This window comes from Pseudomonas cremoricolorata (genome assembly GCF_000759535.1).
Classification (GTDB): Bacteria; Pseudomonadota; Gammaproteobacteria; order Pseudomonadales; family Pseudomonadaceae; genus Aquipseudomonas; species Aquipseudomonas cremoricolorata_A.
In genome coordinates this window covers 2,924,354-2,977,368 of record NZ_CP009455.1, presented here as the reverse complement: position 1 = coordinate 2,977,368, position 53,015 = coordinate 2,924,354, and the positions used below count along the sequence as shown (strand labels likewise).

The window sequence follows — 53,015 nt, the reverse complement described above, 5'->3', positions numbered from 1 at the left end:
GCCGCCGATAGCGATCGAAGATCAGACGCCGGGCGATGGTCGCAAGATAAGCGCGCGGCTGCTCGATGGCAGCCGGATCGACCCGCGCCGCGATGATCTGGCAGAACGTCTCGGCCGCTGTGTCCTCGGCATCCGAGCGATGATTCAACTGACGCTGCACGTACTGCAGCAGCCAGCGATGGTGATCGCTGAAGAAGTAACTCAACTTTGAGGTATCGGATACGGACACAGGCGAGACCAGGAGTAAATGAGAACTGGTCGCATTTTATAGACAGCGCACGGCAAGTGCCATAGGGATGTGGCGACTTAATGGCGCAGGGGCTGATCAATTTTGAATGACGCTGCCAGAGAGCGTAGGGAGGCTGGGTAAGCACGGTGAACGCCCAGAAGCGCGTTGTGCTCATGCTCAGGAGGGATAAGCCAGCGGAGGGGGAGCGAATGTGCGCTCTCGACCCCTCGACTCAGAAGATGGTGCGGACGAAGAGACTCGAACTCTTACAGCTTGCGCCGCTGGAACCTAAATCATAGCTGGCACCTGCCAGCCCTTTGAAATCAACAACTTGAGCCGCCCGCAGCCGTTCATTTTGTCTCAAGAAAGCAACAGAAGTACACGCTCGCAAACCGCGTGATTCACGATTTGTTCACGCACGGTTTCCCGCGCCATCCGCATTGACCACTGGGATATCCAGAAGGTCCCACCCTCCCGTGAGCCGTCCAGGCTCGACCCGCTCCGTTCTGGAAAGCGGTACACCCCACCCGTCTTTTTGCTCACCTACAGCAGGCATCGGAAACACTGTTTCCAAGTCCTCCATCGCCCATAGCCTGCCCGCCTCTGCCAGCTCCAGCATGTCGGCCAGCACGCAGGCATCGATGCGGCCGGCCCGGTGCGCCGCAACCGCCATTTCGCTGAGCACGGCTTCGCGGCCGTCTGGGTCCATCAGGAACGCGACCTGGTCATCCAGTTCGTGCATCCACGCCGTGGGGATTCTACTCATGAGTCCACCCTGCACCACCAAGACTGGGCGTACAGGACTCCGTCGATTTCCTCGACGCCGCTGATGTTCATGCCTTGCTGGGCCATGCCGGTGATCTTCGCATCGTGCAGCCGAGGTATCACGTCGGCGCCAGGCGCTGGGCTGAAGACCCAGGCCTGTGTCGACACTCGGCCCAGCAGTTCGCTCTGATGCTCTCCGATGTGGACGTCAGCGCGAATGGGGGTTTGCTGGCGCAGTTGCTCAGAGGGTAGCGCCGCGCCGTGGGAGCGGCGGCGCACGACAAGGAAATACATAGGGCACCAAATACTGTATATGCGAACAGTATCCTAGCCAGTATTTCGGCCACCCGACAATTACCGCTCAGCGGCAGGCCGAATTCCATCGATCACACGTTCACAGGCCATGCCTGCTACTCGGCTTCGCTCAAGCGCTGCCGCGAGGCTTCCCGCCATTCGGTCAGCTTCTTCAAGCAGTCCCCCGAGCACCACGACGGCAGAGGTTTCTGCCTGGCGCTGCTGGGCAGCGATGGCACCGCAGGTTGCGCTTCGCCCGGCGCGCAGTCGGGCGATTTCCCCGCGCAGGCCGTCAGCAGCAGACTCAGCAGTAGCGGCGCGGCCGGCAACCGCCTCCAGTTTCTGACGTGCATTCTCACCCTCCCGATCAGCCACCTGCTGGCGGCGCTGCTCTTCTGTTCTGGCCTGGGCCGCGGCGTGCTGATCGCGCTCGGCAACCAGCAGTCGGTAGTCGGCCAAGTCGGCACGCGCCGCGCCGGCGTCACGCTGCGCCAGCACCAGCCGGTATTGCTGCCCGCCGGCGACCAGCAGCAGGACGGCCAGCCACCAGACCCAGGCAGGAACAGCCCTTGGAATCAGCGGCGCGCCGATCACGCTACGGCCTCGCCACCGCACGCGGCGTACATCGACAGAAGGTCACCAGCCGGCTTGGCATCGGCGGCACGCTCGCTTTCGTAGATCCCCAGCAGCGCCGCCAGCTTGTGCTCGCGCTGGCCGTATCCGGCGCCAGGCAGGCTGGCCCAGATCGGCGCAGCCCTGGCGATCGCGTCACTGATCCGCCCGGCCTTGATCAGCGGCAGCGCGCCACATTCGGTCAGCAGCTTGATCGCGGCCAGGTCTTGGGCTTCTGGGATGAAGCGGCCCTTGAAACCGTAGTTCTTGACGATGGCATCCCAGGTGCGGGCCAGGAACTGGTAGCGACCGGCAGCCGTCGACTTGATGCCGTAGCGCGGCAGCGGCACAAGCACGCGCGGGTGCTGGCTGTAGTCGGTGAACAGCTTGCCGCCTACCAGCACGTTGTAGCCGTCGTCACTGGCCTTGATGGTCGAGGTGCCTTCCGACCAGGCGAGCATGTCGAGGAAAGCGAGCACGTTGATGCCGCCGGCGTCGGCAGCAGAGATTCGTGGCATGGGTTTCTCCAGGCGTGAAAAAGCCCGCGCTGGGCGGGCTATTCGGATTGCAGGAACAAAAAAACCGCTCGAGGCGGCCGGGAACTTGCGCGTTCAGCGTCGACTTAGACGATCACGCCAAGCCGCGCCATCCTTTTACGCATGGCGGCAGCAACGACCGTGATCTCATCGTCGGTCAGTGCCACGGAATATACTGCCACGTGACTCACGTCCGACTCCCCGCCGAATGTTGAGGCATAGGTGCCGCCGATCCGCAAAGGGACTGAGGCAAGGAGTCGCTTCGTGGTCAATTGCTGATTACCTTTCACGCCCGTGGTCAGGTTCCAGGTCTGGTTGCCCCCTGACCCCGAAGACCGAAGACAGCGAATTCCCCAGTTAGCGGCCACGTCCGAGATCTGCGATTGCGCGCTGGTCGAACCATCACCCGTTGAATTGAGACGGTTGGCCTGGCCAGTGAGCGTCGTGTCGCTGATGTGGTAGAGCTGCAATCCGCCAGCCAATCCAGGCGATGCCCCTGCATAGTTGCCCACGTAAGGTACGGCCGTGGCGGTACCTGTACCGCCGAGAGGCCCAGCTGCTTTACCAACTACGAGCACCGTGAATTCTTCAGTTTCCGCGATAGCCGTTTCAAGGAAGTTGACCCCACCCTTGAACCTGGCATGCGTGCTGAAAACCGATGGAACCCCCACCAGCCTCGCATTGGCCTTGCCCGAAGCACGGTTGTAGCCGATTCGATCCAGAGAAGTGTCGAAGCAGAACCAACCCTCCAGGCCCCGTGATACTGGTGGAATTACCTTCGTGTACCAAGGCGCCAGTGCGCCCGGTGAAACCAACTTGATGCCCATGCGATTTTCCTTAAATTAATCCCAAGTTTGACGCGCTGATGTAAGGGGCGATGCTGTTAAAAAGTCTCTGTCGGTTGGCTTGGCCAGGATGTGTGTAGTCAGAAAGCTGGACAACAGCGAATCCGGTTACTGGATCTACAGTGCCTGCTGCGGTTTGGTAGCCGACTTCTGGATCTGAGAAAGCCCATGAAGGCACGATGACGGTATTTGGGTTAGCCAGTACCTTGTGAAGCGCCATGATTGATCGGATCAGCGGGATGTACTTGTTCGTCCAGTCTGCGTTACGAACAGTTTGATAGGGCAGGCCTGGCAGAAAGCGAATGATTTTTGCGTTTGGCCAGGCAGCTCTCATGCGGGCAAACATCAACCCCTCATTGTCATTCACATAGTTCTGGATTGCGCTGGTTCCGGACAACTTGCCAAAGTCGTTCATGCCAAGACCGTAGACAATCACATCAGGCGGTTGAAGGTTGAACCTGGACTGGTAAAAAGCGAAGTCAAGAACATAGCCATTGCGCACAATGGCAGGGTCGTCGTTCGATGTTGCTGGACGGATGAAGGGATTCCGGTTGCGTCTTTCTATTTTTGAGAGAGCCAAATACTCGGATTCCCCGCCAGCGGGCACTGGAATTGTTATTTCGGTAATGGAGGCGTAGGTGAAGTTGGCAGTCTCGTAAGCTTCACGGGCTTCGCCAAGGGGACCAGACTCGTTGTAGGCCTGGTTTTCGACCCCTGACCCGCCTATGGTGCCTATCCAGTTCGAGTCCCGGCCATTGCGCTGGATGGCAGCCTTCATGATCTGGGCGCCCTGTCGATTACTGATACTGTCGCCGATCAGCAGCACATTGGGCACTTTTCCAGCACTTGAAGCCACTGGCAAATCAATCATCTGAAGATCCAGCAAGTGCTCGTATGTCCCGTTCATGGGGTCGCGCAGCTTGAGCCTTGCAGCTGCTCCATAATCAGAACATTGGATAACCAGATCCGAATTGGACGTCGTCGAAGCGGCTGTGGTGGTGCTCCAGATTGAGGCCACCAACCCAGCTGCGAGATCACGATTTGATATCAGGCTTGGGACATTGATATGCAATGGCGATCCTGCAGCAGTCACCAACTTCGGAGCGAAATACGCACCATCAGCCAGAGGAAATCCTGGCGTTGCTTGAGATACTGGAGCTTCCCCCGGATAGGTCAGATCCTGAAGAATGCTCCCTTCGGCGTCGACGACATAGATTCCAGGCAGCGAAGTCAGACCGATCGTCAGCGGACCAATGGAAATTTCTTCAGCTCCGGCGTGAAGAACCGCGCCACCTTCAGAGTCATAAATCCCCGACTCGACTGCGTGACTGACCGCATCCAGCGCCGGAGTCCGCGTACGCTTTGCCGTAATGGAAAGAAACTCTCCCCCTTCTTGATCGACAGCCACTATTGCTGCTTCGTCATCAGCAATTGGGATAGATGACGGGTCTTGAACAACCTCTGCGATTTGGCCGATGGCGGCAGTCGCTGAATCGACTTGCTGCTTCACCGCCTTCACCGCCTTGGAATTGGGGTAGGTATCGACGAGAGCAGCGCTGCCGTTGGTATTCCGGTACAGGTCGATGTAGTCAGCGTCCGATGCCGACACCACGCTGAAATACCCATCCTGCCGCGTGGCCTGGACGCCCAGCGCTACGGTGGTGTAGATCTGGGCGCCAGCCATCTGTACCGCCAAGTCGGCAAGCACCTTGGCATTGGTGGGCCGCATCACGCCGCCGCCCACGTCCATCATCTTGATCTCAGGCGACAGCATCAGCTCGTTGGTGGTGTCGATCGTTTCCGTTAAGCGCGCGATTTCATCGGCTCCGCTCATGTTTTCTCCAGACGAAAAAAAGCCCACCGAAGTGGGCGTAGTAGTAAGGGCGGATCAAACGGCCGTTGCGCCAGGCCAAGACCGGGTGTACCACCGCTGCAGCAGCTCGCGCAGCGCAGCGTTCATCACGGGCAGCTTCATGCCGGCCAACAGCTCGATGTACTCGGCTTCATCGACGATGGGCAGATCGTACACTTCGAGCTCAGCCGTGTAGCGCCAGAGGTCGATGCCCACCAGTTCCGGGATGACCGGCTGGTCGGTGAAGCGTGCGCGTGTGGGTTCGAGTCCTACCGGTGTTTTGATCGGGCACAGAAACCAGTCGGCCCAACGGATATCCCACTTGCGCCAGCCGTCGAACAGTTGGGCTTCCTTGCGCGTAAACAGCCATGACACATTGAACAGGGCCGGCACCGATCTGTAGCGGCGGCGCTGCATGGCCCGCCCGCTTGCCATTGGAGTGCGAACGATCTGGCTGACCGGCGAGATGCCATAGCCCTCGCGAAGCGGGAACGGTAGAAGATCGGGAATCGCTTTCATGAAACTGCCCCCCGGGCCGGCGCGAAATTGTTGTCGTCGCTGTAAACGCGCACGTCGTAGTTCACCGCCTCCACATCGGTGGTGTAGTCGTCCGGAGCGATCGACTTCATCAGGATCGGGTAGCACCAGCGCTGGGTCGTACCGAACATCAGGTACGGTGGCTCGGTATCCCAGGACAGATCAGGCACGAAGTCCAGCTCGGGCACGGTCAGCCGTACCTCGTCGACGCGCGTGGCCGGCCAGGGACCGCTTAGGGAGCCATCCTTGCGGCGCAGCGCGATCACATGGCTCGCGCCCTCCTCCCACGCCAGCGGCTCCGAGCTTTCCAGCAGCGTCATGCCGTTGCCCGCGATGAAGTCCACCAGCACCCCGCTCTGGCCGTAGCCCGGAATGTCATCGGAGGCTGCGCAGTAGCTCATGTACCGGCTGTTCATCGCTGAAAGTTCGGTGGTGAAGCTGTAACCGTGACGCTGGTACCGGTAGCGGCGCCGCTGCCGAATGCCGATGCGCCAGGCGCGATCCCGATCGACCACGCCCTTGAGCGTGATTTTCTCCGTCTTGGCGCCAGCATCCCCGCTCAACCTGCAGGGCACCGTCTCGACCTGCCAGGTCTGCTCGTCCACATACTCCACATCGACGCCGTCGTAATCATCCGGGCGCACCGTGGTGAACTTGCGGGTGAGATTGCCGACCATGTTCTGCGGTGAGTACATGTGCTCGTAGACCGATCGGGGTTCGTCCCGCACTGGGCGGATCAGCCCGCGGTCAATGGTCAGCTCGGCGAATCCCGCCATCAATGCCGTGTTGAGCGCGTCGAGAACTGTCTCCTGGCTGGAGATGACCAGGTCGAAGGTATCGCCCCGGGCCTTCCAGATAGCGTCCAGTCGATCCAGCTCAGCCAAGTCCAGGTCTGCATCGGTGTAGCCGATCGTGCGGGCCACGTGCGCCACCCAGGGCGCGATGTCCCTGGTCGGTGTTTCTACGGCCCAGGCCCCGCCACTGCGCACCGGCAGCACACGGGTTGGCCGCACGGACACCATCGTCTCCGAGCGGGCCGAGAGCCGGTTGCTGCCTTTGACGTAGACGACCATAACCGTAACGCCCAGGTACCGCTTGGGCGCGCGATCGATGCGCCCGCGCAGGCCATACCACTGCATCCGGTCCTGCTTGTTGGAGGTAGTGGACTCTTCGCCGATCCGGCGCACCCGTACTTCCGGCCGCATTGCGACCGGCAGCGATATCTTGAGCGTGTAGCCCACCTGGTCTGCGGTCATGGCGGTGTACGTCTTCACGACCGGGGTCCAGGCGCCGGCGGTGGCCATGTCGCGATACTGCACCTCGACCTTGACGCTGACCTGCCGCTGGTTGCCGTTCTTTTCGGTGTAACGGATCAGGCCCTGCGGGGCGAAGAGGTCCAATTCGATGAGACGGGTCACCTCCCCGGGCGGGACCACCGCAATCGGTCCAGACCAGTCGCCCTCGACGGTCGAGCCGTCCAGCACCAGGTTGGCATCGCTGCTCTGTAGCGAATCGAACCCTTCCCAATTCTGGTCCTGGGCGCCCGTATCCTTCAGACGCGCCAGCGTGATAGCCGACGGGCCGTGGCTCTCGTTTTCGTCAGTGTCCTCGTCATCCTCGGCCGCGTCGTCTGAAACTGCGGTGATCCGGTAGCGCAGCCCGCGGTAGCCAATGCTCGACAGCTGATCACCTGTCTGCAGCCCGACTGCCGGCGCACCAGCGTCGAAGGCCAGGGTCATGCTGGCAAACTTGCCTTCGGTTGCCGCTTGAGACTTGACGCCGGTGGCGAACACCGGGTTGAAACCGAACACATCCGACGTAGAGCCCTGCAGGTCCAGCGTTTGGCCGCTGAAGGGCGCCGCCTGCTCGGCGATGCGCAGGCGCCCGCTCGCGGCGCTGGCCACCAGAGCGGTACCTGCCAGCGCCGAGTTTACGGCTGAGACCAGGCCGGCCAGGTTGGTGGTGGACGTATTAAGCGTGACGGGAAAACTGCTGGTACCGCGAGTCACTGTAAAGCTCAGAGGCATCCCACTGAAATCATACCGGGTTGGTGCAGCGCTGCCGGTGACGGTCGAGGGGCTACCAGGAACAGCGGGACTGCCGGGCACCTCTGGGCTGTAGGTGGCAACCACGTATTCGCCTGCATTGGCGCCAGTGATCTCGATCTTCATGCCAACGAAAGGCTGCACCATGGGCAGGTGCGGGCCGCTGACCACGGTCGGGCCGCCGTCCGCCGGCGCCGTGAAGGTATAGACGTAGGGCAGATCGACGCGGGCAATCATGCCGCTGTCCCAGCCTGCTGGGAACCAGCCGGCGCCCTCGGGGACGGTCAACACAAAGTCGCCAGCCACGACCGCGCTGCCGGCGAATTGCTGCTGCACGGTCGTGGTGGTGGTCAATGTCAGGCCGGCGCTGCCGGTCTTGGTCGCGCCCACTTCTGTCGCGCTATGCCACCACTGCGCAGCGGTTTCAGCCGATAGATCCTCGCCCGGGCCGAATATCTTGTAGGTGGCGGTAGACCCCAGCGAGGCAATCGGCGTGTCGCCGACCATCACATCGCCAGGAAGCACACGGTACTTGCCGCGGCCAATGCACAGCAGCAACTCAGTCCACTGCTCGGTTGGGCCACCGAAGTAGGTGTGCCCAGGAACCAGAAAATCCGGGTATCGCTTGGGCGATCCGGCCAGTTCAGGAATTACGTCGTTCAAGGCGGCCTGGTTGCCCTTGACCGTGGACAGGTTCAGTTCGCGCGACGACCGATTCTGGTTGCTCGGCGTTGCCGGCGTGACCGGGTCGAACGGGTTTCCCAGGCCGAACAGCTTGGCCAGTGGGCCGGGCTTGAAGATGGTCTTGAGGGCGCTGCCCTTGGGTTCGATGTAGATGCCGACTTGGCTGGCTGGGCTGATCTCGCGGTCTGCCCAGGCAGAAGGCGGCACCAGCTCGTCGTCGACGGTGATGCTGATCGGCGGTGCCGGTAGCGGGCGGTAGCCGCGCACGTTGGCGATTAGCCAGGCCTCAAGCGTGATGCCCTCGGCGATCGGGCGTCGTTCAACAGGCCCGCCGCCCAGCTTGCTCGGAAAGATCTCGATCACGATGGTATTTCACTCTTGGGTAGGACCGCTCGAAGTCGATCAGACGCATGTTGTCGACGCCGGCAACGGCATCGATTTCGAAGACCCGCAATTCACCATCGATGGGCACCACCACCCCGACGTGGATGCAGAGCCCGCCATGCAGAACAGCGGCGATGGCGCCGGGCACTGGAGGCCCCTCCGGCATCAGCTCGGCGTACTGGGCATACGCCTTGGCAGAGCTGCGCAGGTCGCGGCGGTCGATCGGGCCGAATGCTGGAAGTGCCGGCAGGCCCAGCACTTCCTCGCGGATTGCCAGCACCAGCCCCCAGCAGTCGAGCAGGTATCGACCGCCCACGACCTCGCCCCGCGCACCATCCTGATAGGTAGCAGTGAAGTATTTGTCGTACATGAATCAGGTCATCCCACGTATGTCAGGCCACACGCGAACTCGGTGGTGTAGCGCGCCCGGTTCCAGGCCATGTTGATGAGGTCGTAATAGCCCGCTTCGATCTGCACCGTGGGGCCGTCCATGGTCCCGCCAAAGGCCGTCATCCGGTACGGCCGGTCGGCAGGCTCGGTCAGCACGCTGAACAAATACTCGCGGTACACAAGCGTCACGCGTGCTTCCGCCTCAAGCGAGGCGTCCAGCCGGCGCTGGGCCTCGCCGGTCACGTTGTCGATGGTGAAGGTCAGGGTCTGCGAGCCGGTGTCGTCCTTGGCTGGCAGTTGCACCTCGATGGCAGACGCCTGGAAGGTGACAGTCTTGCCAGCCTCGGTGGTTGCGCGCAGGTCTTCGAAGTCCTGCACCAGGTACACCGGCGTGTCCCAAGCCGGGCATGAGATTTCCAAGGTGGAGATGATGTCGTCACCGCCCGAGGCATACACCACTTCGAGCGCGTTCATCGTGGCTGTCTCCGCATGCCGAAGGCACTACCGGCCGCACGGCTGGCCTTGCCGGTGCCAGTGGCGAAGCCCTTGGCGATGTGGTCCTCAGCAGCAGCGATGTACACCTTCAGGGTGTTGCCATCCATCCGCGTGCGAACCTCATCACTGCCGTGGTTATTGATTTGCACATTGAGGCCAGAACCTGGCGCTGAGGCGCTGGCTGCCACGCTGTCGAGCGTTCGGTCAAGCTTCGCGCTGGTTTCGGCAGTGGTTACCCGCTCCCCCTTTTTCAGGTTCCAGGTACCGTCTTCCGGAACGTAGTCGATACCATCGTGAGCCTGGCCATCCAGCGAGGCGCCAACTGCGGTCATCAGTATGCCGGCTGCGCCAGCGGCTGCGATGGCCGCGCCTGGCGCGATAGCAGGTCCAACAAACGGCACGCCAATCATGGCCGTGAAGGCACTGAGGGCCGCCATCGCCACCTGCGCAGCGGCATACGACATCAGGGCACTGCCCATGGACTTCATGAACGTGGCCGCGAAGCCCTTCACATCAAGCTTTCCGGTCTCGGCCCATTCGGTGACCGTGTCAGTCAGGTTGCGGAACGTGTCGGCGCCAACGCTCTGCATGTTGCTGTACAGGTCCATCGCAGCTTCAGCCTGGGTTGCGAATCCGCTCATGAATCCGGCGGTACCGTTCTGCTGCAGCTTGTCGATATCGTCGTAGTATTTCTCCTGCATGGCGCGGCGCTTTTCGAGCGCGTCGCTGAGGATCTTCGTCTCACGCTCGTAGGCCGAATCGGATATGTCGCCAGCTTCATGGCGCTGCCGCAATTCCTCCAACTGATCCTGGTAGTCCTGCTCGATTGCCAGCAACTCGAGAGTGCGCTGCCGCACTTTGTCACTGCTGTAGGCATCGAGGAGCGGCGTGTCCAAGGCGCGCTGGTCGATCTTGAGCTGCCGCTTGACGCTGGAATCAAATCCAGCGACTGCCTTGTCATCTTCCTTGGCCTGTTTCAGCTTTTTCAGCTGATCAAGTTCGGCGGCCAGGCCTTTGAGTCGCTCTTGCTGCTTCTCGCTCAGTCCCTTGAGGTTGCCCGACTCCAGCTCGAACTGAAGCTTGGCGACCTCGGTTGCATCCTTGCGCTTGTCCGTTTCCGTGTTGATGAGAGCGATCTGCCGCTTGTAGCCCTCTTCTGCGGTATCGAACTGATCCTGGAGCTTCTTCGCCGCCTGCTCCGCGGCCTTGGCGGCGGCTTGTTGGGCGGGAGTGACAGCAGTGAATGATCCGTCGGCGCCCTTGCGTAGTTGCTCAAGCAGGTCGGCCAGTTCCTTCACCTGATTTGACGGGCCAGCTGAAGCAGGCTCGTCGAGACCATCCATCAGCTTTTTGTACATGGCAGCCAGGTCGTTCATGTCCCCCTTAGTAGCGGCAATGGAAGCGCCCATCTGGTCCATGTTCTTAAAGGCGCTGTAGAGCCTGACGGGGGGTAGATAGCGCTCCCACCATGAGGCATCTTCGCCGCCCACCATGGCGTTATCCAGGTCGGAAAGCCCTTTCAGACCGACGCCAAGCATGTGCAGGCCGCCGACCGTACCCACTGCTATCTTGCCGAGGAATCGAATACTCCCGGCGAGATCATCAGAGACCTTCTTGGCCAGCACGCCGTCGGTGGTGATCTCTGTCAGCTTGCCTGCAAAGTTGGAGAGAACAGGCAGAAGTGCCGACTGAATCTGCGTGCCCATGCCGCTCAGCGCGTTTTCTACAAGCCACGACGCAGCCTTGAGTTCCTGTGCCGCTCGAATGGTCTTGTCGTCCATGATTGCGCCCGCTGCCTCAGCGGCAGCGCCGAACTTCTGGAACCCTTCAGCGTTGTTCTTGAGCAGCGGCAGCAACAGCGTGGCATCGCTCGCAATGGCCTCCATGTAGAACGTCATGTCCGACTGGCTGACCTTGGCCTTCTCAATGCTGGAGACATACAGACCCAGCGCCTGGCTGCCGCTCAGATTGCGGAACTGATCGGCTGTCACACCGACCTTGGGCGCGATCTGCTCGAAGAAATCCTTCATCGCACCGCCACCGGTGTTTAGAAAGTCACCTACCTTGTCGTTCACATCCTTGAGGATGTCGGCCAGCTTGTCTTGCTCGACACCGACCACCTTGGCCCCGGCCGCAAGCTTCTGGAAATCAGTGGTGCTGACGTTTGCTACCGATGCCAGGTTGGCGATTTCAGTTGCGGAGTTGACCGCTGAAACCGTCAGAGACGTGATGGCTGTCAGACCGGCTGCGACGCCAGCACTGATCGCTACCCCCACAGCCTTTGCATGCTTCTCGACCGACTTCCGCCAGCGCTGCGAGCTCCTCTCGGCTTTGTCCATGCCAGCAACAAAGCCACCCACCTTGGCAATGATATCCAGAGTCAAAGTGCCCAACGATCTGGATGCCATCTTTCCTCCGGGCATAAAAAAACCCGCTCAAGGCGGGCTGATTTCAAGAAATGGATTCACCTGAATCCGAAGTTGGGGGAGTTGTATTTCGCCACCCCGTACTTGGTAGCTTTTCCGTCAGGACCGAACGTCACTGTCAGTACCTCGGAACCGGATCGAACACCGCCGAACGCTACATACGACCAGGCCCAGGCAACTGATCGAGCCCCATCGGACTCGACCTGATATGACATGGGCTTGCCAAGCATCGCCGCGACATCCGCCTCCGTCGTCTCTCCAACCTTGATTTGATCGATCTGCTGCTGGGTGATCCGTTTCCCGCTTACGCATGCTGAGAGCGCAAGCGCCATGAAGATGATGAGAAAGATGTTCCGCATTAGCCACGCTCCTTGTTGGGCTGGGCAATTTACCACTACATCGGCGCTGATCGCACCCCGGCATCTTTCACGTCCACGTCGCCATGGCATCCGCCAGCGAGATCGGACCTTCTTCATTTTCGTGAAGAGCGAAGTCTGTCCAGCTATACGGCTGGGGTGTTTTTTGCGGATCTCGGTGCAGGTTAGCTGTGAGCGCTGCCAGCATCGCTACTGACCGCTCGACACGCATACCCAGATGCATCGAACCGCGACGGGCCCGGAATTTCACCCATGAGCGAAACTCGCTGAGACTCAGGTTTTCCTTGGCTTGCGCGATCGTCGCGCCGCCGACCCCGCAGAGGACGAGTTCGTGCCAGAGCTCGTCGAGCTCGGTGAGCTCCTGGTCTTTCCCAGGTCGTTGACCTCCTGAATGGCGAGCAGCAATGCGACCGAAAGTCCGCCGTCGAGAGAGCCGAGGCGCTTCTGGCTATCCGGGTCTTTCTCCAACTCAGCCGGATCGAGCGGACCATGGGTGATGTCGAGCGGGCTGCTGAACACCGGGTAGCCGTGCTCGTCACAGATAGACGCAGCGATCTTGCCCGCAATCGTGTCGTGCTTGCCGTTGAAGGACAGCACGTCGTTCACCGCGGTCTGGTACCCCAGGGGGCGCACATAGATGGTCGCGGTGTAGTCCTCACCGTTCTGCCGCCAGTGAATTTCCTTCTCCACTGGCCGGCCGGTGAAAGAGCCCGAGCTCTTGAGTGAGTCGAGAGTCAGTTTCATGCCGGGTCCTTAACGATCCAGTTGAGCTTGCCGGAGCGCTGGATGGTTGCAGCGGTGCTCACCGACGTGTTGCTTGCGAAGTCGAACGGAAAGTCGGCGACATAGCCTTCGAACAGGCACCAGGTGCGCGTCTTCGGCAACTCGAAGTCATCGCCGGCGGCATTCGCTGTAGGCGCAATGTCCTTCCCGTCAGACCAGCCAAGTGCCCAGAGGATGTCTTCGTCCTCATCGTCCTGCGAAAGCTGGAACATGCGGACGTGGCTCGCATTGCGCGGGTCGGCCAGGATGGTGGCGGTAGCTTGGCCTGGGGTTCGCAGGCCCTTTTTGTATTTGCGCTCGGTGTCGGCCAGACAGGTGTCATCGATCTGATCCGCCGGCGAACCGCCAGGGTTGAACGCGGTGAGGCATTCGACCTCCATCACAGTCCGTTTACCAGTGCCACTCAAAGGCCGCACCAAAGCATAGAGCTGGGCGCCCTGGGCTTTCATCGACATGGGTTATCTCCAGTCAGGAATAAAATAGCCCGCACTGGGCGGGCATTGGGTAGATCGACAGTTCAGCGGGATACCCACCAATCCACGTCGAAACTGGCTCGAAAGTTGTTGGTGGCAGGGTCTCGACCTTCAGCGCCCCAGCGGGTGATGTAGGCCTCAAGCTCAATTGCGTCACGCATCGCGTCCCGGACTTGGCGTGCCTTCTGCCCAGTGGTGGCGTAGATGTCGACCTGCAGCGTGATCCCGTCGGCATCGGGCCGACCCGCCAGGTAATTCTCGGGACTGCCGTTGACGACCTGCCAGACGGCGTATGGCTTGGTAACGCCCTGCTCTGCCTCCCCGAATGAATAGAGACGCATATCAGTGCCAGAGCCAAGCAGCGCCGTCACAGCAGGGCTCTGCAAGCAGGCTTGCACGATAGGTGGTGTCATGAGGTTGCTGCCCTCCTCGCTGCGCGTCGAATGGCTCGGTCGATTGACTTCTCGTACTCGGACACGAAGGTGTTGGTCACCTCGCTGATGCTGTTAGCCAAGGCCGGGCGCATGAAGGGGACAGCAGCCATCTTCTCGGTACCGAACTCGATCAGGCGCCAGTGAGGCGTCGGCGCATTCGCGCTGAGGTCGCCACCGTCCCGGAGCACGGCGCCGTGTAGAACGCCGACGCGGAACCCGAGATCGCCAGTGCGTTTGAAGAGACGCCCGTTCCATCGCAACACGATGTTGTCGGCTATCGACCGACCGGTGGCCTTGTCATCAATACGCTCGGCGCCGGCTTTGGCCTTCAGCACTACGACTTGAGCGGCCTTGCGCAATGCAGCACGGCCTCCCTTGCGCTTTGTGTCGTACGTCACCTCGTCCAGCTTCCCCAGCAGGCTGTCCAGCCCGATGATGCTGAAATCGACGCCGTCACCCATCTTTTATCCCTTTCGAAACCAGCAGCGTCAGGTACTCGCGCCCAGAGTTGGGGTCTTCCAACGGCTGACCTTCAATGCTGTACAGCTCGTCACGATGAATGATGCGCATTGTTGAAAGTACGCCTGGTCGATAGCGGATCACGATCCGGGCCGTCGCCTCGGACTGAGCAGCCTGAGCGGCAATAAGGTCGCGGGCCGATAGGGGGTTAATCTGCGCCCACACCTTTGCCAGCACTTGCCACTCTGGCTCGCCGAATTCCAAAGTCACCGGGTCTCGTGAAGCGACCTTGTGCTGTATCTCGACTTGATGCCGAAGGTCACCTGCCCTCATACACGCACCTCATCACGGGGCCCGTACCAGTCGCGAGACGACCAGAGCAAGGACTCGACCGCCAGGGGCAGCTCCGCAGCGATGGTGCCTGTGACGATCGCTTCGCGATTAGCGTAGGAGTGGCCGATAAGCAGCAGGAGCGCTGATTTGAAGCTGGCAGGGAAATCTCCGGGCTCTACCAGCTTCGGGTTGTCGCAGTACCAAAGCGCCCAGGCAAGGGCAGACTCCGCGTACAGCTCAATCAGCGTGTCTTCTGAGTCGCCTTCTACTCGCAAATGCAGCTTGATCGTCGCCAGGGGCACTAGGTCCTGAGCGGCTATCTTCATTTCTTCTTGCTCGTCTTGGTGGTCACTTCCCCATCCTTGGAAGGCGGTCCGTCGACGTACTCGGCAAGCTCCATGCCTACCAGGGCCTCCGCAGTGGCCTCATCCACTGGGCGCTCTTCGTGCTGGTCGAAGTTTCCTTCGTGGTAGTGGGAGAATTGGCGAAGCGCGCGAATCTTGGTCATGGTCACTCCGGGACAGTTGCCTGCCCCGGCCTCGCAGTCGGTTAGGCAGCAGCCGGGAATGCGCCCTTGATGATGGCCTTCGGGCGGTAGTGCGCCAGCGCCAGGCGCTCTTCGCAGAGGATGGTCAGCATGTTCTTGACGAAGTTGTCGCGATCCTCGCGGCTGACCTCAACAGTTGCGTCCATGCGATCCCAGACCTGGGACGCCAGGTCGAAGCCACCAACGGTGAACGTGCCCTGAGCCTGGGCCTTAGTGGCCACGACCGGCAGACCCCACATGACCTTGGCTGCGAAGGCAGCCGGACCGCCGAAGATGTAGCGGCCATCGGCGTCCTTGAGCAGCGCGATGGCGTGCCAGTCGCGCGGGTTGAGGATGATCCCGGACGCCTCGAATTCCGACTCGCTGGTCTGGAAGATGGCGTGAGCGATCATGTCTGCGCGCGTATCGCCGGCCACTGTCAGGGTGGTGTCGTAGGCGGTGGCCACCTTGTTCAGGCCGTTCAGGTTGTCGCCGGTACCGTCGCCGTTGAGCAGTTGGCCTTCCTCGACCAGCGCCAGACCGAACAGCAGCCGGTTGTTGACGTAGGACTCAAGCATCGGAGCATCGTCCATCACCTGGCGCGATGCCTGAATCCAGTGAGCGATGGTCTTGACGGTGGCCGTTTCCTTGGTGAAGGTCAGGTTCGACTCTGGCTTCAGGTTGCCCTCGGCCACCGGTGCGGCGCTATTGGTGAACACGTTCTCGCGCACGTATTCGAGCGAGTTCGAGCTGATACGACCCTGGGCCAGCAGGTCGCGAATGGTCAGCCGGCGCAGGCCAGGCATCAGAATGCCCGGATTCACCTGCGGCTGGATCAGGGCGCCGGCAGATGCCGCGCCGCTTCCGAGCTGCTTGTCGAAGCTTTTCACGTCGACCTTGCCAGAGGACTTGCCGTCCCAGGACTTTTTCAGATCTTCAGCGGTTCGCTCAGCAAAGCTCTTCTGCTTGGTCGGGTCGTCGGGGCTGCCACCGGCCAGCTTTTGCTCGATGTCGAACAGGCGAGTGCCGGCGGTCTTGAGCTCTTCCTGTACGGTGGTCAGATCGGTCTGCAGCTGCTTGCTGATAACGCCGTTCTGCTGAATTTCGTTCTTCTGGGCGTCGAACAGCTCCTGCATGCGGGTCTGTGCGGTTTCGATCGCTTTCTGTACGTCAGAAAGTTCGGACATGGGTAAATCCTCGGTTCAGAGTTTCGGGAAGGTTTTGATGCGCTCCAGGAGCGCGGCGATGTTGTCGCCGCCTTCGGACTCGCTCCGAACTGCGGACTTGATGCGGGCAATGAATGCCTGCGCCTCTGACTTGGAGAGGCCAGCTGAATCTCTCAGCCAGTTCTCCGCGTCGCGGATGCTTTCGATGGTGTCCATGCTCTTGAGCGTGGACACGGTGGCCGATTCGTTGGCCGGGAAGGTGCACACGCTGATCTCGGTCAGGCGTGACACGTTCCGAAATGAGTAGCCCGTGGCAATCGACGTGACGTCCTGCTTGGACGCACCGAACCCGACGGACATACCGCCCACGGTCCCGTGCATCATCGCCGCCTTCAGGGCCTCGGACTGCGGGTTGCCAGGCGTGAGCTCGCCACGAACATGCAAGCCCTTGCTGTCTTCAGCGAGGTCGAGCCACTTGCCCACCGGGATCTCATTGCGGCGGTGGTTGAAGAACATGGCCACGGCCCGCGATTGGGATTTGAGCGCCTGCGCAAAGGCTCCTGGCTCAATGATGTCCCCGTCGCTGTCGACCACGCCGAAAACACTGGCATAGCCCTCGAAAACACCCTGGGCGCCGCCGTTGGCGAATTTGATTGCGGCCTGATCGAAGGCCAGGGTCTTGCAAACGCTTGGCATTTGCTGCCTCCAGAAAGATCAAACCCCGCTGGATGCGGGGTCTGGTTTGCCGAGTTGAGTAATGGGCACGTTCTGCGATTGCCGCGTGGCTACGTCACCGCCAGGTAGGGGCGGCATGTTGTCCAACCTGCGCAACTCGTTGATGGTCCGCAGCCCTTTGTCAGCCAGGGTGCCCATGAAGGACGCCCGCGCAGCGGAGTCACCACGAAGCAGGCCGTCAATGTTGTGTTCGGCGTGATACCGCCCAACGTCGCCAGGCTTGAGTAGCCAGCGTTCTATGGCGTACTCCCAGCGGTTGAGGTAGGGCGACAGCGTGTACTGCAGGAAGCCGAGGTTCTGCTGCTCGATGCCAGTGCCCCAGCTGGTGGACTTCTCCACGTCGCCCACCAGGTGCGGCGGCACGCCGAAGAACCTGGCCAGCTCGCTCACCTGAAACTTGCGTGCCGTCATCGTCTCCGCGTCTTGGGGGCTGACACCGATGGCCTGGGTGGTAAACCCGCCCTCCAGAACCCAGAGCCGCTTTTTGACCGGGCCTCCGGAAATCTCCTTGAAATTCTCCTCGACTTGGGCGCGCTGTTCCTTGTTAAGCACCTTCCCTTCGCCTGTCATCAGCAACTGGGGCGACTTGGCGCCGTTGGCATAGAAGTCCCGCTGCTGATCCTCCATAGCGACTGCCACGCCAGTGGTCTTCGCGGCGAAGGCGATCGGCGACAAACCGACCAGGCCGTTGAAACCGAAGCCCTTGAGGTGGAAGATTTCCGACGCTTTGAAGTCAGCGTATTCACTGTCCCGGCGGTACCGGTACACAACGCGCTTGTTATCCAGGCGCACGTCCATGTTGACGGACATCAGCGGCATCAGGCTGATCACGTCACCTACGCTGTTGCGCTCGATCAGCGCGTAGGCGTTACCGTAGAAACAGAGCTGCATGGTCATGGCTTCGCGGAATTCCACCGCGGTCATGAACTGGTTCGGGCTGAAGCGAAGAAGTCGGGCCAGTGGATTATCCATCCCGACCTTCAGGCGGTCATCGCCCTTGGTCTCGAAAACATCCAGCGGCAGCCCTGCAGTCACGGTAGAGATCAAGCGCACGCAGGCAAAAACCGTAGATATCTGGAGCGAACGCTCGTCGCTCACAACTGAGTCACCTACCACCCCGGAGGCAGATACAGGTCCGGTTTGAGAGCCCTTTTCCGGCGATACAAGGCGGCCGCCGACGAAGAAGCTCGCCATGCGCGCCCAGAAGGGGCTGCGGGTGCGCAGGTCAATGCTGTAGTCGGTATCTGCCATTACATGCTCATCGGTCGAGAGAGAAAGTCGTCGACAGAACCCTGCGGCTGCGCATTTGCAAGGATTCGGCCTATTGTCATGATCAGCGCAACCGCGCCGTCGATCTTGTTGTCGTCGCCCTGCTTGATAGGGCGCACCACATCGTCGTTGCCAGGCAGGTTTTTGCCGATCACGTTGCCGATGCACCAGGTCATGATCGGGTTGCCGTCATGGTGGAAGCGCCCCGCCTCGATCGCCGCCTCCAGTTCCTTCATGCCGTCGGACATGTTGGTGTAGTTCTGGGTGATGGTGATCGGGTTGAAGCCTTCGTCGTCCAGGTCGTGGCTCAGGCCAGTGGCGCCGTGTGGGTCGATAGGGCTTTCCCTGATCGGCGCCAGCTTGTTGGCTTCCTTAGTGTCTTCGAGGATTTCCCGGTAATCCACCTCGGCGCCGGGCGTGGCCGTGAGGTGGCCGGTATTTACCCAGGCCTGGAAGCGCTCGGTCATGCGTTTGTTGTCCACGTCGTTGGCCGTGTCTTCCGGTACCCAGAAGGCCGGGGCCACGCTGTAGTAGTGAATCTTCCCGTCGATCTCCCGCCAGAACAGACGCGCCCGCGAGTTCATGTCCAGCTTGCGCGCCAGGTCGAAGCCTGCCACCCACTCCTGGCCCTCGAACTGCTCGAGCGTGAGCGACTTGTCCTCGCAGGCCTTCCAGCTCTCCATGTTGAAGAAGCCGGTTTTCGCGCTCACCCAAAGGTTCAGGTGCTTAGTCTTGAAGGTGTTTGTAAATCGCGCTGACCGGAGCGCCTTGGCCAGCATGCTCTCCAGATACTCTTGGAATACCGACACCCCTATGCAGGGGTTGGCCTTGGCCAGATTTTTCGGGTCGGTCCAGTCGTCACCCTCATCCAGGGTCCAGATGTAGCCGAACAACTCGTCGTCAGGGACAGTTCTGTTCAGCATCTCAATGACCTGGCGGCGCTTGTCATAACACGGCCCCGCGATGTTTGGACCGGCCGTAGTGATGATGAACATCAGCGGCTGTCGACGGGCGCCCATGCCGGTGAGCATGGTGTCGTACTGGGCGGCGGTATCGTGTTCGTGGAATTCGTCGATGATGGCGCAGGACGGTGAAGCACCGTCGCCAGGGTTGCCGATCAATGGTTCGAAGCGGCTGCCGTTGGACGGAATGTTCAGGTTTGAGGCGTTGACCTCGATACCGGCCGCCTCGATCAGCATCGGCGAGCGGCTGACCATCAGCCGGGCCGGCCGGAACACCTCCCACGCTTGCTTCTCCGTGGTGGCGCCTGAGTACACCTCGGCGCCGAACTCGTTGTCGGCGGTGAACATACTGATGCCGACGCCGGCGGCGATCACCGACTTGCCGTTCTTGCGTGGCACTTCCCAGTAGCTTTCGCGGAAGCGGCGGTACCCGCCTTTCTTGCGCACCCAACCGAACGTGCAGGCCAGGCCGAACAACTGCCAAGGCTCAAGGGTGATCAGCTGCCGCTTGAACGCCCACTCGCCCTTGGTGTGCGGCAGCAGCTGCATGAGCCGCAACTTCTTCTCGGCCTTGGCTGCATCGAACTTGTAGGGGTAGCTCTTGGACTTGCTGGCCGCGATGTCCTCGAAATGTCGCTCGATCGCCTGATGGATGTAGCGGCACGCCGGAAACTTGCCCTTGATGACGGACTTCGCCCACACCATCGCCTTGTCGACGTTGGTGTATTTGGTCCTGGTCATAGGTCGCTCAAGAGGCCGGCGAAGGGGTTGGTCGTTTTCTGCTTGTTGCCGCCGATGATCCGCGTGCGGCTGGCCGGGTCCAGGCCGAGCATTGAACCGAAGGTGACCATCTGGCGCATCGCTTCATTCGCCGCGGTGAGCGCCGGATTTTTCACCGGTCCGCCCGTGGCGCCAGCAACGACGATGCCGTGATTGCGCACTGACTCCTGGGCCATGCGCCAATTGCCGTAGGCGGTGCAAAAGGCTTCAACGTTGTGTAGGTCCGTGAGCGCCAGCACCTTCGCCTTCAGTAGCTCGGGCACCAGCATTTGCCACACCCGGGTAGCGTGCTCGCACAGCCATTCAGGGGGATCAACGTTGGTCACAAGGGCAAAATCAGGCTCGTCCTTGTTCAGCTTCCGCTTGCCGGGATTGCCGGCCAGCGCCTTCTGGGCCGTGGGTTTTGGGCGACGGCCGGAGCGCCCGGCAACCCCTGGCATCGGCGCCTCCACTAAACTTTATATTTCGCGGGTGTAAAAAAACGACTGAGGGCGCGGTCTAGAAAGCAAAGGCCAAAAACTTTTGACCCTCCCCCCGAGCATTTTTGAGAAATATTCTCATTTACGGCATAATTGATCTTTTTTTGATCAATTCCGGCGATTATTGCCGAATCCGCCGTCTTCACCGGCAGTCTTGGCCGAGTGGCAAGGACCGCAGAGCGCCTGCCAGTTGGCTCGATCCCAGAACAGCGTCATATCGCCTCGGTGTGGCTGTATATGGTCGACATCAGTCGATGCTGTCACGCGACCTCTCGCTTGGCAGCGTACGCATAGCGGGTTCTTGATGAGAAAGCCGGCGCGTGCCTGTTGCCACTTGTAGCCGTACCCACGGGCAGTTGAGGTCTCACGCGGCTTCTCACGAACGTAGCTCTTAGCCTGGCCGGCGTGTGCATCACAGTAGCCATTGGCATTGCGGTGCAGGAGTCGGCAACCTGAAGCGCGACAGGGTCGCTGGGGCCTCATCGGCATGGCGTGCCGTCCAAGTAATAGGATGGCTCGCTGTCCTGATCGCCCTCTTCCTCGCCGGCCAGGGCATCAATCAGCATCACGTTCTGGTCGGCGATCGTGCGTAGCAGGTTGTTCTGCGTGCGCATCAGGTCGGTCTGCTCCTGCTGCTGGTGCAGGATCTGCTGCAGCAAAGAGACTGCTTGCTCGTTCATGGGCAATTCTCGTCCACTTCTTCAACCACTCGCGCCGTGCAGCGCATCCACTACAGGCCATTACTACCCCCGCTTGCACAGGTCGCAGTCCAAGCGCCGGCAGATCCAGCGCTTCACTCGCGGCCAGTAGGTCAGCATGAACATGTGCCGGAGACCGGCCAGGGCCAGGGCAACGTGCATCGTGACGCCGGCGGTGTTGGGCGTGAAGAACATGCGGTCCGAGCGGGCCAGGATGGCGTAGCCGCTCAGGGCGATGACCGCATAGAGAATCTTGCCGATCACCCCGTCACGCACCTTGCCGCTCAAGATTGACCAGGTAGCCCAGAAGGCAATGCCGCCGGCGGACAGCGCATTCACGTACTCAAGGATCATTGGGAAGGCCCTCCGAACTTGGACCTGATGACAGACCAGAGATCAGCGGCCTTGATAGCGCGGGTCACAGCGGCAATCAGCGAGCCACCGAACGTGCCGAGCAAGAAACCGACGCCGGCGACGCTGCGCGGCTCGGTGATACCGAAGTAGGCGCTCACCATGCCAGTGAGGTAGTGAGCGCAGGCCATACCGGTGAGCAAGAAAAGCAGCCAGGCCTTGCGGTCCAGCAGGTCGTCCTTGTGCCAGCGGGTGGCGATCAGGGCGCCGAGCAGACCGGCGATTCCCACGTCGAACTTCTCGAGCAGGCGGTGAAAAAAATCCATGCTCGACCTCTTGCTGTGCATGAACGAAAAAGCCCCGGCTTTCGGGGCCAGGGCTTGGTGTGTCGCGCTGTTTCAAGCTGGACACGCTGCAATGAAAACAGGTGTTTATCCGCGCGGAAAGCTTTTTATGCAGCCTCGCGCAGTTGCTCCAGCGCGCAGTCGATCCAGGCCACACCGGTGTTGATCAGCTCGCGCGCCTTGGCTTCTCCTATATTGTGCTCCCGAGCGATCCGCAACGCTGGCCACTTGGCTCCGTAGTAAAGCCAGATGAATCCGCCCATCTGCGCGTTGCGTCTGGTCAAGCGACCCACGGCGCCGTCGACGGCCAGGGCCAGGTCATCGGTGATGACGTACTGCTTGGCGCCACCGACCGATGGGATGTTGTCCCGCATCAGCGCATAGAGCGGGCAGACATACTGAGGCACACCCATTCCATCCATACGCCACCAGCCCCACTGCTCGAGCATGTACGCGGTGTCGCCCAGGGGCTTGTCGCTGTAGGTTCGTTTCTTCATTCGGTTCAGTCCCCTGTGTAATTGGTGCCGCCGGCGCCACGGCGGTTATTCGTTTGATACTGGGCTTCCGGGCCGCTGGTCGTGCTTGGGCGCTGGCGCTCGGCCTGCTGCTCCAGCTCACGCACTCGCAGCCCCAGCTGTGTCACAAGTTCTTCCAGCGGCAACGGCTCTCCGGTGAGCGCCGATATCCAGCCCGAGGCGTTACAGTGGCCGCACGGCAGTTCATAAAACGTGCCCATCGTGACCGCTCTCCCACGGCATGAAGGGCACTTGTCCAGCTCGATCACGGCCTTCTTGAAGGCTGGGCCGTGGCTCTTCCTCATGCGTTAGACGCCTTTACCCAGCGCCGCACCGACAGCTCGCATCCCATCTTCAAGCAGACCCCGTTGGCCATTCCCCGATGGGTTGCCCGGCGTCCGCAGCCGCAGTTACAGCGCCGGCGGGACTTCGAATCAACCGGTTCCTGATAGCAGATCTGCCCAGGCATCCCGCCGACAGACCCCCAACCGTCCATCCCGCCGCGCATTGCCGCCGAGCGGGCCGCTGGCGACATCGCGTTCAAGTCGGCCATGGCTGGCCCAGAGTGCTTTCCAGTCATTTCGAATCCTCGCTAATTACAAATTCGCTAAGGCCATCGCAGCCCACGTATTCCGCTGGCTCCGCCGGATTCTGCGAAATCTCGGATAAGGTCTCTGTAAGGCCGTGAATAGCCGAAAAGCCAATACCGTCTAACCAGCCGTGCCACTTCTCCAGAGCTGCGCGGCGCTGCTCCATGGCCTGGGTGTGGATATAGGTGCTGGCGATCTTGCCCAGCGTGTGGTTCAGCAGCATCTCGCCGATGTGCCCGTCGATGCCGAGGTCGGTCCATGTGGTGCGCGACACCTTGCGCAGGTCGTGACTGGTTCAGGCGCCCTGCCCCAACCGCGTGAACACCATGCTCGCCTGGCTCTCGCTCAGGCACAGGCCGCGGCGGTTTGGGAACAGGTACACGCCCTGGTAGCCCTCGGCCTGCTGGCCGGCCCGGTAGCGGATCAGCAGCGCCTTGATTTGCTCGGTCAGCGGCAGTCGGTGCTCGGTGCGGGTCTTCGTGTTGGCCGCTGGGATGAACCACTCGGCGGCGGCCAGCGAGATATCGTCCCAGCGCGCCATGCGTGTCTCACCGATGCGCGTGCCGTGGGCGAGCATCATCACCGCCAGAGTGACGTCGCCGGGGGCGGCCTCGAAGGCCTGGCCCAGCCGCTGCACCAGGTCGGCCAGCTGCACACCGCGCAGGCGCGCTGCTTTGGGCAGGATCTTGGCCTTGGTGAAGTCGCTAAAGCGCATGCCGGCCATGGGGTTGCTGTCGATCAGCCCCAGCTTCAGCGCCTGGCGCATGGCGGTCAGCAGCAGCGCGAACATCTGGCGCAGGTAGGACACCGATACCTTGGCCTGGCACGGCCACATCAGGTGCTTGTCGAGCGCGTCGGCGCTGACGTTGGCCAGCGGCAGGTCACGCAGGCACGGCAGCAGGTGCTGGGTGATCGCCGACCGGGCGCCAGCCTTGCGCTTGGCCGACAGCGAGCGGTCGCGTGCCATGCGGTCGCCGTACCACTCCAGCAGCTGGCCGACGGTGGCTATACCCGAGGCGATCGGCGCCGTCGCCGGGTCGCGCATCAGGCGCTGGCGGATGGCGGGCAGCTCGGCCAGCACCGCCGAAACGCCGAGCTCCGGCCAGCGGGCGACCGGGACCCAGCGCTTGCCACGCACCAGGTGCCAGCTGGCGCGGGTGCGGTCGGTCCAGAAGCGCAGATACAGGCCGGGGTGGCGCGGGTCGCGCAGGTCACGCACGGAACGGTCGGCCGACTGCCTGCGCACCTCGGCCTCAGTGAACCTGACTTCGCGGGTCGCGCTCATGCGGCCACCGTGACGGGTTGCAGCAGGTAGGCGCGGATGGCGTCCATGGCGTCGATCCGCCCCCGGCAAACTATCGCCAGGTATCCCTGATCGGTCAGCGCATGAATCCATGCGTCCTGGCTCGGCGATACGGCGGCGTCGAACGGCGGCATGGCCTTGAACTCGATGTACAAACCGAAGTACCCGCCCCGCGCCATCGGCAGCACCAGGTCGGGCACACCGGCTTTCACGCCCTGCCCCTTGAGCTTGGCGGCGACCAGCTTCACGCGGTGGCCACCGTTGGGAACGTGATAGATCAGCTTAAACGCGGCTGGGAAACGCAGCTGCAGCTCTGTCATCAGCGCGGCCTGCTCCTGGCCTTCACGGTCCACGGGCTTGGCGCGAGGCTGGCGGTGCTTGAAGGGGCGAATTGTGAGCGTGGTCATAGAATCAGCACCGACTCGGAAAGCAGAATCTGGTGAGTACGCATCACGCCCTCTGCGTGGTACAGCCGAACAGTATCCCGATCAAGCGCCTTGCTCCGGCCGTCGCAGACATCGTGGCAAGCGCTACAGGCCCAGGCGCCCTGCAAGTCGTGAGGCTTGTGACCGACGCCGCAGGTGCCCGCCAGGCGGTAATGCGCCAGCACGGTGGTCTCGGGATTGCCGTTGCACACGCCCGGAATGCGCACTTGGCACTCTCGGCCGCGCGCGGCCTTGGTCAGCCTGGTTTGGCGGATGCTCATAAAACCTCCTTGCCCCGATGTGATTCCCAGTTGAACGGCAACACGATCACCCCGCCTTCGCGCAGGCGGTCAGCTGATCGCTCGCCCATGGCAGACGGCAGCTCCTTGGCGCCCAAGTTGGAAATCACGATGGTCGGCAGCATCTTCTCGTAGCGACCATTGATGATTGAGAACAGGCGACTGAGCTCGAAGTCGCTCGGCGCCTCCTTGCTGGCCCCGACTTCGTCCAAGACCAGCAGCGATGGCCTCGTCAGCGATTCGATGATGTGCCCCTCTGTCTGCCCTGAGCTGCCGTCGAAGGTTGCGCGGATCGACTGGAGAATTCCCCCCAACGTCCGGTATACGGCGGTATGCGTCGACTGAGCCATGACCTGCTGAGCGATCGACACGCCCAGGTGGGTTTTCCCGGTACCAGGGTTGCCAACCAGGATCAGGCAGCGACCAGCGTCGAGGTGGCGCTCGAAGTCGTCGGCGTACTGCTGGCATCGCGTCTTGGCCTTGGCTTGCCCTTCGCTGGTGACCGCGTAGCTTTCGAAAGTCTTACCCTTGAACCGCTTGGGAATCAGCGAGTCGCCGAGTTTCCAGGCCAGTTCATTGCGCTGGCGCTTGACCTCCACTGCCTGTTGGGCAGCGGCCTGCTCGGCCTTGCACTGCGGACAAGGCGATTGGAAGACCTTGTTCAGCACCTGGTGCGTGGTCGCGCGGTACTCGCCATGCTCTTCGCATACCGCCATCGAGCTGGCCCGGACCCCGGCCATGCGGGTCAAGTGGACGACGTTCTCAGAACGCATAGGAGCCGTCCTCCCTGGGAATCAGTCCATCGTGGTAGTCGCGGTCAGCGAAGCCATGGTGGCGCGATTGAGCCGGCATGGGCTGCTGGCGAACGTCGCGCACTCGATTGATCACCCAGCTCGCCTTGAAGCCCTGCCAGCCAGCCGACAGCGCCTCGGTGACCGCGTCCGATGCCGAGATACCGGCATCAGCGCACTTGGCCAGTTCGACGTTCACCGTAGCCCAGACGGTGGCGGTAACGGCTGCGCGCTTCGCCTTGCGCTGGGCGAGCCAGTCAGCGAGCAATTGCTCGGGCACCTGGTAAGGGTTGTCAGCGAGGATCTGTGTGAGCCCGAATGGCTGTTTGCGATCTCTCTTTGGCTCGACTGGCGGCTCGTCGAGCTTGGGGGGGGATGTAATATCTTCCAAAGGAAGATTTACATAGGGGGTTTCTTTCTTGGAATAGAGAAGGGACTCGTCGGTTTGGGTCTGTTTCGCGATCTGTCCGATTCGGACGATTTGAGCCGAATCAGACGAAATGGTCTGTTTCGGCTCTACCACATAGACCCACTCTTTCGGGTCGCAAACCCCAATGTCGCCACGCGCACCACCCTCTCGGAAAAGCACGCGCCGACGCAGCAGGCTGGAGATCGCCTTGGACACGGTGTCAGGGTGGATATGAGTGGCCTTGGCAATGTCCGTGGCCGGAATCCGCTGGGCACCCGCTGAGAAGTTGATGGTGGCCTTGGCCACATACAGCACGATCTTCATCTCGCGCGCCGAAAGATCGATAGCCATCAGGCCATCCATCAGCTGATTGTCCATACGGGTGAACCCCCTGGACTTGTCAATGTGAGTGATATTTGTCATGATCCATCTCGTAATCGCTGTTGAAGAAGCCGCCCTGCCAGGCGGTTTTTTTTGTGTCTGCATTTCAGGGGCCGGGAGGCCGAATGAAGGCTGCAAAGGAGTTTTTTGCTAAGCTGAAAGCGAAGCACTGGGACCAAAAGCCGTATTCGTACAGCGACGAGCACATATCAATGTTCGGCTTCGACTCGCCGCCGCTTCGCAGGGCCTGGGAAGCACATGGCGCAACTATCAAGAAGGCGGCCACCTGGCTACTTGCCCTTGTCGCCGGCGGTGTAATCACCAAGCTGATTGGTCTTTCGTAGCTGTCCGCTTCGGACTGCCTCCGTCGCCGCGCCAAGGAACTCCAAGCGAGCGTCGTCCGAAAGCTCAAGGTCAAAGCTGACGTGCGTCGCAGGAAAAACGGCTGCGCCAGAGCTGCGCAAACCGCCGACCACCAAGCCAGCCGAGAAACAAAAGGCTGCCGCCCCAAATGCTCCCAACCCCACAAGCAAACCATCGACGATCATCTGTTTCTCCTAGCGTGTGATTGCACTGCAGAACGCAGCGCTACTGGATGGAATTCCAGTTGTGTTAGGCATCTGCCGACGAGCGCAGAGGCAGGCGAGAATTCGTCTGGACTAGGCAGCGCTGGCTGCCAGTGTCGGCCTGAGCTCAATGGCCTTGACCTCGCCCTGAGTCAGGGTTTCGGCTCTGATAGCAACCTCAGCGCTGACACCATGAATTCCACGGAACCAGCCGCTGACAGTCCCCTGCTTTACGCCGAGCGCGGAAGCAGTCGCCTGCTGTGAGCCGAAATGGTCGATCAACCGCTGGACGGGACTTTTCATGATGCACCTGAAAATAAAGGTATTCCTCTATGCTAGGTGAAAGGAATACCTTTTTGCAAGATCAAAGGTCAGCCTTTATCTTCCCGGCCATGGAACTCAAAGACCGACTCAAGCAGGCGCGTAAGCACGCCAAACTCTCGCAGGTGCAGCTGGCCGAACGTGCCGGCATTGCTCAAGCTTCGGTGTCGGAGATTGAGCGAGGCCTGACCCGGACCAGCGGATACCTGGTCAAACTAGCCACCATTTGCGGTGTCAGCCCTATCTGGCTCTCGGAAGGTACCGGCTCGATGTTGGTCGATGTTCTTTCGAACGTTGAGCCTGGACCACCAATTCTCTCAAGCACGCGAAGGATCGGAATAATGGGGACGGCTCAACTCGGCCCGGATGGCTACTGGGTTGGTCTGGACGTCGGCGAGGGTTGGGTCGAGACTTATTCGCGGGATGAGGACGCATATGCGCTACGCCTAAAAGGCGACTCAATGGCACCCGCGATCAGGAACGGCTGGGTGGCTATCTGTGAGCCCAATCACCGGCTCGTTCCCGGCGAATACGTCATGGTCACAACCATTGATGGACAAAGCATGGTCAAGGAGCTGCTGTTTGAAAATGAGGATGGCGTGAGCCTGATGTCGGTAAACGCTGCATACGGAGAACGGCGCATGATCCCTTGGGATCGGATCAATACGATCCACTATGTAGGGAATATCCTTGCCCCGAGCAAAGTGCTAGGCCGCTACTAAGCATTTCCGCCAAGACCAAGCCCGCTTTAAGCGGGCTTTTTTGTGGTCGACCAAAAAAATAAAGGCATTCCTATTGACTAAGAATAAAGGCAAACCTATATTTCAACTCCAGCAGCGGCCCAAACCCGCCGACACCGCTCTTTACACAACCAGACGTGACCACCTCGACGCACCCAGGCCATCACCTGGGTCGGGACAAGCTAAGTCGTCGACCACGCAGCCTCTGGACAGCTGCCGGACTCCCCTCATTGGGAGCACGCCAAACCATGCAGCCAGCCGGGAAGAACACCGTCCACGAAATGTGTGACCCGGCCAGGTGGGGATAGCCGCGGCAAGGCATGGTGCGGACAGATTTCACCGGTTGTCCCTGGCAACAGGGACAGACGGGAAATCGACCCAACGGAGCAACACCATGACCCGAAACGAATACGAGGAAACCGAAGCCCTGGCAATGGCTGCGATGGTCGGACTGCTTTCCGGTACCGGCTGCAACCCGCCGCCGGAGATCGCCAAGCAATCGTTCGACTTCGCCGAGGCAATGATGCGTGAGCGTGATGTGCGCCTGGGCACCAAGCCTGGCTTCGATTGATTTCACTGGCTGGCCTTCCACCGAAGGCCATGTGGAGAACCACGCGGAGACGCTTATGAGTAACCAAGAAGAGCTGTTCGAAGAGCTCAGACGGACCATGGCAGAGGAAGCCAGTGCACACGAAGAAACTGAGCGGCTTCGAGATGAGCTCAGCAAAGCCCAGCAGCATCACGCTGAAGCTGTCCAGAACCGATGGAGAGCTCTGACAGCTATCGAGCGAGCGGCTATGCCCGGTCAGACGGGCTGATTTCACCGGTTGGCCTTCCCACCGAAGGCCAGACGGGAAACCAACCAAGGAGTAGGACCATGCTCATTCTGACCCGCAAGGCAGGCGAAACCATTGTGATCAACGACAACATCCGCGTGACGGTGCTGCAAACGAAGTGCGGCCAGGTGCGGATCGGCGTCGAGGCGCCAGGCGATGTGCCTGTGCACCGCAGCGAGATTCACGAACGGATCAAAGCCCAGGCCGAAGCTGCTGCCTGACAGACGATTCCCCGGTACGCCTCAAGCGGGGCGCATCAGAGGGAATCCACTGAATAGCAGAGGGCAAGACAATGTCAGGCACGTTCGAGCAAGGCTGGGCAGCGCGGCCCTTCGCGCAGCAGTTCCCGGAAATGAACGCCGACGAGGCCAAGCGCCTCGACTACATCAACACCTCGATCACCACGTTGTATCTGGCGGGGCTGCTCACCGACAAGCAGGCCAACGAGATCCGCACCAAGAAATTCCCCAGGGTCGTCACTAAGGCGGTCCTGGGCAAGCGTTGACCGATTTCACTGGCTGGCCTTGGTGACAGGGCCAGACGGGAAATCAACCGCCCTGGAGGGCTGAAGATGAGGTTCCTCAATAAGCGCGAACACCGCAATGGCTGGTATCTAGTTAAGCCGATAGTCGATGGCGTGAGATACGAGGTAACCGTGCATGACGGCAAAAACACGTATTGCGAGAACGTTCGATGCAGTTCGCTATCTGCGGCTTACGAACACTGCAAGGCGCGGATTAATGCAGCCTAAGCCGGCAGACCCAGGGAACACGGACAATCCGCCAGCATGCAAAGTGGATTGTCCGTATCGGCAGACATTCAAGGGCTACGACTTGCAAAAGAATGCGCTGCGAATGGAAACGGCAAGCCTTGTACAAGCAGATCGATGCGGCTGGAACATCAAGCCAGGGAAGCTTGGTGGTCATCCACTTGATTACGAGGCATGTATTTACACCAAATTTTGACTGCCCGATGCCCTGCTCCCCATCGCAGGGTGCATCGGAAGTCATACGGGAACGCGAAAGCGCCAGCCGGCACCTGGGAGAAAGGGGCCGACCAGCTTGCAGAGTGGTCCGCCGCATGAGTAAGGCATTGATCCCGGCTACGTATGACTCCCGATACACCCCGCATCCCCTTCCCTTCACATACGACCGCATTAGGCAGGCGCCAGGCCACCTTTCACGGTGGGTTTGGTCACCCGCGCCTGGCTCCTGACCAATGCAGTCCCCCGAGACAACTTCATGGAAAAGATTACCTGCGGTACATGGACAGGCCAGCTCGGCAAGCTGCTGGCGCCACGCGAACTGGAGGCCCTGCTGTGGGTCGCCCAGGGCCTTACCACCAAGGAAATCGCCCGGCGCATGGGCATCAGCCCCGGCACAGCCGCGAACCGCATCGAGACGGTGCTTTACAAGCTCGAAGTCGGGCGCCGCATCGAGGCAGTCACCAAGGCCATGAGCCGCCAGATCATCAGCCCGCTCTGCGTGTTCTTCATCTGCCTGCTCACCGTGCACGCCGCGCTCAACGATGGCGACCCGATGCGCCGCGACCGGCGCGTGCCCGAGCGGCGCACCGCCCAACTTCGAATCGTTCGCAAGGCCGAGGCCTTCGAGCACCACGCCTGACAGAGGAAAGAACATGCAGACATCCACCAGCATCGCCTTTGCACAAGGCCTACCACGGCTCGAGGAACTGCTCGCGAGCACCAAGATCGCCCGTGAGGAAGCGCGCGCACGGGTAACGCCGCCGCTTTACCAAGCCAAGGGAGTCGGCAGCATCTGGGTGATCAGCGAAATCGCCACAGGCCAGGTAGCTGGCCACGCTTACCAGTACGAAACAGCGTTGGTGTTCGTCAAAGCGATGGAGGCCGGCGCCGCCAGCAAGCGAGGCCTGCAATGATCGGCGAGCACATCCCCGAAGAGCACGAACGCGCGCGGGCTGAGCTGGCCGACCAGGTGGCGCAGTTCCTGGCCCAGGGCGGCAAGATCCAGGACTGCGGCAACGTCGGTACCGTGCACCGTCCCCCAAGCGTTCGGCGGTACCCGGAACAAGCCCAGGCCGCCGCTCCTACACCTGCGCCACCTGCACCAATTGCAGCACCAGCGGCAACTGTCGAAGCCAAGTCGGTACCGCCCACGCCGCGCCCAGGCCGCTCAACGCTCAGGCAGTTCGAACAACGCCAGCTCAAGCGCCAGGCCAGGATGCTCGAACGCGCCGAGCTCATCGACAAGATCCGCGCCTATTCCTACACCAGCCTCAGCCGCGATGCCGTCTCCAAACTGCTCGGCATCAGCAATCAGCAGCTGAGCAAGCTGGCGCTGCAACACGACATCAACTTCCCCAAATGGCGCAGGCCCGCGTGAAACAAATCCACAACCGCACCCGGCACGGCCGGCGCCAGCAGCACATCAACTTGCCGCCCAGCGGCATCGTCCATCAGGAGACGCAGCAATGTCCAAGCCCACCGACACAACCGAGTTCCTGCAAGAGCTCAACGGCGGCGCCTTCGCCAGCCAGATCGGCCACGCCCTCTCGGAAGTAGCCGCCGGCGTGGTCGATCACGGCAAGGCCGGCAAGATCACCATCACCCTGGACTTCACCCAGATCGGCGACTCCCACCAGGTGAAGATCAAGCACAAGCTCGCCTACAAGGTGCCGACCAAGCGCGGCGATCGCAGCGAGAACACCTGCCTCGACACCCCGATGTACGTAGGCACCGGCGGCAATATCTCGCTGTTCCCAGAAAAGCACGATCAGCTCTTCACCCGCGACGAAGCGCCGGTCCATCCACGCAAGTAACACCACCCCATCCGCACAAGGAACCACCGCATGTCCCTCACCAAAGAAGCGCTCGAGCTCATTCAAGAAACCACCATCGCAGCCGCCGGGCGCGACCTGCCCGCCCTGGGTCCGGTCGTCGTAGTACCGCAGCATTTCAACGTGGTTGATCTGGAGCGGTACCAAGAAGGCCGTAATCGTTTCCGCGGCACCTACTCCACGCATTCACTGGCCGACTTCGGCGCCTACGTCGTCGAGCGGGCAGCACCAAACGCCCGCGGCTTCATCGATCAGGACGTCATGAGCTGTGTGGTGCTGTTCAACCTGGGCACGCCGAACCACCCTGGCCACGCTGATGACCGTGCCGTGCTGCGGCTGAAGCCCTCTGCTGCATTCGCGGCTGTCCAGGCTGTGTGTGGCCAGGCCCTGGCGCAGAAGGCCATGAGCGACTGGATCGAAGACTGGCACCAGCACCTTACCGCCACTGACGAGAACGGTGCCGGTATGTCGATCGCCAAAGCCATTGCCGCCGTGCGCACCATCACCGTCAAGGCGTCGTCCGAAAGCGATCATGCCGTCAGCGAGACGCGCGCCAGCCGCAGCGCCATGGACTCGATTGAGGCCAGCAGCAAGGAAACCCTGCCCGCCTGGCTCGACTTCAAAGTCATCCCGTTCGAAGGCTTGAGCGAGCAAGTCATCCGCTTGCGCGTGTCCGTCATCACCAGCGGATCACAACCGGTGCTGAAGCTGCGCTGGCTGGGGGAGGAAGCGCAGCGCGAGGCTATCGCTCAAGAGTTCAAGCAGGTTCTCGAGGAAAAGGTCGGAGAGGCAGCCAAGCTGGTGCTCGGTAGCTTCGACTCCAAGTAATGCCCAGGCTGGGTTGTCGTCCCTGACAGGAGACAACCCACCACCACCAGCGTTAGCAGCAGCTCCCGATACAGTTTGAGGATGGCTGTCATCAGGTTGATGAAGTCGGTCAGTTGTTTCATCCAGCAGATCTCCGGCTCAAATATTGGCCGCAGCTTCGTGTCACGACTGCTGAGGCAGGCCAAATCTGAACCGAGAGCCATGAGCGTTCCACTTGGGGTTTTTCCAGAAAGCCTTGGGCGCTCGTCACGACGACCGGCTCGTCAGCCATCTTTCGTCAACGCGCTGCCCTCCAGCGCCTTCCGGAATTTAACGATAACGCCTGCCCGGCGAGGGCGGCGCGGTTTCAGTCGGGCACTCGATTTACCGTCTTATACAGCGCTCCGGCCAATGCGGTAAGTGCAGCAAGCAATGCAGTTCCAATGCCCGTCAGCATCCATTTCTGCTGATCGTAGATACGACCAAGTTCTGAGTTTACCGCCTGTTTATTTGCCTCGATCGTCTTGCTCATGCTTTCCTGATCTCGTCGAAGCAACGGTATAGAAAGAGCCTTTTCAGGCGAGTCAGATATTGACTTCTCCAATACACCGATACGACCGCTAAGCAGATTAACGTCGGACTTTACCATTCCTAGAGATAACCGCTCGGGATCTATTTTATTAGTGTCCTTTCTGAATTCCGCCATGAAAGTGTTTAGTTCGCCTAGTTCTTTAGCTGTAGTATTTCGAAACGCTTCGTTCAAGATTGACTCACTGCTTGCCGGCGCACTGCGAAAAACGGGAGGACTTCGAAAAATATTATAAGCCACTGGAATAATTGAAAAAATCGTCATGCACAGCAGTGCAAGAGTAACGGCAAGCTTCATCGACCTCACCTTTCGCTCGTAACGCCGATCATCCATATCAAGTTCATGAACTTGATCGGCGCGACTTTCGAGCAACCTTTCGAGATGCTCTATTTTTTCTTTAAGCTCACGAACTTCTGCGGTTTCCATATCGCCACTCTTGGCAAAAAAAGGCGAGTATATCAATGTCCATCACCTACGGAAGTGTCTGCAGCGGCATCGAAGCCGCGACCGAGGCCTGGCAACCGCTTGGCTGGACTGCGGACTGGTACGCCGAGATCGAGCCGTTCCCATGCGCCGTGCTGGCCTACCACTACCCCGAGACGCCGAACCACGGCGACATGACCCGCCTGGCTGCCATGGTGCTGTCCGGCAAGATTCTGGCACCCGAGGTGCTGGTTGGCGGAACACCCTGCCAGGCATTCAGCGTGGCCGGCATGCGCGAAGGGCTGGCCGATCCCCGCGGCGCCCTCACCATCAAATACGTGGAGCTGCTCGATGCAATTGACCATGTTCGAACCATGCGCGGCCAACCCGAGGCCGCCTGCGTCTGGGAAAACGTCCCCGGCGTCCTCTCCGACAAAGGTAACGCGTTTGGCTGCTTCCTCGGCGCCCTGGTGGGCGAATCAGAAGAACTTCAGCCGCCAGGGGGCAAATGGAAGGACGCTGGTTGTGTGTATGGACCCACGCGAACAGTCGCATGGCGGGTTCTGGATGCCCAATATTTCGGCCTGGCCCAACGACGCCGGCGTGTGTTCGTTGTCGCAAGTGCTCGAGCAGGGTTCGATCCCCTTGAAGTACTTTTTGAGCGCGAAGGCATGCGCCGGGATACTCCGCCGCGCCGAGGCGAGGGGCAAGACCTTGCCGGACGAGCTCCATTCGGCCCTGCACTCCAGTGCGGTTGCGGATGGATCTTCGGTTTAGACCTGGGTCAGTACGGATGCCCAAACTGCGAGGGTGAACAAGGTCCAGCGGTTGGGATTCTGGCAGGGATTTCGGCGTATGGAGGCCACAGCCTTCAGGGTGATGTCAGCCAGGCTGCAACGCTGACGGCCAAGGACATGCGCCTTGATATCGAAAGCGAGACGTTCTGCGTGGCACCAACGCTCGACGCCAGCTTCGGCCGCCTTCAGGGTTGCAGCGGGCAAGATGCCAATCACGGGCACGGCCACCTCGTCGTGCACGGCACGCAAGACCCTTGCATCCTTGCCGACCAAGCATTCGCACTCGGGAGAAACAGCGGCCAGGAGAATGCAGTTCTCGCATTCGCCGAGAACAGCCGTAGCGAGGTCCGCTTGGAGGGCGGTGACGGGCAAGTGGCGGGCACATTATCAACTGGTGGCGGCAAGCCTGGCCAGGGCCTCCCCTGCATTGCTTTCCAGGAGCGAGGCCGAGAAGGCGGTAGGTCTTTGGAGGTCGGAGGAGACATCGCCTACGCGCTGACCGCACCTGGCGACGGAGGTCGCTCTCAAGAGCGCAACGTGCTTGCAGGTTCAGCCGTTCGTAGGCTGACCCCGCGCGAGTGCGAACGACTTCAGGGCTTCCCTGACGACTACACGCTGATCCCCTATCGCGGGCGAGTCGCCGGCCTATGCCCGGACGGGCCGCGCTACAAGGCGATCGGCAACAGCAAGGCCGTCCCCGTCGTGCGCTGGATAGGCCAACGCCTTCAACAACAACTTGAACGCTCAGCTTGAGGTATCCCCATGCCCACAGAAAACCGATCCAGCAACACAGAGATGGTCAGCGTGCCGCGCGTGCCGACCGACGAAATGATCGTCGCCTTTGCAGAGGCGTGGTATTCGAAGCGTCAGACGATCGACGACCCCGACATGCTGGATGCGTATGCAGCGATGCTGGCCGTTGCGCCAGCCCAGCAGCACCAGGGAGAGCCGGTGGCGCTGCCTGCGCGCAAAGATCCGACCCAGGGGTGGGACGTACCCGGAGGCGTGGCGAAGGCAGAAAGCTGGAACGCCTGCCTCGACGAGATCGCCAAGCTGGGGCCGCTCTACACCTACCCAGCGCCAGCAAACAGTGCCGGGGTTGAGCGCGCTCCAGAGTGCTTTTGCGTGGAACATGGACTGCACATCGAAAGCCTGCGCACCCAGTTGGCCGAGGCGCATGCGCTGTTGCGCATTGCTGAGGAAGATTGTCGTGAGCTTGAAATTCGCAACATGCTCAGAGGCACCCATTACATAAAACGCCCTTCTGACAGAATTAAGACTTTCCTATGCGCCAGCGCAGAGCCGAGCGCGCCGGCTGTCTCGAATTTGCCAGAGTTGACTGACGACCTCCGCGAGATCCTCGGCCGCCCTAACTTCACCTGCCACTTCATCGCCAAGGCATTGCGGATCATGGGGCACAACATCGCCCCCAAATCCGAGGACGAGCAGGCCGTTGTAATTCATTGGCTGATCGTCCACTACCTGAAACATGGTGCAGAGTGGCGCCAGCGCGCTGAAGCTGAACTCAAATCGGCCAGCGAGAAGCTGCAAGCTTAAAAGCCTATTCGCCCCACTCCGCTGTAACCCCTCTCCCCTCTATTTACTGCCGCGCTATGGCGGCAAAGGCGAAGCTATGTCTCAAGCAAAGGAACGCCCGATCCTGTTCAGCGCGCCGATGGTGCGTGCCATCCTGGACGGCCGCAAAACGGTAACACGACGTCCGGCGAGGATTCAGCCCCGCTCAAAGGGCGACATCGGCAGCTATGGCGTCGGCCAGCCATTCATACGCCACCCCGACCCGGCCAAGCGCAACCCCGAATGCCCATATGGCCGACCTGGCGACCGCCTGTGGGTGCGTGAGGCGTGGGCGGCCGATGCTCAGGTCGACTCGATCACGCCGCGCGATCTGAGCCACGGCGAGCCGATCGCCTACCCAGCAGATGGCAGCGTACGACAGACCGGCTGCGCCATGATCTCTCAAGGTCGCGGCCGTCCATCGATCCACATGCCGCGCTGGGCCAGCCGTATCCTGCTGGAGATCACCGACGTGCGTGTCGAGCGATTGCAGCACATCACCGAAGATCAGGCCAAGGCCGAGGGAGTTCGCCTTTACACCGATCATGCCGAGCTTGGCGACTGGTGGCACGTCGAGGGCATCGAGACCTACAGCTCAGATCCCCGCAAGTCGTTCGAGCTGCTTTGGACCGGCATCAACGGCGCCGAATCATGGGAAGTGAACCCTTGGGTCTGGGTCGTCGAGTTCAAGAGGATCCAGCCATGACCCGCCTCGCCCTCTGCCTCCTGCTACTGGCCACCGGCGCCTGCGCAACCGAGAACGTCATCGATGTGCAGCACGACAGCCAGCGCGGTGTCACCTGCTACATCCTCAACCACGTCGGCATCAGCTGCATCCCCGACAGCCAGCTCAAGGCGCCCACCTGTGGCCGAGGCACCGACTGGCCTTGCGATGGCAGTGCGCATGACGAGCGCCAGCTCTCCCCGCACGAACAACAACCCGAACCTACACCCGCACTGGCGCCTGGGCGCTGGATTGATGAGAGGTATGAGCTGTGAGTCGAACATCGACTGCACTGGTACCAGACGCCGGCGCCGGAATGCTGGGACCTCATGAGAAATGGCGCAGGGCATGGGAGATATATCCCTGCCCTGATCACCGCCAAGGTGACTGCGGAATGTGCGGCGGCAGCGGGTTTCGCAAGGCTTGCAACCTGACAACCTGCCATGAGCATGGCTGCCAGGGTATCGCCTGCGAAGCCAATGCCGACGAGTACGCGCGGCAACAGAAACTTCACCGAGAGGTATGAGCTGTGAGCGAGCTTACATACAAAGTCAGCGAGAGACTCCCGGCCCTGGCTGTTGGCGATGAGGTCGAGTGCCTGGATCGAAACTTCAATAGCATGGGCATCCAGAAAATCAGCAAGGTCGCTAAACGCTACGTGCAGACCGAGTGCGGCCGGCAGTGGACCCCCGATTATGGCGAGTGGATCGCTTGCTTCCACGGAAACAAACCCGAGTCATACCCCTTCCCATCGATCCGCAAGGTGCAGCCATGACCGACACAATCAGCGTCAGGGCATCCAACCTCACCGGTGCAGCGCTGGATTGGGCGGTGGCCATGGCCGAGGGCTACACCCAGGACAGCGAGGATCACACCTGCATCATCAGCCCCCAGGGTGAGCCGAGCAGTTGCACCGCCCGCGGCGCCGCCTTGGGCTATGGCTACCGGCCCTCTACCAGCTGGGTACATGGCGGACCACTGATCGACAAGCACCGCGGCGGCTGCCAGTGGAACGCCTACATGGGCGGCACCGACACCTGCTACTGGGCCGGGCCTGGCAACACGGTGCGCTGGCACTATGGGCCGACGGCGCTGGTCGCGTTCTGCCGTTCGCTGGTGGAGAGCAAGCTGGGCAGCCATGTCCAGGTGCCGAAGGAGCTGATGCCGTGAGCAACCACCAGTACCAACCGTTCTCTGCTCGGGGCTTCGGTAGCTGGCACACCTGCAGCGTCTGCGGAGCATCGAAGCACAGCGGCCACTACTGGCTCGGTGGCTACAAAAGCAGGATCGAGCCGCCCTGTATCGCCTGGAAGATCGACCCAGAGTGGAAGGCCCAGGCCATCCCCGCGCCAATCACCGAAGCCTAACCCCTTCCCCTACTACTCAAGCCCGCCGATGCGCGCGGGCGTGGAGCTCGCATGCCCGTAATTACCGTCACCACCACTGTCACAACGCGGTACGACATCCCAGAAGGCGTTGGCATCGACCAGATTCGCCATCTGGCCCTTCCAGTTCTGTCAGAAGACGACGAAGGCACCGACGCCGTCGGCAGCCTGCAAGGCGCTGCGCTCGACCTGGTTTTCATGGGTGCAGCAGAAGTGCGCTCGATGGGCGTTGAGCATCGGATCACGGAAGGCAACGACTGACCACCAACCTGCCGCCGCCGGCGGCGCGGAGACCACCATGTCCCTGATTTCCGTTGAGCAAGCAGCCGACCTGCTTTGTGTCAGCCGGGCCACCGCTTACCGGATGGCCACCGAAGGCCGCATTCCGACCGTTCGCTGGATGAAGCGCGGGGTCAGGGTGCATGCCGAAAAACTGCAACAGATGATCGACGATGCCGCCGCTGCTAGTATTCGGGCCGCGGGCGGCATGTCGGAGGATACCGAATGCCCTACAAACGAGACGATTCGCCGTATTGGTGGATCTTTATCACCCAATCAGATGGAAAAAGAGTTAGACGCTCTTCTGGCACTGCCGACTATGCGGCGGCAAAAGCACTAGAGCAGCAGGCCCGGGCGGACGTCTGGAAAGAAAAGGAATGGGGCGTGAACCCGCCCCGATCCTTCAACGAAGTGATGCTCCCGTATCTGCGTAACGCCAGCCAGCACCAACGCAGCTACGAGACAACGACCAATAGGGTAAAGGCGCTGCGCGGTCATTTTACAGGCATGGTGATGAATGACCTAGCCGGAAAGGACATCCGGGCATACATGGATAGGCGGGTTGCCGACGGCGTGTCCGCTGCAACCATCAACAGGGAGTTGGCCGCACTATCTGCAGCAATCAACTGGTGCAACGTCGAGTACGAGTGGGGCCTGCCGAACCCGGTGAAGGGCCGCAAGATGAGGGAACCTGAAGGCAGGGTGCGGTGGCTGACGCGGGCAGAGGTCGAGAGTCTGTGCCGTGCTGCTCGAGCACAGAAGTTTGGCCTGTTGCTTGAGGCGTTTATCCGACTGGCCGTGAACACGGGTTGCCGGAAAGAGGAAATGCTGGGGCTGGAGTGGCGGCGAGTGGATTTCGCCAACGAGCTCGTCTATTTGGAAGGCGTGCACACCAAGGCCGGCAAGCGCCGCAGCATCCCATTGAACGACGGCGCGATCGACGCTTTGAAAAAGATGATGGCGTTCAGGGCTGAGCACTGCCCTTCTACACCCTGGGTGTTCGCCAGGGGCAATGGCGAGCGAGTGCTGTGCCTGCGCACCGGATTCAACAAGGCATGCAAAAAAGCAGGGATTGACGACTTCACGATTCACGATCTGCGGCACACCTGTGCTGCGCATCTGATCAGTGCCGGCGTTGCGCTGGCGGAAGTCAGGGATCTGCTTGGCCACTCGACCGTCATGATGACGGAGCGATATGCGCACTTGGCGCCGGCCAGGGTAAGGGATGCGGTAAGGGTGCTGGATCAGGGCCGTGAACGTTCAAGTTCACGTTCTGTTCACGCTGAAGTTCCAGCGGGTCAAGGGGGAGCGTTGTTAAAGCTCGTAACCCCTTGATTTAAAAGATGGTGCGGACGAAGAGACTCGAACTCTTACAGCTTGCGCCGCTGGAACCTAAATCCAGTGTGTCTACCAATTTCACCACGTCCGCATGCAACACTTAAAACAAAGGCGCCAGATTATACAATCAAGGCGCCTTCGTAAAATATGGGGTGGACGATGGGAATCGAACCCACGACAACTGGAATCACAATCCAGCGCTCTACCAACTGAGCTACGCCCACCATATTGCGGTGTTACGTTGAAACTTCACTTGCTTGCCAAAGCTGCCTTAGTGGCGCACCCGGCAGGACTCGAACCTGCGACCATCCGCTTAGAAGGCGGATGCTCTATCCAGCTGAGCTACGGGCGCATATTCAATCTGCTTTCTGTTGAGATTGCAAATCAACTTTTAGCCGTACCGAACAAGCCGATAAATCCACTCATTCTGCCTGACCTTGCTAACCAGTGCTAGGCTCTGCCCGACAAGTGCGACGAATGTTATAGACGAGCCCGCAAGTCGTCAACAGGTTTGTCAAAAAAAATTTAGCTTATTGAAGGAGTTAGAGGATTTGCCCGACCGCGTGCTTTTGCCCTCACGGTCGGTCGTGCGAGAATGCCGCCTCTTTTATGTTCTCATCTCGATGGTTAAACACGCGTCTATGACTGCACACCTTATCGATGGCAAGGCGATCGCCGCCAACCTGCGCAAGCAGATCGCCCAACGTGTCGTTGAACGCCGCCAACAGGGCCTGCGCACACCGGGCCTGGCGGTGATTCTGGTCGGTACCGACCCCGCCTCCCAAGTCTATGTCTCGCACAAGCGCAAGGACTGCGAAGAGGTTGGCTTCATGTCCCAGGCATTCGACCTGCCTGCGACCACCACGCAAGATGACCTCACCGCGCTGATCGATCGCCTCAACGACGATGCCAGCATCGACGGCATCCTGCTGCAACTGCCGCTGCCGGCGCACCTCGACGCCTCCCGCCTGCTCGAGCGCATCCGCCCGGACAAGGACGTCGATGGTTTCCACCCCTATAACGTTGGCCGCCTGGCCCAGCGCATCCCGCTGCTGCGCCCCTGCACGCCCAAGGGCATCATGACCCTGCTGGAAAGCACCGGTCAGAACCTGTATGGCATGAACGCGGTGATCGTCGGCGCCTCCAACATCGTTGGCCGGCCCATGGCGATGGAACTGCTGCTGGCCGGCTGCACCATCACCGTGTGCCACCGCTTCACCAAAGACCTGGCCGGCCAAGTCGGCCGCGCTGACCTGGTGGTGGTGGCTGCGGGCAAGCCCGGTCTGGTCAAGGGTGAATGGATCAAGCAAGGCGCCATCGTCATCGACGTCGGCATCAATCGTCAGGAAGACGGCAAGCTGGTGGGCGATGTGGTGTACGAAACCGCCCTGCCCCGCGCCGGATGGATCACTCCGGTGCCCGGTGGCGTCGGCCCTATGACCCGCGCTTGCCTGCTGGAGAACACCTTGTTCGCCGCTGAAGAACTGCACAGCTGATCGAATCTGCTGCGAAAAAAAACGGCATGCCCACTCGGCATGCCGTTTTTTTTCGCCTCGAATAATGCAATCAGCCGTCGCAGAGCGGCTAGCGCGGAAACACGCTGCAACTGGTCAGACCGGCCTAACTAAAACACCTTGCAATGCCGAAAACAGGGGGCGTAGAGTGGGCCGGCACTGGACAAACCGGTAAGACCACAATAATTAAGTCCGCGCTTGCAGGGTTTCGCTCACGGGAAAGGCTGTGAAGCAAGGACACCGACCAAGAGACTCCTCCCATGCTCAAGTGGTGCTCGCGTTCGATCTTCCTGCAAGTGGTGCTAGGCCTCGCCCTCGGCGTCATCTGTGGCCTCAGCTTCCCTGAAGTGTCCCTCCAGCTAAAACCCCTCGGTGACGGGTTCATCAAACTGATCAAGATGCTCATCGGCATCATCGTGTTCTGCGTGGTGGTCAGCGGCATTTCCGGCGCTGGCGACCTGAAGAAAGTCGGCCGTATCGGCCTGAAGTCAGTGATCTACTTCGAAGTGCTGACCACCCTGGCACTGGTGATCGGCCTGGTGTTCGCCTTCACCAGTGGCATCGGCACCGGCGCCAACATCCACCTCGACCAATTGTCGAGCGCCGATGCCAATGGCCTGGCCGAACGCGGCCAGCACATCCACGGCACCGCCGCGTTCCTCATGGACCTGATCCCCACCTCGGTGGTCGGCGCCTTCGCCGACAACAACATCCTCCAGGTGCTGCTGTTCTCGGTGCTGTTCGGCAGCGCACTGAACCTGGTCGGCGAGCCTGCTTCGGGCATTTCCCGATTGATCAACGAACTGAGCCATGTGGTGTTCCGCATCATGGGCATGATCGTGCGCCTGGCGCCGATCGGCGTGTTCGGCGCCATCGCCTTCACCACCAGCAAGTACGGCCTGGAGTCGCTGCAGCACCTGGGCGGCCTGGTGGCGCTGTTCTACCTAACCTGCGCCGGGTTCGTGCTGATCATTCTGGGCACCGTCATGCGCGTGTCCGGGCTCAAGCTGATTCCGCTGATCAAATACCTGCGTGAAGAGCTGACCATCGTGCTGGGCACGGCGTCTTCCGATGCGGTGCTGCCGCAGATCATGCGCAAGCTGGAACATCTGGGTATCGGCAGCTCGACGGTGGGCCTGGTGATTCCCACGGGCTACTCGTTCAACCTCGACGGTTTCTCGATCTACCTGACCCTGGCCATCGTCTTCATTGCCAATGCCACCGGTACACCCCTGGCGATGACCGATCTGCTTACAATCCTGCTGGTGTCGCTGGTGACTTCCAAGGGGGCTCACGGCATCCCAGGCTCCGCGCTGGTGATTCTTGCCGCGACCTTGACGGCCGTGCCGGCGATTCCGGTGGTCGGCCTGGTACTGGTGCTAGCGGTCGACTGGTTCATGGGCATCGGCCGCGCACTGACCAACCTGATCGGCAACTGCGTCGCGACCGTGGCCATTGCCCGCTGGGAAAAAGACATCGATCTGGAACGCGCCAACAACGTACTCGCCGGCAAGCCAGGCTTTGCCATGAGTACGCGCAAGCCAGGCACCGCCCATCAATAGCAGTAGCCAATCGCCCGCCGGCCAACGTCGCCAGCGGGCAAGGAGCCAAGATGCATCCACTCCTCTGGAGTCAACCGTGATCAGCTCATCGACCGTGGTCAACTCTGTCGTGGACAAGCTGCGCCAGGCGCTGGCCCGTGGCCAGTGGCGTAGTGGTGAAATGCTGCCCGGCCAGCGCGAGCTGGCCGAGCAGTTGGGCATCAGCCGGCCCAGCTTGCGCGAAGCCGTGACGGTGCTAGAAACCCTTGGCCTGCTGCGTTCGCTGCCCGGCAAAGGGGTGCTGGTGCTGGATGTCGACAGCGCCACGCTGGCCCAGGCCGGTGAAAGTGTTGCCGCCGCCAGCCTGGCCGACGTACTGCAACTGCGCTACACCCTCGAACCGTTCATCGTCGGCCTGGTGGCGCAGTCAGCCAACAGTCAGGACATCGGCCAACTGCGCCTGACCCTCATGGACATGCGGGAGGCACTCGAAGCCAACGACGGTGAAGCCGGCGTTTCGGCCTACATCGCTTTTCACGAAGAGCTGTTCGCGCTGACCACCAACCCAATCTTCCAGAGCGTGGTGCAACAGACCGGCAACGCGCTCAAGCAAAGCGCCGACATGCTGCGCAAATCGCCTGAGCACCTGGCCGCACGGCTTGCGGAAAATGAAGCGGTGGTGCGCGCGATCCGCGAGAAGAACAGCGCTCAGGCCAGCGCCCAGATGCGCCGCCACATCCTTCAGGAGGGGCAGCGCATGGGCATCGAGATGAACATTCCGGACGACGATCAGCCCCCCACTTCAGGAGAGCGACCATGACCGCCTGTGCCCACGCCGCCCCCCGCCTGCCGAAACTGCTGTTTGGCAGCGAAACCCGCCTGTCTGCCGAGCAAATCTACCCGCGTCTGTTCGACGCCATTCTCGAACAGCGCCTGCCCCCCGGCAGCCTGCTGCCCGAACAGGCCCTGGGCAATGCCTTCGGCGTCAGTCGTACGGTGATCCGTCGGGTGCTGGGGCGGCTCTCGGATCAGCAGGTGGTGGTGCAGCGACCCAGCCACACCGCGCACCTGGCCGCTCCCGATCCACAGCAGGCGCGCCAGGTGCTCAGCGCCCGGCGCCTGGCGGAAACCACCCTGATCGGCCTGGCGACCCAACGCGCGCGCCCGGCGCAAATCCGCCAGTTGCGTCAGTTGGTGGAACGCGAGCGCCTGCACCATGAGCGCGGCGAGCGCTGCGCCGCCATTCGGCTGGGTGGCGAATTTCACCTGAAGCTGGCGCAGATGGCCAACAATGCGCCGCTGGCGCGCTTTCTCAACGGCCTGGTGCCGATGACCTCGCTGATCATCGCCCGCTATGAAGCGCCGTGCTGCGAGCACTGCGCGTGGCAGGAGCACGCGGCGATCATCGATGCGGTAGAGCACGGCGATGCCGACACGGCGCTGGGTCTGATGCAGCAGCACCTCGATCGCCTGGAAGACAAGCTGGTGCTCGAACAGCGTCACTGAAACGACTCGGCCCGCGCCAGCCTAAATGAGCTGACGCGGGCCGTGGCGGATCGACCGGCCTGACCTCGCTTCAGCGCGCCGACGCCAGGCGCCCCTTGGCATCGGAGAAGACGATCTCTACCCGGCGGTTCTGCGCCCGGCCACGTTCCGAGGCATTGGCCTCGACCGGGTACTGGTCACCATAGCCCTCGACCTCGATGCGGTTTTCATCCACCCCCAGATCGACCAGCATGTCGCCGACCGCCTGGGCGCGCTCGCGCGACAAGGTCAGGTTGTCTTCAGCGGTGCCGGTGCTGTCGGTGTAGCCCTCGATGCGCACCACCCGCCGCGGATTGAGCTGAAGAAATTGCACCAGCTTGAGCACGGTGCGGCTCGCCGAGTTCTTCAGCTCGGCGCGACCGGTGTCGAACAGCACATCGCTCAAGGTCATCACCAGACCCCGCTCACCCTGCTCGGACGCCAGCGCGGCGATCTGCGTTTCCAGCCACTTGCCTTGCTGCTGAACGCTGTCGAGCTTGGCTTCACGCAGCGCCAGTTGCAGGCGCTGACGCTCCAGATCGAGTTTGGCCAGGCGCTCCTGGTTGGCCGCCAGGCGACTGTGCTCGCGGGCGATCTCGCTGTAGCGCTGGCTGAGATACGCGTAATGGCGCACGTCCGCCCCGCTGCCGAAGTAGCCGGACAACCGTTCGGCACGGCCCAGCGATTCACCGGCGCGAATCACGTCACGCGGCGCACTGCGCAGTACGTCGGCATCGTCCTTGACCGCCTGATACGCTGCCGCGGCATCATTCAGAGCACTTTCACTGCGCTGGCTGGCGCAACCTTGCACACCCAGCGCAGCGAGCACGGCGATCAGGGCCATCGAACTCGAGCGCCTCATGGTTGCACCGCCAGTTGCTTGCGCAGGCGATCGACGCGGGTTTGCAACACGTTCAGTTGCTCCTCGCTCTTGAGCGTCAGCACCCGGGCTTCGGCCAGGCGCGCGTCGAGTTCGGCTTGCTCGGCGCGCAGGCGTGCGTCCCGAAACTGTTGGGTCAGCAGGTTGCTTCTGGCGCGCTCGAGCTTGTCTTCGGCCAGCTTGAATTCGCCGACCTGATCGGTAGCACCGACGGCCTTGGCCTGTTCCAGCGCCTGCTCGGAGACGCGCAGTTGTTCGGTGGGGGCCGGGTCATTGGCGCAACCGGCAAGGCCCAGCACGGCAAGGGCGAGGGTCAGGGTGGGAATCTTCAAACGACGGTTCCTAGGGTTTTGGGGCATCCGGCAACGGCTGCACTTGCGCTTTCCAGCGCTCGACATTGCGCTGCAGCACCGCCTCGGGGGCAGCGGAAAGGGGCAATTCTGTCAGTTTTTTCGCCAATTGTCCGCGTAACCAGGCATCGTTGCAGGCCGAATTGTGCGACAACGCCAGGTACAACCCAGGCTGATCGACGGCCGGCCCGCGGGTTTGCAGGTCGGCACTGAGCCCCAGACTCTGCGCCATGGCAAGGCCTGAATAGCGTCCGGCCAGGACATAGTCGACCTGACCGAGCACCAGCTTCTGCAACGCCTGGGTAAGGTTCTGCGAGGGCACCAGCTTGAGGCTGCGCTTGGCGAACTCTTCAAAGGCCGGCGTCAGCCGCGCCTTGGCCGAAACGGTGCCCTGGTAAGCGGCAAGATCGGCCGGACCGTCGAACGCCAGGGTCGAGTCGGGGCGAGTCCACACCACGTACTCGTTGAGCTGCAGGGCCGGGTGGATATAGTCGAGGGCGGTCAACTGGGCGAGCTGCATTGGCGTATCTAGCAGCAGGTCGATACGTCCGCTGCGTACCTCATCCAGCGCCTGCTCGCGCTTGCCGGCGTACAGCACCTGCACGCTGATACCCAGCTCGCCGGCCACCTGGCGTAGCAGATCGACGCTGGCGCCGATCAACTGCTTCGGATTGCCTGGGTCCTGCCAGGAGTACGGCGGCGCATCTGGGCTACCGGTAACCACCAGGCGCTCGCACTTGCCCGCCGCCGACGCCAGCAGCGGCGCACACAACGCCAGTGCCAATGCGCATCCCTTATGCCTTGCCCGAACCGCCATGCACCGCTCCTAGCCACGAAAAAAAACCCGACCCCCTGAACGGGGGTCGGGCTTCTTTATAAGTGAAGCAGCAAGATCAGACCAGCTTTTCCAGCTCGGGAATCGCTTCGAACAGATCAGCCACCAGGCCGTAGTCGGCAACCTGGAAGATCGGCGCTTCTTCGTCCTTGTTGATCGCGACGATCACCTTGGAGTCTTTCATACCAGCCAGGTGCTGGATGGCACCGGAGATACCCACGGCGATGTACAGCTGCGGGGCGACGATCTTGCCGGTCTGGCCAACCTGCATGTCGTTGGGCACGAAGCCTGCGTCGACCGCGGCGCGGGAAGCGCCCACCGCCGCGCCGAGCTTGTCGGCCAGGGTGTAGAGGTGCTTGAAGTTGTCGCCGTTCTGCAGGCCGCGACCACCGGAGATGACGATCTTGGCAGCGGTCAGTTCGGGACGGTCGGACTTGGCCAGCTCTTCACCGACGAAGGACGAGTTGCCGGCATCGTGGACGGCAGCGACGCTTTCAACGCTGGCCGAACCGCCTTCGCTGGCCACGGCGTCGAAGCCAGTGGCGCGCACGGTGATGACCTTGACTGCAGCGCTCGACTGTACGGTGGCGATGGCGTTACCGGCGTAGATCGGGCGCTTGAAGGTGTCGGCGGACTCGACGGCGATGATCTCGGAGATCTGATCGACATCCAGCTGTGCAGCGACACGCGGCAGGATGTTCTTGCCATTGGTGGAGGCCGGCGCCAGCACATGGCTGTAGTTGCCGGCCAGCTCGACGATCAACGGCGCGACATTTTCCGGCAGCGCGTGCTCGTAGGCGGCGTTGTCGGCGACCAGCACCTTGGCGACCCCAGCGATCTTCGCCGCGGCTTCGGCAATGGCGCCGACATTGGCACCCGCAACCAGCAGGTGCACGTCACCGCCGATCTTGGCAGCGGCAGCAACGGTGTTAAGGGTGGCCGGGGCGACGGCACCGGCTTCATGTTCAGCGATAACCAGGATAGTCATTAGATTACCTTCGCCTCGTTCTTCAGTTTCTCGACCAGTTCAGCCACCGACTTGACCTTGATGCCCGCGCCACGGGCGGCAGGCGCTTCGACCTTGAGGGTCTTGGTGGTGGACGTCATGGCGACACCCAGCGCCTCGGGCGTAAGGGTTTCCAGCGGCTTTTTCTTGGCCTTCATGATGTTGGGCAGCGACGCGTAGCGCGGCTCGTTCAGGCGCAGGTCGGTGGTGACCACGGCCGGCAGCTTGAGCGCGACGGTTTGCAGGCCGCCGTCGATTTCGCGGGTGACGTTCAGCGTGTCGCCGGCCACTTCAACCTTGGAGGCGAAGGTGCCCTGGGCGAAGCCGGTGAGCGCGGCAAGCATCTGGCCGGTCTGGTTGTTGTCGCTGTCGATGGCCTGCTTGCCGAGAATGACCAGCTGTGGTTGCTCCTTGTCGACGATAGCCTTGAGCGCCTGGGCCACGGCCAGGGAGTTCAGCTCGCCGGCATGTTCGACCAGGATGGCGCGGTCGGCGCCCAGGGCCAGGGCGGTACGCAGTTGCTCCTGGGCGGCAGACGGGCCGACGGCAACGGCGATGATCTCGGTCGCCACGCCCTTCTCTTTCAGGCGCACGGCTTCTTCCACGGCGATTTCGCAGAAGGGGTTCATGGACATCTTGACGTTTGCAAGGTCGACGCCGGAGTTGTCCGCCTTGACGCGAACCTTGACGTTGTAGTCGACCACTCGTTTGACAGCTACAAGAACCTTCATGGATTCCTCGTTACTCTCCGGTGAAAAGAATGTCGCTCGGGGTCGGCCCGGCGAATGCGCGTGGGTACAAGGGCACCTCTGAAAAACGTGGCGACAAGCAGGAAATCAACGGCGGATCGGCCAGCATCACTGAGGCGACCAGACAAAACCCGCGGGTCATTTTCTGTGGTGCCGTGTAGACTTCGCTACATAACCGGAAATGGCCGTAAAACCCTGCCTGGCACCGGGCTTTTAGAGGTACACCTGCGCCCGTCGGACAGCCCATGGCGAGCGTGAAGCGTTCGTATCTTGACTGCAACACCCCCTTCGGTCAATACGCCAAATCGGCCAGTTTCCGGCCGCACCCCCGTGAATCTACAGGGTTTGAAGGAATTCAAACAAACGTTTGTATTGGACCGTGCGGGTGGTGTAGATATAATGCCGACCACCTGACGCGGTGTAGTTGCTCGCGCGCGAAGCTACCGTCCTCGACGCCAACGCAGAAGAAGCTGCGCACGAGCGCATGCCACCTGAGACGCACCCGCGAAATGCCTTGATGAGTAGGAGAGAACCAGTGGAACGCGAGTACATGGAATTCGACGTCGTCATCGTCGGCGCTGGCCCGGCGGGGCTGTCGGCCGCCTGCCGTCTGAAGCAGAAGGCCGCCGAGGCCGGTAACGAAATCAGCGTCTGCGTGGTCGAGAAAGGCTCCGAGGTCGGCGCGCACATTCTCTCCGGTGCGGTCTTCGAACCCCGCGCACTCAATGAACTGTTCCCCGACTGGCAAGCCCTGGGTGCACCGCTGAACACTGCGGTCAAGCGCGACGACATCTACGTGCTCAAGGATGCCCAGACCTCGGCCAAGGTGCCCGACCTGTTCGTGCCCAAGACCATGCACAACGAAGGCAACTACATCATCTCGCTGGGCAACCTGTGCCGCTGGCTGGCGCAGCAGGCCGAGAACCTCGGCGTCGAGGTCTACCCAGGCTTCGCTGCCCAGCAGGCGCTGATCGATGACGACGGCGTGGTGCGCGGGATCATCACCGGTGACCTGGGCGTCGACCGTGAAGGCCAGCCCAAGGACGGCCTGTACACCCCCGGCATGGAACTGCGCGCCAAGTACACGCTGTTCGCCGAAGGCTGCCGCGGACACATCGGCAAGCAGTTGATCAAGCGCTTCGACCTGGGCAGCGAAGCCGACGTGCAGCACTACGGCATCGGCCTCAAGGAAATCTGGGAAATCGACCCGAGCAAGCACGAACAGGGCCTGGTGGTGCACACCGCCGGCTGGCCGCTGGACGTGGTAGCCAGGGACAACACCGGTGGTTCGTTCCTCTATCACCTGGAAAACAACCAGGTGGTGGTCGGCCTGATCGTCGATCTGTCCTACGCCAACCCGTACCTGTCGCCGTTCGACGAATTCCAGCGGCTCAAGCACCACCCGGTGATCAGCCAGTACCTCGAAGGCGGCAAGCGCATCAGTTATGGCGCCCGCGCCCTGGCCAAGGGCGGCCTGAACTCGCTGCCGAAAATGGTCTTCCCCGGTGGCGCGCTGATCGGCTGCGACCTGGGCACCATGAACGTGGCCAAGATCAAGGGCAGCCACACGGCAATGAAGTCCGGCATGCTCGCCGCCGACGCGGTGGCCGCGGCCCTGCTCGCCGGCAGCGAAGGGGGCGATGCGCTGAACAGCTACGTCGACGGCTTCAAGGCCAGCTGGCTGTACGAAGAGCTGTACGCCAGCCGCAACTTCGGCCCGGCCATGCACAAGTTCGGCCCGCTGTTCGGTGCCGCGTTCAACTATGTCGACCAGAACTGGTTCGCCGGCAAGCTGCCGTTCACCCTGCGTGACACCAAGCCCGACTATGCCTGCCTCAAGCTCGCCGCCGAGTCGAAGAAAATCGACTACCCGAAACCCGATGGTGTGCTCAGCTTCGACAAACTCAGCTCGGTGTTCATCTCGGGCACCAACCACGAGGAAGAGCAGCCCTGCCACCTCAAGCTGACCGACCCGAACATCCCCATCACCAGCAACCTGCCGCTGTACGATGAGCCGGCGCAGCGGTATTGCCCGGCGGGGGTGTACGAAGTGGTCACCCAGGACGACGGCAGCAAGCGCTTCCAGATCAACGCGCAGAACTGCGTGCACTGCAAGACGTGCGACATCAAGGACCCAGCGCAGAACATCACCTGGGTCACCCCGGAAGGCGCCGGCGGGCCGACCTACCCGAACATGTAGGCCCGCCCTGCCCCACGAAAAAGCCCCCGCACCGCAAGGTTCGGGGGCTTTTCATTAGGCTATGCCTCGGCCTCAGGCCGAGGCGCAGTCGCGGACGAAGCCGAGCGACTCACAGTTGGCGTAGTACCAGGCCGTAGCCACACCGACCGCGCCCATCACCAGGCAGAAGCCCACGCACACCCACGGGCTCCACGGCATCAGCGCGATCAGTGCCAGCGGCGTGGTGCTGGCCCATAGGGCATAGGCCACGTTATAGGTGAAGGAGATGCCCGACACGCGAATCTGCGCCGGGAACAGCCCGACCATCACCGACGGCACCACCCCAACCACGCCGCAGCACAGCCCGGCCAGGGCGTAGGCCGGCCAGATCGTGCCCCACTGCCCGACCAGGCTGGCGTACAGCACGCCGATGCCCAGCGGCAGCAGCAGGCTGTAGAGGGCCAGGGCGCGCCAGGCGCCGATACGGTCGACCAGCAGCCCCGCCAGCACGCAGCCGATATTGAGAAAGACGATACCGACACTGCTCAGGGCGAAAGTATGCCCGGCACTGAGGGCGAAGCGCTGCTGCATCACCGTCGGGGTGATGACCACCAGCACCACCACCGCCGAGGTCAGCACACAGGTCAGCAGCGCCGCTGGGATCAGCGCCTGGCGGTGACGGCTCAAGACCTGGCGCAGGGGAAACGCCACCGGTTGCGCGTTGCGCTCGCGCAGGGCGAGGAACACCGGGGTTTCACTCAGCCAGCGGCGCAGCCACACCCCGACCACACCGAACACGCCGCCCAGCAGGAACGGGTAACGCCAGGCGTAGTCGAGAATCTGCTCGGGGGTGAACAACTGCGCCAGCAGCGTCGCGGTCAGCGCCCCGAGCAGGTAGCCGAACGTCAGCCCGGCCTGCAGAAAGCCCAGGGCGTAACCGCGGCGACCGGCCGGGGCGTGCTCGGCGACGAAGGTCCAGGCGCTGGGTACCTCGCCGCCCACCGCCGCCCCTTGCAGGATACGCAGCCCCAGCAGCAACAGCGGCGCAGCGTAGCCGATGTCGGCGTAGGTCGGCATCACCCCGATCAGCAGGCACGGCAGGGCCATCATCAGGATGCTCAGGCTGAACACCCGCTTGCGCCCCAGGTGATCGGCGAAATGGGCCATGAGGATGCCACCCAGCGGCCGCGCCAGGTAACCGGTGACGAAAATGCCGAAGCTTTGCAGCAGGCGCAGCCACTCGGGCATCTCCGGCGGGAAGAACAGCTGGCTCAGGGTCAGGGCGAAGAACACGAAGATGATGAAATCGTAGATCTCCAGCGCCCCCCCCAGCGCCGCCAGGGCCAGGGTGCGGTGATCGCTGCGACTGAAAGCGCGCGCACGGGGTGTAGCGGTGGCAGGCATGGCACAGGTTCCATGGGTCGACGAAGCGCAGGAGGATAGCAAATGCCTCGCCCCAGGTGTCTGCCAGCGCCACGGACAGGCCTGACACCGCCTCCTGCGCAGCCCCTTTTCAGCCACGCAAAGCCGCTGTGCAGTGCGGGCTAAATCCGCCGCAGGCTGCTTCGTTCAAAGGGGAACTTGCCTGCGCCTCGGCGCTGCGCGCCTTTCACTCAACGGCCGGAAGCCTGCATGAAACGCTCACCGAACACCCGTCGCCTGCTGCTGGGCGGCGCCGGCCTGCTGGTACTGAGTTGTCTGGCCGCCTGGGCCAAGCTCCCGCTCTCAGGCCCTGCACTCAGTACGGTCGCGGTCACCCGTGGCGACATCGAAAGCAGCGTCACCGCCCTGGGCACCTTGCAGCCACGCCGGTATGTCGACGTCGGCGCGCAGGCCTCGGGGCAAATCCACAAGCTGCTGGTGGAAGTGGGCGATGTGGTCAAGCAAGGCCAGTTGCTGGTCGAAATCGACCCCTCGACCCAGCAGGCGCGGGTCGATGCCGGGCGGTTTTCCATCGACAACCTCAAGGCGCAGTTGGCCGAGCAACAGGCCCAGGCGCAGTTGGCCGAGCAGCAGTATCGACGCCAGCGCGCCCTGGCCAGCACCGGCGCCACCCGCGAGGAAGACGTACAGAGCGCCGACGCCCAACTCAAGACCACCCGCGCGCGCATCGCCATGTTCCAGGCGCAGATTCGCCAGGCCCAGGCCAGCCTGCGCAGCGACGAGGCCGAGCTTGGCTACACACGCATCTACGCACCGATGGACGGCACCGTGGTGGCGCTCGACGCCCGCCAGGGCCAGACCCTCAACGCCCAGCAGCAGAC

At 61.6% G+C, this 53,015-nt stretch carries 68 protein-coding genes, 4 tRNA genes and 1 pseudogene (2 of these 73 running past the window's edge); 24 read left to right on the top strand and 49 right to left on the bottom strand.

The genetic code is table 11. From position 1 onward, the window contains the following. The 39 genes and pseudogenes from LK03_RS13315 to LK03_RS13125 all read right to left on the bottom strand — a co-directional run. On the bottom strand, positions 1-229 hold the start of the coding sequence (locus LK03_RS13315; RefSeq protein ID WP_081951598.1) for a sigma-70 family RNA polymerase sigma factor. It extends 278 nt beyond the left edge of the window; only the first 229 of its 507 coding nucleotides appear in the window; its start codon is at positions 227-229; its stop codon lies beyond the left edge, outside the window. Between the two features lie 240 nt (positions 230-469). Beyond that, a tRNA-OTHER gene (locus LK03_RS22180) sits at positions 470-573 on the bottom strand. A 68-nt stretch (positions 574-641) separates the two neighbouring features. Beyond that, entirely contained in the window at positions 642-995 is a 354-nt protein-coding gene (locus LK03_RS22515) for a hypothetical protein (RefSeq protein WP_240478610.1), read from the bottom strand. Continuing rightward, complete coding sequence (locus LK03_RS13305; protein WP_038412851.1) at positions 992-1,288, bottom strand: hypothetical protein; 297 nt, start codon at positions 1,286-1,288, stop codon at positions 992-994. The genes LK03_RS22515 and LK03_RS13305 overlap by 4 nt, the downstream gene beginning before the upstream one ends. A gap of 60 nt (positions 1,289-1,348) precedes the next feature. After that, positions 1,349-1,882, bottom strand: a complete 534-nt coding sequence (locus LK03_RS13300; RefSeq protein ID WP_240478609.1) for a DUF2514 family protein — start codon at positions 1,880-1,882, stop codon at positions 1,349-1,351. Continuing rightward, positions 1,879-2,418 carry a glycoside hydrolase family 24 protein gene (locus LK03_RS13295; protein ID WP_038412850.1) on the bottom strand — a complete coding sequence of 180 codons (540 nt, stop codon included), beginning with the start codon at positions 2,416-2,418 and terminating at the stop codon, positions 1,879-1,881. The genes LK03_RS13300 and LK03_RS13295 overlap by 4 nt, the downstream gene beginning before the upstream one ends. A gap of 104 nt (positions 2,419-2,522) precedes the next feature. Beyond that, on the bottom strand, positions 2,523-3,263 hold the full coding sequence (locus LK03_RS13290; protein ID WP_038412849.1) for a hypothetical protein: 741 nt from the start codon (positions 3,261-3,263) through the stop codon (positions 2,523-2,525). Positions 3,264-3,273: 10 nt separating this feature from the next. Continuing rightward, positions 3,274-5,115 carry an SGNH/GDSL hydrolase family protein gene (locus LK03_RS13285; protein WP_038412848.1) on the bottom strand — a complete coding sequence of 614 codons (1,842 nt, stop codon included), beginning with the start codon at positions 5,113-5,115 and terminating at the stop codon, positions 3,274-3,276. A gap of 54 nt (positions 5,116-5,169) precedes the next feature. Next, a complete protein-coding gene (locus tag LK03_RS13280; protein WP_038412847.1) occupies positions 5,170-5,652 on the bottom strand; it encodes a hypothetical protein in 483 nt (160 codons plus the stop codon). Continuing rightward, positions 5,649-8,762 (bottom strand): host specificity factor TipJ family phage tail protein, encoded by a 3,114-nt coding sequence (locus tag LK03_RS13275; RefSeq protein WP_038412846.1) that lies wholly within the window; start codon positions 8,760-8,762, stop codon positions 5,649-5,651. Before LK03_RS13275 ends, LK03_RS13280 begins: the two co-directional genes overlap by 4 nt. Beyond that, a complete protein-coding gene (locus LK03_RS13270) occupies positions 8,719-9,153 on the bottom strand; it encodes a hypothetical protein (RefSeq protein ID WP_038412845.1) in 435 nt (144 codons plus the stop codon). The genes LK03_RS13275 and LK03_RS13270 overlap by 44 nt, the downstream gene beginning before the upstream one ends. Before the next feature lie 8 nt (positions 9,154-9,161). Beyond that, entirely contained in the window at positions 9,162-9,647 is a 486-nt protein-coding gene (locus tag LK03_RS13265) for a DUF1833 family protein (protein WP_038412844.1), read from the bottom strand. Next, positions 9,644-12,076: a phage tail tape measure C-terminal domain-containing protein gene (locus tag LK03_RS13260; RefSeq protein ID WP_038412843.1), complete on the bottom strand. Its 2,433-nt coding sequence runs from the start codon at positions 12,074-12,076 to the stop codon at positions 9,644-9,646. The genes LK03_RS13265 and LK03_RS13260 overlap by 4 nt, the downstream gene beginning before the upstream one ends. Positions 12,077-12,132: 56 nt before the next feature. Beyond that, positions 12,133-12,453, bottom strand: coding sequence for an outer membrane protein assembly factor BamE domain-containing protein (gene bamE / locus LK03_RS13255; protein ID WP_038412842.1), 321 nt, complete (start codon positions 12,451-12,453; stop codon positions 12,133-12,135). Between the two features lie 291 nt (positions 12,454-12,744). Beyond that, positions 12,745-13,215 carry a phage tail assembly chaperone family protein, TAC gene (locus LK03_RS13245; RefSeq protein WP_038412840.1) on the bottom strand — a complete coding sequence of 157 codons (471 nt, stop codon included), beginning with the start codon at positions 13,213-13,215 and terminating at the stop codon, positions 12,745-12,747. Further along, positions 13,212-13,709: a phage tail tube protein gene (locus LK03_RS13240; RefSeq protein ID WP_038412839.1), complete on the bottom strand. Its 498-nt coding sequence runs from the start codon at positions 13,707-13,709 to the stop codon at positions 13,212-13,214. The genes LK03_RS13245 and LK03_RS13240 overlap by 4 nt, the downstream gene beginning before the upstream one ends. Before the next feature lie 62 nt (positions 13,710-13,771). Continuing rightward, positions 13,772-14,140: a DUF3168 domain-containing protein gene (locus tag LK03_RS13235; protein WP_038412838.1), complete on the bottom strand. Its 369-nt coding sequence runs from the start codon at positions 14,138-14,140 to the stop codon at positions 13,772-13,774. Next, entirely contained in the window at positions 14,137-14,622 is a 486-nt protein-coding gene (locus LK03_RS13230) for an HK97-gp10 family putative phage morphogenesis protein (protein ID WP_038412837.1), read from the bottom strand. The genes LK03_RS13235 and LK03_RS13230 overlap by 4 nt, the downstream gene beginning before the upstream one ends. Beyond that, positions 14,615-14,953 (bottom strand): phage head closure protein, encoded by a 339-nt coding sequence (locus tag LK03_RS13225; RefSeq protein WP_038412836.1) that lies wholly within the window; start codon positions 14,951-14,953, stop codon positions 14,615-14,617. The genes LK03_RS13230 and LK03_RS13225 overlap by 8 nt, the downstream gene beginning before the upstream one ends. Next, entirely contained in the window at positions 14,950-15,279 is a 330-nt protein-coding gene (locus LK03_RS13220) for a head-tail connector protein (protein WP_038412835.1), read from the bottom strand. Before LK03_RS13220 ends, LK03_RS13225 begins: the two co-directional genes overlap by 4 nt. Further along, positions 15,276-15,461: a hypothetical protein gene (locus LK03_RS13215; RefSeq protein WP_038412834.1), complete on the bottom strand. Its 186-nt coding sequence runs from the start codon at positions 15,459-15,461 to the stop codon at positions 15,276-15,278. The genes LK03_RS13220 and LK03_RS13215 overlap by 4 nt, the downstream gene beginning before the upstream one ends. Before the next feature lie 41 nt (positions 15,462-15,502). Beyond that, a complete protein-coding gene (locus LK03_RS13210) occupies positions 15,503-16,666 on the bottom strand; it encodes a phage major capsid protein (protein ID WP_038412833.1) in 1,164 nt (387 codons plus the stop codon). 15 nt (positions 16,667-16,681) lie between these two features. Next, a complete protein-coding gene (locus LK03_RS13205; RefSeq protein WP_038412832.1) occupies positions 16,682-17,341 on the bottom strand; it encodes an HK97 family phage prohead protease in 660 nt (219 codons plus the stop codon). A gap of 18 nt (positions 17,342-17,359) precedes the next feature. Continuing rightward, positions 17,360-18,631 carry a phage portal protein gene (locus LK03_RS13200; protein WP_038412831.1) on the bottom strand — a complete coding sequence of 424 codons (1,272 nt, stop codon included), beginning with the start codon at positions 18,629-18,631 and terminating at the stop codon, positions 17,360-17,362. Further along, positions 18,631-20,352 carry a terminase large subunit gene (locus LK03_RS13195; protein ID WP_038412830.1) on the bottom strand — a complete coding sequence of 574 codons (1,722 nt, stop codon included), beginning with the start codon at positions 20,350-20,352 and terminating at the stop codon, positions 18,631-18,633. Before LK03_RS13195 ends, LK03_RS13200 begins: the two co-directional genes overlap by 1 nt. Further along, complete coding sequence (locus LK03_RS13190) at positions 20,349-20,831, bottom strand: phage terminase small subunit P27 family (protein WP_038412829.1); 483 nt, start codon at positions 20,829-20,831, stop codon at positions 20,349-20,351. Before LK03_RS13190 ends, LK03_RS13195 begins: the two co-directional genes overlap by 4 nt. 147 nt (positions 20,832-20,978) lie before the next feature. Continuing rightward, the gene (locus LK03_RS21955) at positions 20,979-21,359 is read right to left on the bottom strand and encodes an HNH endonuclease (protein ID WP_038412828.1); all 381 of its coding nucleotides are present in this window, start codon (positions 21,357-21,359) and stop codon (positions 20,979-20,981) included. Next, on the bottom strand, positions 21,350-21,550 hold the full coding sequence (locus LK03_RS13180; protein ID WP_038412827.1) for a hypothetical protein: 201 nt from the start codon (positions 21,548-21,550) through the stop codon (positions 21,350-21,352). Before LK03_RS13180 ends, LK03_RS21955 begins: the two co-directional genes overlap by 10 nt. Positions 21,551-21,613: 63 nt before the next feature. Next, positions 21,614-21,922: a hypothetical protein gene (locus LK03_RS13175; RefSeq protein WP_038412826.1), complete on the bottom strand. Its 309-nt coding sequence runs from the start codon at positions 21,920-21,922 to the stop codon at positions 21,614-21,616. Further along, positions 21,919-22,245 (bottom strand): hypothetical protein, encoded by a 327-nt coding sequence (locus tag LK03_RS13170; RefSeq protein ID WP_038412825.1) that lies wholly within the window; start codon positions 22,243-22,245, stop codon positions 21,919-21,921. Before LK03_RS13170 ends, LK03_RS13175 begins: the two co-directional genes overlap by 4 nt. A gap of 125 nt (positions 22,246-22,370) precedes the next feature. After that, complete coding sequence (locus LK03_RS13165; RefSeq protein ID WP_038412824.1) at positions 22,371-22,760, bottom strand: antiterminator Q family protein; 390 nt, start codon at positions 22,758-22,760, stop codon at positions 22,371-22,373. A 5-nt stretch (positions 22,761-22,765) separates the two neighbouring features. Beyond that, positions 22,766-23,083 (bottom strand): hypothetical protein, encoded by a 318-nt coding sequence (locus LK03_RS13160; RefSeq protein WP_038412823.1) that lies wholly within the window; start codon positions 23,081-23,083, stop codon positions 22,766-22,768. Between the two features lie 271 nt (positions 23,084-23,354). Then, a pseudogene (locus LK03_RS13155) lies at positions 23,355-24,653 on the bottom strand (tyrosine-type recombinase/integrase). Beyond that, a complete protein-coding gene (locus LK03_RS13150; protein WP_038412822.1) occupies positions 24,650-25,078 on the bottom strand; it encodes a VRR-NUC domain-containing protein in 429 nt (142 codons plus the stop codon). The pseudogene LK03_RS13155 and the gene LK03_RS13150 overlap by 4 nt, the downstream one beginning before the upstream one ends. Further along, complete coding sequence (locus LK03_RS13145) at positions 25,075-25,371, bottom strand: DUF1364 domain-containing protein (RefSeq protein WP_038414716.1); 297 nt, start codon at positions 25,369-25,371, stop codon at positions 25,075-25,077. The genes LK03_RS13150 and LK03_RS13145 overlap by 4 nt, the downstream gene beginning before the upstream one ends. Positions 25,372-25,373: 2 nt before the next feature. Then, positions 25,374-26,168 (bottom strand): ATP-binding protein, encoded by a 795-nt coding sequence (locus LK03_RS13140; RefSeq protein ID WP_038412821.1) that lies wholly within the window; start codon positions 26,166-26,168, stop codon positions 25,374-25,376. Next, positions 26,158-26,973: a replication protein gene (locus LK03_RS13135; RefSeq protein WP_038414715.1), complete on the bottom strand. Its 816-nt coding sequence runs from the start codon at positions 26,971-26,973 to the stop codon at positions 26,158-26,160. The genes LK03_RS13140 and LK03_RS13135 overlap by 11 nt, the downstream gene beginning before the upstream one ends. Positions 26,974-27,266: 293 nt before the next feature. Continuing rightward, positions 27,267-27,524 carry a hypothetical protein gene (locus LK03_RS13130; RefSeq protein ID WP_038412820.1) on the bottom strand — a complete coding sequence of 86 codons (258 nt, stop codon included), beginning with the start codon at positions 27,522-27,524 and terminating at the stop codon, positions 27,267-27,269. Between the two features lie 111 nt (positions 27,525-27,635). After that, positions 27,636-27,845, bottom strand: coding sequence for a transcriptional regulator (locus LK03_RS13125; RefSeq protein ID WP_038412819.1), 210 nt, complete (start codon positions 27,843-27,845; stop codon positions 27,636-27,638). 29 nt (positions 27,846-27,874) lie between these two features. Between LK03_RS13125 and LK03_RS13120 the strand changes: the two genes are divergently transcribed. From LK03_RS13120 to LK03_RS13070, 9 genes are all read left to right on the top strand, one after another. Next, positions 27,875-28,585, top strand: a complete 711-nt coding sequence (locus tag LK03_RS13120; protein WP_240478608.1) for a helix-turn-helix domain-containing protein — start codon at positions 27,875-27,877, stop codon at positions 28,583-28,585. Positions 28,586-28,997: 412 nt separating this feature from the next. Continuing rightward, positions 28,998-29,174 carry a hypothetical protein gene (locus tag LK03_RS22310; RefSeq protein ID WP_167334495.1) on the top strand — a complete coding sequence of 59 codons (177 nt, stop codon included), beginning with the start codon at positions 28,998-29,000 and terminating at the stop codon, positions 29,172-29,174. A 306-nt stretch (positions 29,175-29,480) separates the two neighbouring features. Then, positions 29,481-29,660 (top strand): carbon storage regulator CsrA, encoded by a 180-nt coding sequence (csrA, locus tag LK03_RS13110; protein WP_038412817.1) that lies wholly within the window; start codon positions 29,481-29,483, stop codon positions 29,658-29,660. 71 nt (positions 29,661-29,731) lie between these two features. Beyond that, positions 29,732-29,944, top strand: coding sequence for a hypothetical protein (locus LK03_RS13105; RefSeq protein WP_038412816.1), 213 nt, complete (start codon positions 29,732-29,734; stop codon positions 29,942-29,944). 736 nt (positions 29,945-30,680) lie between these two features. Next, entirely contained in the window at positions 30,681-31,064 is a 384-nt protein-coding gene (locus LK03_RS13090) for a response regulator transcription factor (RefSeq protein WP_038414713.1), read from the top strand. Positions 31,065-31,077: 13 nt separating this feature from the next. Beyond that, on the top strand, positions 31,078-31,338 hold the full coding sequence (locus LK03_RS13085; RefSeq protein ID WP_038412813.1) for a hypothetical protein: 261 nt from the start codon (positions 31,078-31,080) through the stop codon (positions 31,336-31,338). Further along, positions 31,335-31,802 carry a hypothetical protein gene (locus tag LK03_RS13080; protein ID WP_038412812.1) on the top strand — a complete coding sequence of 156 codons (468 nt, stop codon included), beginning with the start codon at positions 31,335-31,337 and terminating at the stop codon, positions 31,800-31,802. The genes LK03_RS13085 and LK03_RS13080 overlap by 4 nt, the downstream gene beginning before the upstream one ends. Positions 31,803-31,890: 88 nt before the next feature. After that, positions 31,891-32,238: a hypothetical protein gene (locus tag LK03_RS13075; protein ID WP_038412811.1), complete on the top strand. Its 348-nt coding sequence runs from the start codon at positions 31,891-31,893 to the stop codon at positions 32,236-32,238. Between the two features lie 30 nt (positions 32,239-32,268). Beyond that, positions 32,269-33,084, top strand: a complete 816-nt coding sequence (locus LK03_RS13070; protein WP_038412810.1) for a DUF2303 family protein — start codon at positions 32,269-32,271, stop codon at positions 33,082-33,084. 346 nt (positions 33,085-33,430) lie between these two features. On the opposite strand, the gene LK03_RS13065 is transcribed toward LK03_RS13070, so the two are convergent. Continuing rightward, the gene (locus tag LK03_RS13065) at positions 33,431-34,078 is read right to left on the bottom strand and encodes a hypothetical protein (RefSeq protein ID WP_038412809.1); all 648 of its coding nucleotides are present in this window, start codon (positions 34,076-34,078) and stop codon (positions 33,431-33,433) included. Between the two features lie 35 nt (positions 34,079-34,113). Between LK03_RS13065 and LK03_RS13060 the strand changes: the two genes are divergently transcribed. From LK03_RS13060 to LK03_RS13020, 9 genes are all read left to right on the top strand, one after another. Continuing rightward, positions 34,114-35,625 (top strand): DNA cytosine methyltransferase, encoded by a 1,512-nt coding sequence (locus tag LK03_RS13060; RefSeq protein WP_038412808.1) that lies wholly within the window; start codon positions 34,114-34,116, stop codon positions 35,623-35,625. 9 nt (positions 35,626-35,634) lie between these two features. Further along, on the top strand, positions 35,635-36,429 hold the full coding sequence (locus LK03_RS21590) for a hypothetical protein (protein ID WP_049870485.1): 795 nt from the start codon (positions 35,635-35,637) through the stop codon (positions 36,427-36,429). Between the two features lie 76 nt (positions 36,430-36,505). Beyond that, on the top strand, positions 36,506-37,153 hold the full coding sequence (locus LK03_RS13050; protein WP_038412807.1) for a hypothetical protein: 648 nt from the start codon (positions 36,506-36,508) through the stop codon (positions 37,151-37,153). After that, positions 37,150-37,446 carry a hypothetical protein gene (locus tag LK03_RS13045; protein ID WP_038412806.1) on the top strand — a complete coding sequence of 99 codons (297 nt, stop codon included), beginning with the start codon at positions 37,150-37,152 and terminating at the stop codon, positions 37,444-37,446. The genes LK03_RS13050 and LK03_RS13045 overlap by 4 nt, the downstream gene beginning before the upstream one ends. Positions 37,447-37,942: 496 nt before the next feature. Then, positions 37,943-38,341 (top strand): phage protein NinX family protein, encoded by a 399-nt coding sequence (locus LK03_RS13035; protein WP_038412804.1) that lies wholly within the window; start codon positions 37,943-37,945, stop codon positions 38,339-38,341. Continuing rightward, positions 38,338-38,538, top strand: coding sequence for a hypothetical protein (locus LK03_RS13030; protein ID WP_038412803.1), 201 nt, complete (start codon positions 38,338-38,340; stop codon positions 38,536-38,538). Before LK03_RS13035 ends, LK03_RS13030 begins: the two co-directional genes overlap by 4 nt. A 51-nt stretch (positions 38,539-38,589) precedes the next feature. After that, on the top strand, positions 38,590-38,817 hold the full coding sequence (locus tag LK03_RS13025) for a hypothetical protein (protein ID WP_038412802.1): 228 nt from the start codon (positions 38,590-38,592) through the stop codon (positions 38,815-38,817). Between the two features lie 37 nt (positions 38,818-38,854). Then, a complete protein-coding gene (locus tag LK03_RS21935; protein WP_081951596.1) occupies positions 38,855-39,175 on the top strand; it encodes a helix-turn-helix domain-containing protein in 321 nt (106 codons plus the stop codon). Continuing rightward, positions 39,061-40,170, top strand: a complete 1,110-nt coding sequence (locus LK03_RS13020; protein ID WP_038412801.1) for a tyrosine-type recombinase/integrase — start codon at positions 39,061-39,063, stop codon at positions 40,168-40,170. The genes LK03_RS21935 and LK03_RS13020 overlap by 115 nt, the downstream gene beginning before the upstream one ends. Before the next feature lie 9 nt (positions 40,171-40,179). Here LK03_RS13020 and LK03_RS13015 read toward each other — a convergent pair. The 3 genes from LK03_RS13015 to LK03_RS13005 all read right to left on the bottom strand — a co-directional run bounded on the left by LK03_RS13015 (position 40,180) and on the right by LK03_RS13005 (position 40,525). Next, positions 40,180-40,264 (bottom strand) — tRNA-Leu (locus LK03_RS13015). A gap of 57 nt (positions 40,265-40,321) precedes the next feature. Continuing rightward, positions 40,322-40,397: transfer RNA gene (locus LK03_RS13010), tRNA-His, on the bottom strand. A 51-nt stretch (positions 40,398-40,448) separates the two neighbouring features. Beyond that, positions 40,449-40,525: transfer RNA gene (locus LK03_RS13005), tRNA-Arg, on the bottom strand. Between the two features lie 289 nt (positions 40,526-40,814). On the opposite strand from LK03_RS13005, the gene folD reads away from it, so the two are divergent. The 4 genes from folD to LK03_RS12985 all read left to right on the top strand — a co-directional run bounded on the left by folD (position 40,815) and on the right by LK03_RS12985 (position 44,734). Beyond that, positions 40,815-41,669 carry a bifunctional methylenetetrahydrofolate dehydrogenase/methenyltetrahydrofolate cyclohydrolase FolD gene (gene folD, locus LK03_RS13000; protein ID WP_038412800.1) on the top strand — a complete coding sequence of 285 codons (855 nt, stop codon included), beginning with the start codon at positions 40,815-40,817 and terminating at the stop codon, positions 41,667-41,669. A gap of 278 nt (positions 41,670-41,947) precedes the next feature. Further along, positions 41,948-43,249, top strand: coding sequence for a C4-dicarboxylate transporter DctA (locus LK03_RS12995; protein WP_038412799.1), 1,302 nt, complete (start codon positions 41,948-41,950; stop codon positions 43,247-43,249). A gap of 76 nt (positions 43,250-43,325) precedes the next feature. Next, positions 43,326-44,048: a FadR/GntR family transcriptional regulator gene (locus LK03_RS12990; protein WP_038412798.1), complete on the top strand. Its 723-nt coding sequence runs from the start codon at positions 43,326-43,328 to the stop codon at positions 44,046-44,048. Beyond that, positions 44,045-44,734, top strand: a complete 690-nt coding sequence (locus tag LK03_RS12985; RefSeq protein ID WP_038412797.1) for a GntR family transcriptional regulator — start codon at positions 44,045-44,047, stop codon at positions 44,732-44,734. Before LK03_RS12990 ends, LK03_RS12985 begins: the two co-directional genes overlap by 4 nt. Positions 44,735-44,804: 70 nt before the next feature. Here LK03_RS12985 and LK03_RS12980 read toward each other — a convergent pair whose 3' ends face one another. The 5 genes from LK03_RS12980 to LK03_RS12960 all read right to left on the bottom strand — a co-directional run bounded on the left by LK03_RS12980 (position 44,805) and on the right by LK03_RS12960 (position 48,554). Continuing rightward, complete coding sequence (locus LK03_RS12980) at positions 44,805-45,614, bottom strand: OmpA family protein (RefSeq protein ID WP_038412796.1); 810 nt, start codon at positions 45,612-45,614, stop codon at positions 44,805-44,807. Further along, positions 45,611-45,964, bottom strand: coding sequence for a DUF4398 domain-containing protein (locus LK03_RS12975; protein ID WP_038412795.1), 354 nt, complete (start codon positions 45,962-45,964; stop codon positions 45,611-45,613). The genes LK03_RS12980 and LK03_RS12975 overlap by 4 nt, the downstream gene beginning before the upstream one ends. Positions 45,965-45,974: 10 nt before the next feature. Beyond that, positions 45,975-46,799 carry a substrate-binding periplasmic protein gene (locus tag LK03_RS12970; RefSeq protein WP_038412794.1) on the bottom strand — a complete coding sequence of 275 codons (825 nt, stop codon included), beginning with the start codon at positions 46,797-46,799 and terminating at the stop codon, positions 45,975-45,977. A 76-nt stretch (positions 46,800-46,875) separates the two neighbouring features. Beyond that, a complete protein-coding gene (locus LK03_RS12965) occupies positions 46,876-47,805 on the bottom strand; it encodes an electron transfer flavoprotein subunit alpha/FixB family protein (protein WP_038412793.1) in 930 nt (309 codons plus the stop codon). Beyond that, complete coding sequence (locus tag LK03_RS12960) at positions 47,805-48,554, bottom strand: electron transfer flavoprotein subunit beta/FixA family protein (protein ID WP_038412792.1); 750 nt, start codon at positions 48,552-48,554, stop codon at positions 47,805-47,807. Before LK03_RS12960 ends, LK03_RS12965 begins: the two co-directional genes overlap by 1 nt. Positions 48,555-49,107: 553 nt before the next feature. On the opposite strand from LK03_RS12960, the gene LK03_RS12955 reads away from it, so the two are divergent. Next, positions 49,108-50,772 (top strand): electron transfer flavoprotein-ubiquinone oxidoreductase, encoded by a 1,665-nt coding sequence (locus tag LK03_RS12955; protein WP_038412791.1) that lies wholly within the window; start codon positions 49,108-49,110, stop codon positions 50,770-50,772. A gap of 72 nt (positions 50,773-50,844) precedes the next feature. On the opposite strand, the gene LK03_RS12950 is transcribed toward LK03_RS12955, so the two are convergent. After that, entirely contained in the window at positions 50,845-52,155 is a 1,311-nt protein-coding gene (locus LK03_RS12950; RefSeq protein WP_038412790.1) for an MFS transporter, read from the bottom strand. A 228-nt stretch (positions 52,156-52,383) separates the two neighbouring features. Here LK03_RS12950 and LK03_RS12945 point away from each other — a divergent pair, with 228 nt between their 5' ends. After that, on the top strand, positions 52,384-53,015 hold the 5' portion of the coding sequence (locus LK03_RS12945; protein ID WP_038412789.1) for an efflux RND transporter periplasmic adaptor subunit. The gene runs 538 nt beyond the window's last position; only the first 632 of its 1,170 coding nucleotides appear in the window; its start codon is at positions 52,384-52,386; the stop codon falls past the right edge of the window.

Coding starts and splice junctions, on each gene's coding strand:
- LK03_RS22515 (WP_240478610.1), bottom strand. CDS start 995: ATGAGTAGAATCCCCACGGCGTGGATGCACGAACTGGATGACCAGGTC.
- LK03_RS13305 (WP_038412851.1), bottom strand. CDS start 1,288: ATGTATTTCCTTGTCGTGCGCCGCCGCTCCCACGGCGCGGCGCTACCC.
- LK03_RS13295 (WP_038412850.1), bottom strand. CDS start 2,418: ATGCCACGAATCTCTGCTGCCGACGCCGGCGGCATCAACGTGCTCGCT.
- LK03_RS13290 (WP_038412849.1), bottom strand. CDS start 3,263: ATGGGCATCAAGTTGGTTTCACCGGGCGCACTGGCGCCTTGGTACACG.
- LK03_RS13285 (WP_038412848.1), bottom strand. CDS start 5,115: ATGAGCGGAGCCGATGAAATCGCGCGCTTAACGGAAACGATCGACACC.
- LK03_RS13280 (WP_038412847.1), bottom strand. CDS start 5,652: ATGAAAGCGATTCCCGATCTTCTACCGTTCCCGCTTCGCGAGGGCTAT.
- LK03_RS13270 (WP_038412845.1), bottom strand. CDS start 9,153: ATGTACGACAAATACTTCACTGCTACCTATCAGGATGGTGCGCGGGGC.
- LK03_RS13265 (WP_038412844.1), bottom strand. CDS start 9,647: ATGAACGCGCTCGAAGTGGTGTATGCCTCGGGCGGTGACGACATCATC.
- LK03_RS13260 (WP_038412843.1), bottom strand. CDS start 12,076: ATGGCATCCAGATCGTTGGGCACTTTGACTCTGGATATCATTGCCAAG.
- bamE (WP_038412842.1), bottom strand. CDS start 12,453: ATGCGGAACATCTTTCTCATCATCTTCATGGCGCTTGCGCTCTCAGCA.
- LK03_RS13245 (WP_038412840.1), bottom strand. CDS start 13,215: ATGAAACTGACTCTCGACTCACTCAAGAGCTCGGGCTCTTTCACCGGC.
- LK03_RS13240 (WP_038412839.1), bottom strand. CDS start 13,709: ATGTCGATGAAAGCCCAGGGCGCCCAGCTCTATGCTTTGGTGCGGCCT.
- LK03_RS13235 (WP_038412838.1), bottom strand. CDS start 14,140: ATGACACCACCTATCGTGCAAGCCTGCTTGCAGAGCCCTGCTGTGACG.
- LK03_RS13230 (WP_038412837.1), bottom strand. CDS start 14,622: ATGGGTGACGGCGTCGATTTCAGCATCATCGGGCTGGACAGCCTGCTG.
- LK03_RS13225 (WP_038412836.1), bottom strand. CDS start 14,953: ATGAGGGCAGGTGACCTTCGGCATCAAGTCGAGATACAGCACAAGGTC.
- LK03_RS13220 (WP_038412835.1), bottom strand. CDS start 15,279: ATGAAGATAGCCGCTCAGGACCTAGTGCCCCTGGCGACGATCAAGCTG.
- LK03_RS13215 (WP_038412834.1), bottom strand. CDS start 15,461: ATGACCAAGATTCGCGCGCTTCGCCAATTCTCCCACTACCACGAAGGA.
- LK03_RS13210 (WP_038412833.1), bottom strand. CDS start 16,666: ATGTCCGAACTTTCTGACGTACAGAAAGCGATCGAAACCGCACAGACC.
- LK03_RS13205 (WP_038412832.1), bottom strand. CDS start 17,341: ATGCCAAGCGTTTGCAAGACCCTGGCCTTCGATCAGGCCGCAATCAAA.
- LK03_RS13200 (WP_038412831.1), bottom strand. CDS start 18,631: ATGGCAGATACCGACTACAGCATTGACCTGCGCACCCGCAGCCCCTTC.
- LK03_RS13195 (WP_038412830.1), bottom strand. CDS start 20,352: ATGACCAGGACCAAATACACCAACGTCGACAAGGCGATGGTGTGGGCG.
- LK03_RS13190 (WP_038412829.1), bottom strand. CDS start 20,831: ATGCCAGGGGTTGCCGGGCGCTCCGGCCGTCGCCCAAAACCCACGGCC.
- LK03_RS21955 (WP_038412828.1), bottom strand. CDS start 21,359: ATGCCGATGAGGCCCCAGCGACCCTGTCGCGCTTCAGGTTGCCGACTC.
- LK03_RS13180 (WP_038412827.1), bottom strand. CDS start 21,550: ATGAACGAGCAAGCAGTCTCTTTGCTGCAGCAGATCCTGCACCAGCAG.
- LK03_RS13175 (WP_038412826.1), bottom strand. CDS start 21,922: ATGATCCTTGAGTACGTGAATGCGCTGTCCGCCGGCGGCATTGCCTTC.
- LK03_RS13170 (WP_038412825.1), bottom strand. CDS start 22,245: ATGGATTTTTTTCACCGCCTGCTCGAGAAGTTCGACGTGGGAATCGCC.
- LK03_RS13165 (WP_038412824.1), bottom strand. CDS start 22,760: ATGAAGAAACGAACCTACAGCGACAAGCCCCTGGGCGACACCGCGTAC.
- LK03_RS13160 (WP_038412823.1), bottom strand. CDS start 23,083: ATGAGGAAGAGCCACGGCCCAGCCTTCAAGAAGGCCGTGATCGAGCTG.
- LK03_RS13150 (WP_038412822.1), bottom strand. CDS start 25,078: ATGACCACGCTCACAATTCGCCCCTTCAAGCACCGCCAGCCTCGCGCC.
- LK03_RS13140 (WP_038412821.1), bottom strand. CDS start 26,168: ATGCGTTCTGAGAACGTCGTCCACTTGACCCGCATGGCCGGGGTCCGG.
- LK03_RS13135 (WP_038414715.1), bottom strand. CDS start 26,973: ATGGACAATCAGCTGATGGATGGCCTGATGGCTATCGATCTTTCGGCG.
- LK03_RS13130 (WP_038412820.1), bottom strand. CDS start 27,524: ATGATCGTCGATGGTTTGCTTGTGGGGTTGGGAGCATTTGGGGCGGCA.
- LK03_RS13125 (WP_038412819.1), bottom strand. CDS start 27,845: ATGAAAAGTCCCGTCCAGCGGTTGATCGACCATTTCGGCTCACAGCAG.
- LK03_RS13120 (WP_240478608.1), top strand. CDS start 27,875: ATGCTAGGTGAAAGGAATACCTTTTTGCAAGATCAAAGGTCAGCCTTT.
- LK03_RS22310 (WP_167334495.1), top strand. CDS start 28,998: ATGACCCGAAACGAATACGAGGAAACCGAAGCCCTGGCAATGGCTGCG.
- csrA (WP_038412817.1), top strand. CDS start 29,481: ATGCTCATTCTGACCCGCAAGGCAGGCGAAACCATTGTGATCAACGAC.
- LK03_RS13105 (WP_038412816.1), top strand. CDS start 29,732: ATGTCAGGCACGTTCGAGCAAGGCTGGGCAGCGCGGCCCTTCGCGCAG.
- LK03_RS13090 (WP_038414713.1), top strand. CDS start 30,681: ATGGAAAAGATTACCTGCGGTACATGGACAGGCCAGCTCGGCAAGCTG.
- LK03_RS13085 (WP_038412813.1), top strand. CDS start 31,078: ATGCAGACATCCACCAGCATCGCCTTTGCACAAGGCCTACCACGGCTC.
- LK03_RS13080 (WP_038412812.1), top strand. CDS start 31,335: ATGATCGGCGAGCACATCCCCGAAGAGCACGAACGCGCGCGGGCTGAG.
- LK03_RS13075 (WP_038412811.1), top strand. CDS start 31,891: ATGTCCAAGCCCACCGACACAACCGAGTTCCTGCAAGAGCTCAACGGC.
- LK03_RS13070 (WP_038412810.1), top strand. CDS start 32,269: ATGTCCCTCACCAAAGAAGCGCTCGAGCTCATTCAAGAAACCACCATC.
- LK03_RS13065 (WP_038412809.1), bottom strand. CDS start 34,078: ATGGAAACCGCAGAAGTTCGTGAGCTTAAAGAAAAAATAGAGCATCTC.
- LK03_RS13060 (WP_038412808.1), top strand. CDS start 34,114: ATGTCCATCACCTACGGAAGTGTCTGCAGCGGCATCGAAGCCGCGACC.
- LK03_RS21590 (WP_049870485.1), top strand. CDS start 35,635: ATGCCCACAGAAAACCGATCCAGCAACACAGAGATGGTCAGCGTGCCG.
- LK03_RS13050 (WP_038412807.1), top strand. CDS start 36,506: ATGTCTCAAGCAAAGGAACGCCCGATCCTGTTCAGCGCGCCGATGGTG.
- LK03_RS13045 (WP_038412806.1), top strand. CDS start 37,150: ATGACCCGCCTCGCCCTCTGCCTCCTGCTACTGGCCACCGGCGCCTGC.
- LK03_RS13035 (WP_038412804.1), top strand. CDS start 37,943: ATGACCGACACAATCAGCGTCAGGGCATCCAACCTCACCGGTGCAGCG.
- LK03_RS13025 (WP_038412802.1), top strand. CDS start 38,590: ATGCCCGTAATTACCGTCACCACCACTGTCACAACGCGGTACGACATC.
- LK03_RS21935 (WP_081951596.1), top strand. CDS start 38,855: ATGTCCCTGATTTCCGTTGAGCAAGCAGCCGACCTGCTTTGTGTCAGC.
- LK03_RS13020 (WP_038412801.1), top strand. CDS start 39,061: ATGCCCTACAAACGAGACGATTCGCCGTATTGGTGGATCTTTATCACC.
- folD (WP_038412800.1), top strand. CDS start 40,815: ATGACTGCACACCTTATCGATGGCAAGGCGATCGCCGCCAACCTGCGC.
- LK03_RS12995 (WP_038412799.1), top strand. CDS start 41,948: ATGCTCAAGTGGTGCTCGCGTTCGATCTTCCTGCAAGTGGTGCTAGGC.
- LK03_RS12985 (WP_038412797.1), top strand. CDS start 44,045: ATGACCGCCTGTGCCCACGCCGCCCCCCGCCTGCCGAAACTGCTGTTT.
- LK03_RS12980 (WP_038412796.1), bottom strand. CDS start 45,614: ATGAGGCGCTCGAGTTCGATGGCCCTGATCGCCGTGCTCGCTGCGCTG.
- LK03_RS12970 (WP_038412794.1), bottom strand. CDS start 46,799: ATGGCGGTTCGGGCAAGGCATAAGGGATGCGCATTGGCACTGGCGTTG.
- LK03_RS12965 (WP_038412793.1), bottom strand. CDS start 47,805: ATGACTATCCTGGTTATCGCTGAACATGAAGCCGGTGCCGTCGCCCCG.
- LK03_RS12960 (WP_038412792.1), bottom strand. CDS start 48,554: ATGAAGGTTCTTGTAGCTGTCAAACGAGTGGTCGACTACAACGTCAAG.
- LK03_RS12950 (WP_038412790.1), bottom strand. CDS start 52,155: ATGCCTGCCACCGCTACACCCCGTGCGCGCGCTTTCAGTCGCAGCGAT.